Below are 57,671 nucleotides of genomic sequence, written 5' to 3' on the forward strand. Positions count from 1 at the left end.
GCCGGCATCGAGGCACGCCACGCCACGAGCGCCGCGGACCGGCGGGTCGAGTACACCCCGGACCGGGACGGCATGGCCTGGCTCTCGGCCTATTTCCCGGCCGACACCGCCGCGGGGATCTGGGAACGGGCCACCGCGGCGGCCCGCGCCCTCCAGGGCCCGGACGAGCCCCGGACCCTGACCCAGCTCCGCGCCGACATCACCGCCAGCTGGCTCCTCACCACCGGCACCGGCATGGGTGCTGGATCGGACGACGGCGGCACCGGTACCGGTGCGGGTGTTCCGGTCCCGCGGGCGCAGGTCCTGGTCACCGTCCCGGTCCTGGCCCTGCTCGGCGCCACCGACGAACCGGCCGTCCTGGACGGGCACGGGCCGATCCCGCCCTCGATGGCCCGCCGCCTCATCGCCGACGGTGCCGGTTCCTTCCACCGCGTCCTGACCGACCCCCGGGACGGTGCCCCGCTGGAAATCGGCCGGACCAGCTACCGGCTCACGACGGCCCAGCGCAACTGGCTCCGGCTCCGCGACGGCCGGTGTCCGTTCCCCGGCTGCGGCAACCACTCCCTGGACAACGAGGCAGACCACCTCCTGGCCTGGGCCGACGGCGGCACCACCGGTATCTCGAACCTGGGCCAGCCCTGCCCGAAACACCACAGGCTTAAACACGCCTCCGCCTGGACACCGTCCCCGGCCAGCAAAGACCACCCGCCGGGCTGGACCTCCCCGTCCGGACGGCACTACCCCAGCGAACATCAGGACTGGGAACCACCCCGCTGGCCCGAGGACTGGGACCCACCCCGCTGGCCCGAAGACTGGCTGCCCCACATCCCGGCCACGGACGAACCCGACCCCGACCCCGACCCCGGTCAAGGCCAGCCCGCGGATCCGGGCCCAGGCCTGCCCCCGGACCCCTTCCCGGACTGGCACCAATTCACCGCCGGGCATCCACTGCCCGAGGCGGACACAGATGATCCGTACTGGGCAGCAACCCCGGCCGACCCCTATTCGGAATGGCTCCTGCTCCAATGTGCCTGACCGATTGTGTCTGACCGAGCAGTTGCCGGTCGTCGGTGAACGCGGTGTGGTCGTTGACTCGTTAGGGCGGCCCGTTTGCATCACAGAAGTTGCCGAGGTTCGCGTCGTGCCCCTCGGCACCGTCGATGCAGCTCACGCGATCGACGAAGGCGAGGGTTACCAGACAGTCTCCGAATGGCGCGTAGGCCACGAGCAAACGGATCCGCTACCGGAGAGAAACTACCCGAACACTTGGAGCGCCATCAGCGTTCCAATTGAAGAGCGTTAGGTGCCAGAGCTGCGGCCGTTTGCGTGAAGGGTCGATTAGTCCATTGGCGCCCAAACTCTGCAGAGCCTCTCGAACTTTCCACGACGGAGGCGTTCCACCCGCAGCAACAGCTCGTTGCCAGTCCGCCGCGGCGTCCGCGGGACTGATTCCAACGGACTTCAGAGCTTCGTGATCACGAAGATCAACAATACGGTTGGCCTCTACATTGAACTGCAACACCTCACGACCGGGAGTGCGTTCGTCAGTGTGGGCCATCATTGCAGCGGCGACACCTTCAGGTGACGAACTTAGGTACAGCGTTGGGACCTCTGGCGGCGAATACCGGCCGGCAGACCGAGATCCCGCAAGAGCCGCGTCACGGTAGGAAGGATCCACAGCACGGTAGAACGAACCTTCTACAGTGCGCATCAGGGCACTTTCCCAACTGACAACTGGTTGGTCTCGCTGCATGGTTTCCTTATCCTTACGATTTAGTTCAGGGACGCCAGTGTTCTAGGTACGGGAGCCAATCGGCTTACGAAACTTCGAGGCGCCAGGAACTCGCTGCCAGCTCCACGAGTAAGGCAATTTCCTGTTCCGGCTCTTGGTCCCCACACCGCGAGTATCCGGCCGGACTAGGTGATGGGGACCGTCTGTGTTTTGCGGAGCTGGGCGATGCCGATGAGAGTGAGTGCGGCTGTGCCCAGCAGGACCAGGATCAACAAACCCAACAGCGGGAGCTCGTGGATGGCGAGCTGGGGAATGCGGCGCGAGGGCACTGCCAGAACGCCCACAAAGGCGCCGATCAGACCGAAGTAGCTGCCCGTCATGAAACTGCGGTGGGCCCTGATGTTTCTCTTCCAGATGGCCCACAGTCCCGCTGTTAGTGTGAAGAACGTCAGCACTGAGAGTGCGTGGAGCCAATTGAACCCGCCGTCGATGGTTCTGATTCCAAACGAGGTCAGCACCACGACATACATGGAAGCAGCCCAGATTCGGCCCACGATCCGATGAACGCGGCCGCCTTTGGTCCTGCGCAGCAGGTTCATGGCTCCGAAAATCAGTGAGTAGCTGGCGGCGATTGCGTGAAGTGAGATCAGAACGGTCCAGGAGGAAGGCATAGTCCGGAGCCTAGCTGACCGTGCCCAGAGGGTTCGGAACGGCCCACCTGGAGACCTTGCTGCAGACGTAATTTCCCTTCACAGCGGCTCTAAGTCACAGAGCGGGCCAAAAAGGTCCCGTAGTGGGTTCCGTAAACGGATTGTTCATCGGGCATCTGGTTGGGGTGGCTGATCTACTCGGCCTGGCAGTCCCGCCGACACCACGGCTGATTCCTGCGCGCGGGCTGCCGGACAGTCCGTAACAGGTGGCGGTAGGGCCGTTGCTCAAGCCGTCCCTACTCCGGTGGATCCGTCACCAGGATGCGCACCGCGCACAGGTCCGTGGCCGCCTTCTTCAGTACCGCGGCGCGCGGATCCGGGACGTCGAGGAACGCCAGCCTCGGCCGTGCCGCGTACTGCTTCAGCACCGGTTCGGCGAGCACTTGGTCCGCAAGGGTCCGGTCGCCGCCGGGAGCCAGATACTCGATCGGGTGCTCCGCGAAAATCCGCCCGGCATGCTCCGCAACGGCCTCCACCAGCGCATCGGCCTGGTTCGCCCGGCGCCGGGCAAAGCGCTGCTGCGACCAGCCGCCCGCAGCCGTCCGGGACTGGACATGCCGTGTACCGGTCTTCGACGCGAGCACGGCGCCGCCGCTCACCACCGCCACCGAGTAACCGCCGCGGCGGACCAGTACCGCCCCGATGCCCCGCGACTGGGACGCCAGGGAAGCGAGGCGGGCGATGGCGTCGCCGCCGCGCCCAGGACGGCCGTCCACCGGCCATGGCGCCTGGAGCAGAGCCACGGCCCCGTCGGCGGCGCGCAGCTGCAGACCTGCGTCGAGCTCCTCCTCCACCAGTGCGCCGTGGCTCGCGGCGAAGCGGTCCACCCAGCCCGGCAGCCGGTCGCCGGAGACGAAGGCCACACGGGTGTCGGGGGTTGTCATGGCGGGGTCTCCGTTATGAGGGTGTCTGGACAGGCGGGAACTAGAAGTAGCCTATCTATGTGGATGATCTCTTTGGCGCAGGGCGGGACGGCGGCGCCGCTACCGAGGATGACGGCGACGCTGACCAGACCGGCGAGAGCCGCCGGGTCTCCCCGCGGAGCCCCCTCGCCGTCCGGATGCGGCCCCGCACCCTCGATGATGTCGTGGGCCAGCAGCACCTCCTCGACCAAGGCTCGCCGCTGCGCCAGCTCGCCGCCGGCACGGACGCCACAGGCCCCGCGGGTCCCAGTTCACTGATCCTCTGGGGCCCTCCGGGTACCGGCAAGACCACCCTTGCCCATGTGATTGCCAAGGGCCCAGGGCGGAAGTTCGTCGAGCTCTCCGCCATCACCGCCGGTGTCAAGGACGTCCGCCGCGTGATGGACGAAGCCCTGACCGCGCGCGACCTGTTCAAGACCACCACCGTGCTGTTCCTGGATGAGATCCACCGCTTCAACAAGGCCCAGCAGGACGCCCTGTTGCCCGGCGTCGAGAACCGCTGGGTGGTCCTGGTCGCCGCGACCACCGAAAACCCCTCCTTCTCCGTCGTTTCCCCGCTGCTGTCCCGCTCGCTGCTGCTGACCCTGAAACCGCTCACCGACGCCGACGTCGAGGGCCTCCTCCTGCGGGCCGCAACGGATGACCGCGGGCTCGGCGGCATAGTGGAACTCAGCGACGAGGCCCTGGCACACCTCGTCCGGCTCTCCGGCGGGGACGCCCGCCGTGCGCTGACCGCGCTCGAGGCGGCGGCCGGCGTCGCGTTCGGGGACGCGGACGACACTGACGCAGTCGTAGCCGGCACAGCCAGCGGGGCGCCCGAGGCGGCCCCGGTGAAGATCGAGCTCAAGCACACGGAGCGCGCCCTGGATGTCGCCTCCGTCCGCTACGACCGGGCCGGGGACCAGCATTACGACGTCGCCAGCGCGTTCATCAAGTCGATCCGGGGTTCCGACGTCGACGCCGCGCTGCACTACCTTGCCCGGATGCTGGAGGCGGGTGAGGACCCCCGGTTCGTGGCCCGCAGGATCGTGATCTCGGCGGCCGAGGACGTCGGCATGGCTGACCCGACTGCGCTGCAGACCGCCGTCGCGGCGGCCCAGGCCGTACAGCTGATCGGCATGCCGGAAGGCCGCATCATCCTCGCCGAGGCCGTGGTGCATCTGGCCACCGCGCCGAAGTCCAACGCCGCGTACATGGGCATTAACCAGGCCATCGCCGACGTCCGCGCCGGGCTCGGGAACGGCATCCCCGCCCACCTTCGCGACGCCCACTACCCGGGCTCGAAACAGCTCGGCCACGGCAAGGGCTACAAATACGCCCACGATGCCCCGCACGCCGTCGCCACGCAGCAGTACCCGCCGGACGACCTCGTCGGGCGCAACTACTACGAACCCACCGGCAACGGGGCCGAACGCGACATCGCCACCCGGCTCGAGCGGCTTCGGAGGATCATCCGCGGCACCTGAAAGGCACGTGGGCGGCAAGTGAACGCCCGTGACCTGCGGCTGGTCGGCGGCGGCCCGTGGCGCCGGAATCCGCCGTTGACATAGGGGCCAAGAGGTCTAACGTGGAATTACGGCGGCATGGATCTGCTGACCGTCCGTGCGGCGCAGGGGACAGCGCGGTCACATCGCTGGCTCCCTCGTTCCGGACCCCGGAACGGCAGCCGGCTTCGCTCCATCCCAGCTCATCCAGCGCGAGCGTTCCCGTCCCGTCCCCGGCAGGTGTCCCATGAGTATCAACTTCGTTACAGCCATGGCAGTGAAGTCCTTCGATGTGCCGGACAAGAAACGGTGCCCGGACAAGGCCGAATTCGACCTCTGCACAGTGAACGACTACTCGGTGGCCCGGCTGATCCTGGGCCCGGGCTGGCGGTGGTCGGAGAACAGCAGACCCTACGAGCGGACCGACGTCTGCCTGCACCACCATCTCGGCTTCTGCATCTCCGGTGAAATGGAAGTCGAAACGGCCGAAGGGCTGCGCTCCACGATCCACGCCAACGACACCTACGCGATTCCGCCGGGACACGACGAATGGGTGGTGGGCCCGAAACCGTTCGTGGCCGTGGAATTCCTGGGCGCGGCGTCCTTCGGGCGCAGCGGTGTCCGGGGAGCGCACGCCAGAATCTGACTTCGGTCCGCCGGCCGGATCTGGTAGGCTGGATCGTTGTCTGGCAAGGCACGGACGCACAATCCATGGAAACTTCGGTTCGATGAGGGTTGCCCTGTGCCCAGTAGCAAAAGGCAGCGGTTGGCCGATGCTCTCCATCGTGGAGGCCAGTAACACTGACACACCGCAGATATTGGAAGGACACAAGTGGCTAACAACACTCGTGCTCGCCGTACCGCACGCCTTTCGCGTGCACTCGGCATCGCTCTGACCCCCAAGGCCGCCAAGTACATGGAGCGCCGCCCGTACGGCCCCGGTGAGCATGGCCGTGCCCGCAAGAAGCAGGACTCCGACTACGCCGTACGTCTGCGCGAAAAGCAGCGTCTGCGCGCCCAGTACGGCATCCGCGAAGCCCAGATGACCCGTGCCTTCGAAGAAGCACGCCGCACCAAGGGCCTGACCGGTGAAAACCTGATCGAACTGCTCGAAATGCGTCTCGACGCCCTCGTGCTGCGTGCCGGCTTCGCCCGCACCATCGCCCAGGCCCGCCAGCTGGTTGTGCACCGCCACATCCTCGTTGACGGCATCCGCGTTGACCGCCCGTCTTTCCGCGTCGGCGAGGGCCAGCTGGTCCACGTTCACAGCCGCAGCGAGACCATGCCTCCGTTCCAGGTTGCAGCAGCCGGCGCTCACCGCGACGTCCTGCCGATCGTTCCGGCTTACCTGGACGTCAAGCTTGACGCCCTGCAGGCCCGCCTGGTGCGTCGCCCCAAGCGCTCAGAGATCCCCGTGACCTGCGAAGAGCAGCTCGTCGTGGAATTCTACGCACGCTAATTCAAAAGGCATCACCTACAAAGAAGCCCGTGGCAAGCGCCGCGGGCTTCTTTGTATGTAAGGTACTTGGGGGAGTTCCCCGGGAGCCGGTTCGGCTTGCCGGATTTAACTGTCGGCGAAACCGTCGGAACCCGACGCAACAAGCAGGTATCCACTGCAGTTCAAGGAGATGAGTGTCTATGTCTGGTGGCGATATTGCCGGCCTGATCGCGGCTGGAGTGTTTGCACTGCTGGTCCTGCTGCTCGCCGTGCCGATCCTGAAGCTCGGTGGAGTGTTCGACGAAATGCGGACCACCATCCGCTCCATCAGCGACGGCGCCACCCCGCTCATGGACGAGGTCACCGCGACGGTGACCACCACCAACGAGCAGCTGAAGAAGGTTGACGGCATCTCCTCGAACGTCTCGGACGCCTCCGCCAACATCTCGGCGCTGTCCTCGCTCATGGCCGCCACCGTGGGCTCGCCGCTGATCAAGGTGGCAGCCTTCAGCTACGGCGTGCGCTCCGCCTTCAGCACCCGCAAAAAGCCCGCCACCGGCCGCCGCAGCCGCTAAACACTTCGGGAGCACCTGACATGAACAGAATCATCTGGATGGGAATCGGCGTCGCGATCGGCGTTATCGCCTTCCGCAAAGTCACCGAAGCGCAGTCCGCCCTCGGCCCCGAAGGCCTGAACCGGGCCGTCGGACGGCTGACGGACGGCCTGCTCGACTTCGCCGATGCGGTCCGCGATGGCATGGGCGAGCGGGAGTCAGAACTCCGCACGGCCCTCGGGATCGAGACGGCAACGGACCTCGCCGCCGGCGGCACTGTCGCCCGCCGGGATGCGGTCCGGCGCTAGCCGGGAGAGAATTAGTAAGTAAGGTGCCCGTCACCGGGGGTGACGGCGCGCCGACGCCCCCGGTGACGGGTACCAGATTGACGGGCCCGGATCAGTGCCGGTCCTCAGCTTGTCCCGCGCAGCACAGACGCGGGCCACATAACGCAGTGAATATTGAAGGGTAAGAAAACAGCTCATGAAGTCGCAGGAGATCACCAAGCGCTGGATCGACTTTTTTGTCAGCAAGGGGCACACCGCCGTCCCCTCCGCCTCCCTGGTCTCCAGCGACCCGTCCCTGCTGTTTACGGTCGCCGGCATGGTCCCGTTCATCCCGTACCTGACCGCCCGTGAGGAGGCCCCCTACCAGCGGGCCACCAGTGTGCAGAAGTGCATCCGGACCGGTGACATCGAGGAAGTGGGCAAAACCGCCCGCCACGGCACGTTCTTCCAGATGTGCGGCAACTTCTCCTTTGGCGACTACTTCAAGGAAGACGCCATCAAGTTCGCGTGGGAGCTCCTGACCACCAGCGTGGACGACGGCGGGTACGGACTGCCGCCGGAGCGGCTCTGGGTCACCGTCTATGAAGAGGACGACGAGGCCGAGCAGCTGTGGCTGAAGAACACCGGCATGCCGGCCGAGCGGATCCAGCGCATGGGCAAGTCCGACAACTACTGGTCCACCGGCCAGCCCGGCCCCGCCGGTCCCTGCTCGGAGATCTACTACGACCGCGGCCCGTCCTACGGCGTCGAGGGCGGCCCCATCGCCGATGAAAACCGCTACGTCGAGATCTGGAACCTCGTGTTCATGCAGTACCAGATCGACAACGTCCGCTCCAAGGTGGATTTCGACATCACCGGAGAACTGCCCAAGAAGAACATCGACACGGGCCTGGGCATGGAGCGCCTCGCGATGATCCTCCAGGACGTCGAGAACATGTACGAGACGGACCAGGTCCGCCCCGTGATCGACCGGGCCGCGGCCCTCTCCGGCCGGGAATACACCTCCGCGGAGTCCGCCGAGGACCCGCACCACACTGACGACGTCCGCATGCGCGTCGTTGCCGACCACATCCGCTCGGCCCTCATGCTGATCGCCGACGGCGTGACCCCCTCCAACGAGGGCCGCGGCTACGTGCTGCGCCGCCTGATCCGCCGGGCCGTCCGCTCCATGCGCCTGCTCGGCGTCGAAAAGGCCTGCCTGCCGGAACTGCTGCCGGCCTCGCGGGACGCCATGAAGGGGGTCTACCCGATCGTCGAGACCGACTTCGAACGCATCAGCCGGATTGCCTACGCCGAAGAGAAGGCGTTCCTGCGCACCATCGCCTCCGGCACCGCCCGCCTCGAGGACGCCGTCAAGGAATCCAAGGCCGCCAACCAGCCGCTCTCCGGCGCCGACGCCTTTGCCCTGCACGACACCTACGGCTTCCCGATCGACCTCACCCTGGAAATGGCCGAAGAGGCCGGGCTGAAAGTCGACGAGCCCGAGTTCCGCAAGCTCATGCTCGAGCAGCGCCAGCGCGCCCAGGCCGACGCCAAGGGCAAGAAGGGATCGCACGCTGACCTCAGCGCGTTCCAGGAGCTGCTGTCCGCCGGCGAGACAGTCTTCACCGGCTACACCGAGCTCCAGGGCGAGTCCAAGGTCCGCGGCATCCTCTCCGGCGGCCGGAAGGTCGCCCAGGCCTCGACCGGCGATGAAATCGAACTGGTCCTGGCCGAGACGCCGTTCTACGCCGAAGCCGGCGGCCAGGCCGCCGACACCGGGCTGATCACCGGCGACGGCTTCGTCGTCGAGGTCCTGGATGTCCAGCGCCCCGTCAAGGGCCTCAGCGTCCACAAGGCAATCGTCCGCGAAGGCGAAATCGGTGCCGACTCGCTGGTTCAGGCCGCCGTGGACCGGGAACGCCGCCACGCCGCTGAGCAGGCCCACACCGGCACGCACATTGTGCACGCTGCCCTGCACCAGATCCTCGGCCCGGAGGCCCTGCAGCGCGGCTCCTTCAACAAGGCCGGCTACCTGCGCTTCGACTTCGCCTGGGGTGAGGGCCTGAGCGCCGCCACCCGGTCCGAGATCGAGGAAGTCTCCAACATCGCCATCCGCAACAACTTCCAGGTGGAAACCAAGATCATGGGGCTCGCCGAGGCCAAGGCGCTCGGCGCCATGGCACTGTTCGGCGAGAACTACGGCAACGAGGTCCGCGTCGTGGAAATCGACGGCGCCTGGTCCCGGGAACTCTGCGGCGGCACCCACGTCGAGAACACCTCGCTGATCGGCAGCCTGTCCCTGCTCGGCGAACAGTCGGTCGGCTCAGGAAACCGCCGTGTCGAAGCCTTCGTGGGCATGGACGCGTTCCGGCACCTGGCCGCGGAGCGGGCGCTCGTCACCGAGCTCACGGAAATGCTGAAAGTTCCCTCCGGGCTGCTCGCGGACCGGATTTCCAGCACCCTGACCAAGCTCAAGACGGCCGAGAAGGAACTCGAGCGGCTGCGCAAGGAGCAGCTCACGGCCGCCGCAGCCCAGCTGGTCGGCACCGCCCAGGATGCCGCCGGCGTCAAGGTCATCGCGCACGACGCCGGCCAGGTCAGCGGCGCGGATGACCTGCGCGGCCTGGCCCTGGACCTGCGGACGCGTCTCGGATCCGAGCCCGCCGCCGTCGCGGTGGCCGGAGTCAGCAACGACCGTCCCGTGATCCTGATCGCCACCAACGAAGCCGCCCGGGCAGCCGGAGTCAAGGCCGGTGCCCTGGTGCGCCTCGCCGCAGGCATCCTCGGCGGCGGCGGTGGCGGCAAGGACGACGTCGCCCAGGGCGGCGGGACCGACGCCGCCAAGGTCGGTGCTGCCCTCGGCGCCGTCGTGGACGCCATTACCAGGCGATAGCGGATCCCACGTGTCTGAAGCTGCTGTTGCCGGCGTCTATCCCCGGGGCGTGAAGCTCGGGGTGGACGTCGGCACCGTCCGTGTGGGCGTGGCCGTCTGCGACCCCGACGGAATCCTGGCGACGCCGCTGCGCACTCTGGCGCGGAACGTGAAAAAGAACACTGACGTGCGAATCCTGGCCGCCCTGGCCGCGGAACTGGGCGCCGTGGAGATTTTCGTGGGACTGCCGCGCACCATGAAAGGCGAAGAGCACGCCTCCGCCAGGATGGCGACCGAGTACGCACAGCTGCTGGTACTGGCCCTGCAGGACGCCGGATCCGAGGTGCCCGTGCGCCTGGTTGACGAACGGCTCAGCACCGTGAGCGCCCACCGCAACCTGCACGAGGCTGGCATGAGCAGCAGGAATCACCGTACAGTTGTTGATCAGGTTGCGGCGGCAGGTATTCTGCAACATGCGATTGATATGCAAAAGGCCAGGGGAACGGAGGTCGGAAACCGCGTGTACGCGGAGTCTGCGCCGGGGCCGACCGGAGGCGGCGCACAGACCGGCCCGGCAGTACAGACGCACTCTTCAGAACATGGAAGGCTACAGTGAGCCCGGTCAACAGTGATGACTCCTCCGGTGACGCCCTTGGTGGCGCCGGCCGACCGCTGACGCGCAAAGAAATCCGGGCCCGGGAAAAGCTTCTGGCCACCCAGGGCCACAACGTGATCCCGCCGCAGGCTTTTGAGGCGGGACCGGACGTTCCGACGCCGGCACCGGCACCAACGCCGGCACCGGCAGAGGACAGCCTGCCGCAGTCCGCACCGGAACTTCCCGACGCGGCACCGACCGTGCACGAAGAAGCCGTGCGTGAAGAGCCCGTGCGTGAAGAGCCCGTGCGCGAAGAGCCGGTGCGCGAAGAAGCCGTACGTGAAGAGCCCGTGCACGAAGAACCGGTGCACGAAGACTTCACGCAGCTGATCCCTGTCCGCGATGTACCTGTCCACGAAGTACCTTCCCGCGAGGAGCCCGTCCGCGAAGACGCTGGCCACGAGGACGTCGTCTATGCGTCAGCGGGCGGGCTCGGCTACGGCTCCAGCCACGATGCGGCTGCCCATGACGCCGGCGTCCACGATGGCTACGCTCCGCACCCCCACGACGAGGCCCACCATCTCTACGGCAACTCCGGTGACCCCCAGGCACAGCCGCACCCGGAGGCCGAGTACCACGGCGACCCGGGCGAGGAGCTGATGGCCGGAGCAGCCCGCTACGACAAGGGACCGTCCAAGAAGGTCCGCCGTAGGCGCCGCTTCCTGGCACTGGTGCTGACCCTGACGGTCTTCGTCGTCGCAATCGCCGTCGGCGCACAGTTCCTCAAGCCCCTCCTCGGCGGAGACACCATGGCCGACTACCCCGGCCCCGGAACCGGTGAAGTCACCATCACGATCGAACCCGGCGCCGGCACGCGGTCCGTGGCCACCGAACTTCAGTCGAAAAAGGTCGTGGCCAACGCGGACACCTTCCTCAAGGAGTTCACCGCTTCCGGCGGTGCCCTGAACCCCGGCACGTTCTCGATGCGCCAGGAAATGAAGAACTCCGATGCCGTGGATGTCCTGCTCAACAAGGGCCAGAGCAAGGTCATGTACTTTGCGCTCAGCGCCGGGCTGCGGATCGGCGAATCCCTGCAGGCGATTTCCGAGGGCACCGGGATTCCTGTTCAGGACCTGAAAGCGCTCAGCGATGCGCCCGCACAGTTCGGTGTCCCGGCCAAAGCCAAGAACCTCGAGGGCTACCTGGCGCCGGGGGAGTACCGCTTCCCGTTGGGCTCCTCCGCCAAGGACATTTTGCAGAAGCTCGTCGGCAGCACCCAGGATGAACTCAAGGCCCAGGGCGTTACCGATCCCGCGAAACAGTACGACGTCGTGACGGTGGCCAGCATCGTCCAGGCCGAAGGCGGCCAGGCCGAATATGGTGACGTCGCCGGCGCCATCTACAACCGCCTCAAGCCCAACAACACCGAGACCAACGGGCTCATCCAGTCCGATGCCACCGTCACCTACGGCCTGGGCATCCGCAGCTTCCACATCGACGAGGCCCAGAAGGCTGACAAGTCGAACCCTTACAACACCTACGCCAACCAGGGGCTGCCCGCCGGACCCATCGGTTCCCCCGGCAAGACGGCCATTGACGCCGCCGCCAAGCCCAAGTCCAACAGCTTCCTCTACTGGGTCACCATCAACCTGGACACCAAGGAGACCAAGTTCTCCAAGACGCTGGCGGAACACAACGGCTACGTGGCGCAGTACAACGCCTGGTGCGAGGCCAACCCGGGACGCTGCGTATGACGCTGCGGGCGGCCGTCCTCGGGCATCCCATCAGCCATTCGAAGTCGCCCGCGCTGCACCGGGCCGCGTACGCCCACCTGGGCGTGGATATCGCCTACTCCGCCATTGACGTGACCGAGGCCGCCCTGCCCGATTTTATGAGGCAGGTCAGGGACGAGGTGCGCGCTGAGGGTTCCTGGCGCGGCCTCTCGGTCACCATGCCGCTCAAATCGGCCATGGTGGCGGAAGTGGACGAGGTCCGTGGCGTGGGGCGCGCCCTTGGGGTCGTCAACACGGTTGCGTTCGAATCCGACGGCGGCAGTGCCGGCCACACGCGATTGGTCGCGTACAACACCGACGTCACCGGGATCGTCAACGCGCTCCGGCACGCGGGGGCAGCCTCGGCGCCCACCGCCGTGATCCTCGGCGGGGGCGGGACCGCGGCAGCAGCCATCGCGGCGCTCAAGGAATTGGGGTCGGTGTCCGCCGAAGTGTTCGTCCGCGATGTCAGCCGAGCGGCAGAGGCCCGCGCGGCCTCCGCCGCCGTCGGCGTCCCCATCCGGGTGCTTCCCCTCGCCGGGGCGGCAGCCGCCGTCGCCGCGGCCGACGTCGTCATCTCCACGCTGCCGCCCCGCGCGGCAGACGCACTGGCCGCGGAACTGGCCGAAGAGCTGGCGGCGAAACGTCCAGGAGAACTGCCTCCGCATGGCAGCCCGGGCGTCCTCCTGGACGTCGCCTATGATCCATGGCCCAGCCGGATCGCCGCGGTCTGGCAGGAAGCCGGCGGCACGGTGGTCCCCGGACTGGAAATGCTGATCTACCAGGCCGTGGAGCAGGTACGGCACTTCACCGGGCTGGGCGAGGCCCTCCCTGCCGGAGTCACAGATGTGATGTGTGACGCAGTCGGGGCGCCCCGACGGGTGTTCTAACCGCCCGACATGGCAGGATGGAATGTATGTTGCGTTGGTTGACTGCCGGAGAATCCCATGGCCCGGCACTGGTCGGAATAATTGAAGGCGTGCCCGCCGGTGTGGAACTCACCAGCGCCCACATCAGCGAGGCGCTGGCCCGCCGCCGGCTCGGCTATGGCCGCGGCGCCCGGATGAAATTCGAGCAGGACGTGGTCACGATCCTCGGCGGAGTCCGCCACGGCCTGACCCAGGGCGGCCCCGTCGCCATCCAGGTCGGCAACACCGAATGGCCCAAGTGGGAACAGATCATGTCCTCCGATCCCGTGGAGCCCGAAATCCTGGCCGACCAGGCCCGGAACGCCCCGCTGACGCGCCCGCGGCCCGGCCACGCAGACTTCACCGGCATGCAGAAATACGGCTTCGACGAGGCCCGCCCGGTCCTGGAGCGCGCCAGCGCCCGCGAGACGGCCACGAGGGTGGCGCTCGGCACGGTCGCCGCGGCCTTCCTCAAGCAGCTCGGCATCGAGCTCGTCTCCCACACCGTATCCATCGCCAGCGTCGCCGTGCCGGAGGGCCGGCCGCTGCCCGTGCCGGGGAACGTGATCGCCCTGGACGCCGACCCGCTGCGCTGCTTCGACCGCGAAACCTCGGACGCCATGGTGGCCGAGGTCGACATCGCGCACAAGGAAGGCGAAACCCTCGGCGGCGTCGTCGAAGTACTTGCCTACGGCCTCCCGCCGGGACTCGGCAGCTACGTGCACTGGGACCGGCGCCTCGACTCGCGTCTGGCGGCCGCCCTCATGGGCATCCAGGCCATCAAGGGCGTTGAAGTCGGCGACGGCTTCCTGACCGCCGCGCGCCGCGGCTCCGCCGCCCACGACGAGATCGTCAAGGACGCGGACGGCAAGATCATCCGTACCTCCAACCGCGCAGGCGGGATCGAGGGCGGCATGAGCATCGGCGATGTCCTGCGCGTCCGTGCCGCCATGAAACCGATCGCCACCGTACCCCGCGCGCTCAGGACGGTCGACGTCAGCACGGGGGAGGCCGCCAAGGCCCACCACCAGCGCTCCGACGTCTGTGCCGTGCCGGCCGCCGGCGTGGTGGCCGAGGCCATGGTGGCCCTCGTGATCGCCGAAGCGGTCGCGGAAAAATTCGGCGGTGACTCCGTGCAGGAGACCGCGCGCAACATCAAGGGTTACCTGGACAGCATTCCGGCGTCCCTGGACTCGATCGGCCACTAGTGCCGGCCGGGAAAACCGACGGGCCCTCCGCCGCGGCGGCGCCCGCGGCAAATAACGTTGGGCCGGTGGTCCTGATCGGACCGATGGCCGTGGGCAAATCGGCGATCGGACAGCAGCTCGCCGAGCACTTGGGGTGTGCCTTCATGGACACCGACGCCCTCGTGGTGGCCCAGCACGGGACGATCGCCGAGATCTTCGCCAGCCGTGGCGAACACGCCTTCCGCGAAATGGAGGCCCGGGCCGTGGCCCAGGCCATCGAAGAGGCACAGGGCGGCACCGCCGTCATTTCGCTCGGCGGCGGGGCCGTCCTTGATTCCGGTACGCAGCAGCTCCTGGGCCGCTGTACCGTTGTTTACCTCGAATGCGACGCCGAGACTGTGGCGGAACGCATCGCCAGAAATTCGGGCCGGCCGCTCCTGGCCGGCGACGCCATGGGCCGGTGGCGGACCTTGTTCGCCACCCGGCAGCCGGTCTACGAACGGCTCGCCGACCTCGTCCTCGATGTCCGGCGCGGCAGCGTTCCGGAGCTGGCTCACCGGCTGGAAGATGCGCTGGGGGAGCGCGCCGCGGCTAAGGCCGCGGCGGTGCCCATTCCGGCGTCGACAAAGGAAGTTGAATAGTGAGTACCGAATCAACCGTCATCAAAGTCACCGGACAAACGCCGGGTGAGAACTACGACGTCGTAGTGGGCCGCGGCCTTCTGGCAAGCCTGCCGGGCCTGCTGGGTGAGCGCGTCAAGCGCGTCCTGGTCATCCACCCCCGTGCGCTGCGGTTGACCGGGGACACCGTCCGGGAAGAGCTGGCCGCCGCCGGGTTCACCGCGCTGACCGCAGAAATCCCCGACGCCGAAGAGGGCAAACACATCGAGGTCGCCTCGTTCTGCTGGCAGGTGCTGGGGCAGAACGACTTCACCCGCTCCGATGCCATCGTCGCCGTCGGCGGCGGCGCCGTCACCGACCTGGCCGGCTTTGTCGCCGCGACCTGGCTGCGCGGCGTGAAGGTCATCCACATGCCCACGAGCCTGCTGGGCATGGTGGACGCCTCGGTCGGCGGCAAGACCGGCATCAACACCGCCGAGGGCAAGAACCTGGTGGGCGCGTTCCACCCGCCGGCCGGTGTCCTCGCGGACCTCGACACGCTGGAGACGCTGCCGAAGAACGAGATCATCTCCGGCATGGCCGAGGTCATCAAGTGCGGCTTCATCGCCGACCCGGCCATCCTGGACCTGATCGAGAAGGACCCGTCCGCGGTTTCCGATCCGCGCTCGGACATCCTGCGCGAACTGATCGAACGCGCCATCAGCGTCAAAGCCCGGGTGGTGTCCGAGGACCTGAAGGAAACCGGCCAGCGCGAGATCCTGAACTACGGCCACACCCTGGGCCACGCGATCGAACTCGCCGAGCGCTACTCCTGGCGGCACGGCGCCGCCGTCTCCGTGGGCATGATGTTCGCCGCCGAGCTTGCCCGCAGCGTCGGCCGGCTCAGCGACGCCGACGCCGACAGGCACCGGAGCATCCTGGAAAGCCTCGGGCTTCCCATCACGTACCGCCGCGACCGCTGGCAGGCCCTCCTGGACGGCATGCGCCGGGACAAGAAATCCCGCGGTGACCTGCTGCGGTTCGTGGTGCTCGACGGCGTTGGCCGGCCCGGCATCCTCGATGTCCCGGACACGTCCCTGCTGTTTGCCGCCTACCAGGAGATTGCCTCCTGATGCACATGGTCAAGGGCGGCACGAGCGAGTGGCCGGACGCGGGATTTCCCGGGATCCGGATCAACCCGCAGTCCCTGATGCCCCAGGTCGTCAATGACGAGGTCATGGCCGAGGCCCTGGCGGCCTCGACAGACCCCGGGGACCTGATCCTGGTCCGGCTCGTAGAAGGGCACGCGGCCGAAGCCGCCGAGCTCCTCGCCGAGGCCCGCTACAAGGACCCCGGCTCGCTCCGGCTGCGGATCTTCGAGGCGGACGTGCTCCGGGTCTCGAACCGGTTCGACCGGGCGGTGGAGGTGTTCCGCCAACTCCTCGCCGAGACCCAGGGCACCCTGGAGGAGGGCGCCGTCCGCCAGCACCTCGGCCGGTCCTACTTCGCCGGCGGGAACATCGGCGCCGCCGTCGAATCCTTCGCCAAGGCACTGGATCTGCGCGTCGCCGGGTCCGCCGACGCGGCCCTCATCTATGCCTCCACCGTTGCGTTGCAGCGCGCCAGGGACGTCCTGGAACAGCAGTCCTGAGCCTGCGTCAGGCAGCTGTCCGCCGGAACCGGTAGAATAGATCTTGGATTTTTGACAAATACGCGCTGGCGGCCCGCTTGGCATGCCGGCCCGGCATAGATCGTCCGGCCGATAGCACCGGCCTGATGGAACCAGAGAGAAACTAAGAGGATACAGTGGCAACCACTAACGACATCAAGAACGGAACCGTCCTTAAGCTCGAGGGCCAGCTTTGGAACATCATCGAGTTCCAGCACGTCAAGCCCGGCAAAGGTGGCGCGTTCGTGCGCACCAAGATGCGCAACGTGATGTCCGGCAAGGTCGTCGACAAGACCTTCAACGCCGGACTGAAGATTGAGACCGCCACGGTGGACCGCCGCGACTACCAGTACCTGTACCAGGACGGCGCCGACTTCGTCTTCATGGACACCTCGGACTTCGACCAGCTCACCGTCTCGGCCGCCACCGTCGGCGACGCCACCAACTTCATGCTCGAGAACCAGATGGTCAACATCGCCATCCACGAAGGCAACCCGCTCTACATCGAGCTGCCCCCGAGCGTCGTCCTCGAGATCACGTACACCGAGCCGGGCCTGCAGGGCGACCGCTCCTCGGCCGGCACCAAGCCCGCCACCCTCGAAACCGGGTACGAGATCCAGGTGCCGCTGTTCGTCGAGAACAACACCAAGGTCAAGGTCGACACCCGCGACGGCAGCTACCTCGGCCGGGTCAACGACTAGTGAGTGCGCGCGGTAAGGCCCGGAACCGGGCCCTCGATGTGCTCTTTGAGGCCGAGCAGCGCTCAGCCTCCGCGTTCGACGTGCTGAAGTCCCGCCGCGAGCAGACAGACCAGATCGTCAACCCCTACACCCTCGAAATCGTCGAAGGCGTGGTCTCGCACCAGGTAGCCATCGACGAATTCCTGGAGACCTATTCGCAGGGCTGGACCCTGGAGCGCATGCCCTCCGTGGACCGCATCATCCTGCGGATCGGCACGTGGGAACTGCTCTACAACGACGACGTCCCGGACGGCGTGGCGGTCAGCGAGGCTGTGGCCTTGGCCAAGACGCTCTCCACGGACGAGTCGCCGTCGTTCATCAACGGCCTGCTGGGCCGGCTGCAGCAGCTCAAGCCCTCGCTGCTGGCGTAAGCTCTCAGTGCCCCGAAGAACCCCGGCCAGGACATCCTGGCCGGGGTTCTTTCTTTTCCCCGGGTGCCCACGCTGGGCTGGCCCCACTGGGTTCCAACGGCCCCTAACCGACGACGGCGGACCGAAGCGCGGCGATCCCGGCGAGCTGGTGCTGCTCATCGCGCTGGTGTGCCGGCACGTCCCGGCCGCTGAGAATCCGTTGCCGGGTGAGGGCGAGCTGGGTGGCGGCATCGAGCAGCGCCTTCATCTGCACGCTCCGCCCCGTGGACCTGGCCCAGCGCAGCGCGGAACGGCGGCCGGCGGCGGTGGCCAGCATGTCTACCTCGGCCGCGGTAAACCAGCCCGCGGCCGCGTATTCCGTCAGCCGCTGACGGGTGAGCCTGCGCTCAGCCACCCGCAGCAGCGCGATCACCAGCACCGCCAGCAGGAAGATCGGCACCTGCACCATCACGTACCGGCCCAGGAAGTCCCGGCCCATGCTGTTCCAGGCGCTGTGCAACAGCATCGCGGGGACGAGGCCGGCGAAGAACGCCAGCACGGACAGCCCGGTGTTCCCGCGGCCGGCGGCGAAGCCCATCACCAGACCGGTCGTACCCGTGAAAATGGCGTGGGCGAAGGGTGAGAGGACCCCGCGGAGAAAGAAAACCACCGCGAGGTCCGTGCCGGGATCGCTGGATTCGGCGATGGCGCGGCCGAAGTAGAGGATGTTCTCGGTAAACGCGAAGCCCGCCGCGATCGTGAAGGCGAACACCACACCGTCGACCGGTCCGTTGAAGTGTTTCGGGGCAAAGAGCACGAGCAACAGCAGCCCCAGGGACTTGGCGAATTCCTCCACCACCGGCGCCTGGACCGTCACGGCGAACGTCGTATAGTCCAGTCCCGAGGCGGGCCCGGCCACCAGTGAGAAATAGGGCTGGATCAGCATCGTCACCGCGATCGAGACGACGGCTCCCCAGGCAAACGCGAAAAGCAGCAGGGGTTTCGGCTCAGGTTCCCAGCGGTCGATGAAGCGCACCGTCAGCAATACGGTCCCCAGGGGAACCAGCGAGGCCACGAAACCAACGGCAAAGCCGGTGATTCCGGTCCTTTCCAGCAGGAAGGGCACCACCAGGAAGAGGCAGAGGAACGCCAGGAATCCGCCGGCCATCACCAGGCCAAAAACGCCGGAACCGCGGCCGTTCTTCCAGCCCGGGCTGCCTCCCGCCGGCCCGGCGGGAGGCAGTGCCGGCTGCAACTGGCCGCCGTCGTTGGCAGGGGCCCACTGGTAGTTCGCGGGCTGGACACGCCCCAGCCACGTCGGGTTGGCCTGCCGGGGCAGCGGCCCCTGGCGCGGGCCGCCAGGGTGCTCATGCCCCGGCCGCGGTCCGTTCATCGTCATGGAACCGAGCCTATGTCCGTGTGAGGTTAAACGCATTCCGGCGGCGACGGGGCAGCAGTGCCGTTGTGGTAATTTGAAAGGGCAAATAATCCTTTTTTAATTCCGTCCCGTGAGGCGGGGAAAGGGGAGACGAGCTTTGACTTCCGTGCCTTCAGCACCGGGTCCGGCGCAGGTGGTGCTCACCCGGGTTGTCCTCAACCAGGCTGACATCGACCGCGCGCTCACTCGTATCGCCCATGAAATTCTTGAGGCCAACAAGGGCTCCCAGGACCTCGTCCTGCTGGGCATCCCGCGCCGGGGCTATCCCCTCGCCGTCCGCCTCGCCGCCAAGATCGCCGCCGCGGATCCCACCGTGGACGCCGCGGCCATTGTTGGCCAACTCGACGTCACGATGTTCCGCGACGACCTCTCGCACCAGCCCACCAGGCCGCCGTACCCCACCCAGCTGCCGCGCACCGGCATCGACAACAAAGTTGTGGTGCTGATCGACGACGTCCTCTATTCCGGGCGCACCATCCGGGCAGCACTGGACGCCATCATCGACCTCGGCCGGCCGCGGATTGTCCGCCTCGCCGTGCTGATCGACCGCGGCCACCGGGAACTGCCCATCCGCGCCGACCATGTCGGCAAGAACCTGCCTACCTCCTCATCGGAGAAGGTCCGGGTCCGGCTCGAGGAAACCGATTCTGCCGGAGGCGGGGCAGCAGACGGCGCCCCCGACGGCGTCCCCGTCAATGAAGTGGTCATCGAGGCCACCGCATGAGGCACCTGCTCTCCACCGAAGACCTGAGCCTGCACAACGCCATCCGCATCCTGGACACCGCCGAGGAAATGGCTGCGGTGGGGGAGCGCGAGGTCAAAAAGCTCCCCGCCCTGCGGGGGCGCACCGTGGTCAACCTCTTCTTCGAGGACTCCACCCGCACCCGGATCTCCTTCGAAGCCGCCGCCAAGCGGCTCTCCGCCGACGTCATCAACTTCGCCGCGAAGGGCTCGTCCGTCTCCAAGGGCGAGTCGCTGAAGGACACCGCCCAGACCCTCGCCGCGATGGGCGCCGACGCCGTCGTCATCCGGCACTGGGCCTCCGGCGCCCCGCACCGGCTCGCCGCGACCGACTGGATCGACGCCGCCGTCATCAACGCCGGCGACGGCACCCACGAACACCCCACCCAGGCGTTGCTGGACGCGTTCACGATGCGCCGGCACTGGTCGAAGCTGGCCGGCACGCCGTCGGCCGGCGCCGACCTCAAAGGCATGCGCGTCGCCATCGCCGGTGACGTCCTGCACTCGCGCGTTGCCCGCTCCAACGTCTGGCTGCTGCGCACCCTCGGCGCCGAGGTCACCCTCGTCGCGCCGCCCACGCTGCTCCCCATCGGCGTCGAAAAATGGCCGTGCGCCGTCAGCTTCGACCTCGACGAGACCCTCGCCCAAGGCGTGGACGCCATGATGATGCTCCGCGTCCAGGGCGAACGGATGAATGCCTCCTTCTTCCCCACCACCCGCGAATACTCGCGGCGCTGGGGCTTCGACGACAACCGGCTCCGTGCCCTCGACAGCCTGGGGCTCAAGGACACCATCATCATGCACCCCGGTCCCATGAACCGCGGGCTGGAAATCTCCGCGGCCGCGGCCGACTCGCCCCGCTCCACCGTGCTGGCGCAGGTGCGCAACGGCGTGTCGGTCCGGATGGCGGCACTGTACCTGCTCCTGTCCGGGGAGAACCGCGAGCCGGCCGCCGCACCAGTTTCTGCCACTGCCTCTACGGCCGCGTCCGCGGCCGCGTCCGCGGCGCACGCCGCCATTCCGAACCTCACTTATTCCCACCAGGAGAGCCACTGATGGCCGATCAGCACCAGAACGCAGACAACAGCGGCGCCTACCTCATCCGGGGGGCCTCGATCCTGGGCGGAGCAGCCGAGGACCTCCTGATCCGGGCCGGCGTGATCGCCGCCCGCGGCCGCCAGCTGGACGCCGAAGGCGCCGGGGTGCGGGACGCAACAGTAATCGACGCCGCGGGCCTTGTCGCGCTCCCGGGCATGGTGGACATCCACACCCACCTGCGCGAACCCGGCCGCGAAGACGCCGAAACCGTCGAAACCGGCACCCGCGCCGCCGCCCTGGGCGGCTACACGGCCGTGCACGCCATGGCCAACAGCACCCCGGTGGCGGACACCGCCGGCGTCGTGGAGCAAGTCCTCACCCTTGGCCGGACCGCCGGCTGGGTGGACGTCCGTCCGGTGGGGGCAGTCACCGTGGGCCTCGCGGGGGAGCAGCTCGCCGAGCTCGGCGCCATGGCCGACTCCCGCGCCCACGTCCGCGTGTTCTCCGACGACGGCATCTGCGTCCACGATCCGGTGCTGATGCGCCGCGCGCTCGAATACGTCAAGGCGTTCGACGGCGTCGTGGCCCAGCACGCGCAGGAACCCCGACTCACCGCCGGCGCCCAGATGAACGAGGGCGAGGTCTCCGCCGTCCTCGGCCTGGCCGGCTGGCCGGCCGTCGCCGAAGAGAGCATCATCGCCCGGGACGTGCTGCTGGCCCAGCACGTCGGGTCCCGCCTGCACGTCTGCCACGTCTCCACGGCCGGGTCCGTGGAGATCATCCGCTGGGCCAAGTCCCGCGGCGTCAACGTCACGGCCGAGGTCACCCCGCACCACCTCTGGCTCACGGATGAGCTCGCCCGCAGCTACGACCCCGTCTACAAGGTCAACCCGCCGCTGCGCACGGACGCCGATGTCCAGGCCCTCCGGGCCGCCCTGGCCGATGGCACGATCGACGTCGTCGGCACCGACCACGCCCCGCACCCGAGCGAACACAAGGAATGCGAGTGGGCGCAGGCGGCCATGGGCATGACCGGGCTGGAAACCGCGCTCTCCGTGGTCCAGCACACCATGATCGAAACAGGCCTGATGGGCTGGGAGGATTTTGCCCGCGTGACCTCCACGGCGCCGGCCGCCATCGGCCGGGTCCAGGACCAGGGCCGCCCGCTCGAGGCCGGGGAGCCTGCCAACGTCATACTCGTGGACCCGGCTGCGCGCTGGACCGTGGACCCTTCTAAGATGGCAACCATGGGCCGTAACTCTCCGTTTGCCGGCCGGGAACTGCCGGGGAAGGTAGTGGCGACGTTCTTCAAGGGCCACCCGACCGTTCTCGACGGAAAACTCAACACCCCGTACCGGTGGCCGGCCGAAGCGGTCGACGCAGGACCGGCGGGCCGCCGCCCGTGAGTGTCAAGGACCTCTCCCTGCTCTTCACGCTCGTCCTGATTGGCGTCGCGCTTGCCCTCATCGCCGTCGGCTGGCGTAACCGCCTGCGCCGCCAGTCCGACGTCGAGCCCCTCCCCGAGGTTCCCGCCGAACTCGGCGCCCCGCTGGCCGCCGCCGACGGCCAGTACGTCGCCTCCACCACCGCCGGCGACTGGCTGGACCGGATCGCCGTGCACAATCTGGGCATCCGCACCAACGCCAAGCTCTCCGTGCACCCCGAAGGCGTGCTGTTCGAGCGCGCGGGCGCCGGCCCGGTGTTCATCCCGACCGGATGCCTGACCGGTGTGCGGCAGGAAAGCGGCATGGCCGGAAAGTTCGTGGAAAAGGACGGCCTGCTGGTGCTCAGCTGGATGCTCGGTTCCCACGAACTCGACACCGGCTACAGGACGCGCCGCGCCGAGGACAAGGCCGTGCTCCTCACCACCCTCCAAGATTTGATCTCCGCAGCCCCTCAGGCAGAAGCCGATAGTGGAAAGTAACGACGTGACGGAATCCAACGAAGTGACAGAAACAGCAGTGTCAGAAAAAACAGTGACAGAAGAATCAGTGCCAGCTAACCCCACTGCACCCGCAGCAGCATCCACCCCCGCGGTCCTCGTGCTCGAGGACGGCCGGATTTTCCGCGGCACCAGCTACGGCGCCACCGGAACGGCCCTCGGCGAGGCAGTCTTCGCGACCGGCATGACCGGCTACCAGGAGACCATCACCGACCCCTCCTACGCTCGCCAGCTCGTGGTCCAGACCGCGCCGCACATTGGCAACACCGGCGTCAACACCGACGACGCCGAGTCCCGCCGCATCTGGGTGGCCGGCTACATCGTCCGCGACGCCGCGCGCCGGCCCTCCAACTGGCGTTCCGAACGCCCCCTCGACGACGAGCTCGTCGAGCAGGGGATCGTCGGCATCCAGGGCGTCGACACCCGCGCCATCACCCGCCACCTGCGCGAACACAAGACCATGCGCGCCGGCATCTTCTCCGGCGACGCCGCCCGCGCCACGGACAAGGAACTCGTCGACGCTGTCCTGGCCAGCGCGCCGATGGAAGGCTCACGGCTCGCCGAGGAAGTCAGCGTGGACGCCGCCTACACGGTGGAGCCCAAGGACTTCGGCTGGGACGGCGAGCCGCGGTTCAGCATTGCCGCCATCGATTTGGGCATCAAGCGCATGACCCCCGTACGGTTCGCCGAGCGCGGGGTCCGGGTGCACGTGCTGCCCGCCACGGCAACCCTCGCCGACGTCCAGGCTGTCAACCCGGACGGCTTCTTCATGTCCAACGGCCCCGGCGACCCCGCCACCGCGGACAACCAAGTGGCGCTGCTGCGCTCCGTGCTCGATGAGAAGATCCCGTACTTCGGCATCTGCTTCGGCAACCAGATCCTCGGCCGGGCCCTCGGGTTCGGCACCTACAAGCTCCGCTACGGCCACCGCGGCCTGAACCAGCCCGTGATGGACCGCCGCACCGGCAAGGTCGAAATCACTTCGCAGAACCACGGCTTCGCCGTCGACGCCCCGCTCAACGGCGCCACCCAGGCCCCCGAGGAGCGCTTCGGCCGGGTCGAGGTCAGCCACGTGAGCCTCAACGACGACGTCGTCGAGGGGCTGTCCTGCCTCGACATTCCGGCCTTCTCCGTGCAGTACCACCCCGAAGCGGCCGCCGGCCCGCACGACGCCGCCTACCTCTTCGACCGCTTCATCGAGCTGATGGCGGACGCTTCTTCAAAGACAGAGACCGGCACAAAGACTGCCACCGATTCCAAGACTGGGGACACGAAGTAATGCCCAAGAGAACTGACCTCAAGAGCGTCATGGTCATCGGGTCCGGCCCGATCGTGATCGGCCAGGCGGCCGAATTCGATTACTCCGGCACCCAGGCGCTGCGCGTCCTCAAGGAGGAAGGCCTGCGGGTCATCCTCGTCAACTCCAACCCGGCCACCATCATGACGGACCCCGAGTTCGCTGACGCGACCTACATCGAACCGATCACCCCCGAAGTGGTGGAGAAAATCATCGCCAAGGAGCGCCCCGACGCGCTCCTGCCGACCCTCGGCGGCCAGACGGCCCTCAACACGGCCATCGCGCTGGACAAGAACGGCGTCCTGGAGAAGTACAACGTCGAGCTGATCGGCGCCAATATCGCCGCGATTGAGCTGGGCGAGGACCGCGAGAAGTTCAAGGGCGTCGTCGAGCGCTGCGGCGCCGAGTCGGCCCGCAGCCACATCATCCACACCATGGACGAGGCTCTCGCCGCGGCCGGTGACCTCGGTTACCCGATGGTCGTCCGGCCCTCCTTCACCATGGGCGGCCTGGGCTCCGGGCTGGCCTACGACGAGGGGGACCTGCGCCGGATTGTCGGCCAGGGCCTGCAGTACAGCCCCACGTCCGAGGTGCTGCTCGAAGAGAGCATCCTCGGCTGGAAGGAGTACGAGCTCGAGATGATGCGCGACAAGAACGACAACGTCGTGGTGGTCTGCTCCATCGAGAACTTCGACCCCGTGGGCGTCCACACCGGCGACTCCATCACCGTCGCCCCCGCCCTGACCCTCACCGACCGCGAATACCAGCGGCTGCGCGACATCTCCATCGCCGTCATCCGCGAAGTCGGCGTCGACACCGGCGGCTGCAACATCCAGTTCGCCGTCGAGCCGGACACCGGCCGCGTCGTCGTGATCGAAATGAACCCCCGCGTCTCCCGTTCCTCCGCCCTCGCGTCCAAGGCCACCGGCTTCGCGATCGCGAAGATTGCCACCAAGCTGTCCCTCGGCTACACCCTGGACGAGATCCCGAACGACATCACCCAGAAGACCCCGGCGTCCTTCGAACCGACCCTGGACTACGTGGTGGTGAAGGTCCCGCGCTTCGCGTTCGAGAAGTTCCCGGCGGCGGACCCCACCCTGACCACCACCATGAAGTCGGTGGGCGAGGCCATGGCCATGGGCCGGAACTTCACCGAGGCGCTGCAGAAGGCCTTGCGCTCCCTGGAGCAGAAGGGCTCCCAGCTGGACTTCAGCCACGTCCCGGAATGGGAAGTCGCGGAGCTGATCGAGAAGTCCAAGCGTCCCACCACCGAGCGCCTGCACCAGGTGCAGCGCGCCATGCTCGGCGGCGCCACCGTGGAACAGCTCTTCGAGGCGACCAAGATCGACCCCTGGTACCTGGACCAGCTCCAGCTGCTGAACGAGATCTCGCTCGAAATCCGCCAGGCCGCGGCGCTGACGCCGGAGATGCTGACTCGCGCCAAGCGCCACGGCTTCTCCGACGAACAGATCGGTGCGCTGACCCACAACTCCGAGGACGTAGTCCGCGGGGTCCGGCAGGCCCTGGGCATCCGTCCCGTCTACAAGACCGTGGACACCTGCGCGGCCGAGTTCGCCGCCTACACCCCGTACCACTACTCCTCCTATGACGAGGAGGACGAGGTTGCGCTGCACGCCAAGCCGTCCATCATCATCCTCGGGTCCGGCCCCAACCGGATCGGCCAGGGCATCGAGTTCGACTACTCCTGCGTGCACGCCTCGATGGCGCTGCGCAAGGCCGGCTACGAGACCGTGATGGTCAACTGCAACCCGGAAACCGTCTCCACCGACTACGACGTCTCCACCCGGCTCTACTTCGAACCGCTCACCCTGGAGGACGTCCTCGAGGTCATCGCGGCCGAGGAGCGCACCGGCGGGGTCATGGGCGTCTTCGTTCAGCTCGGCGGCCAGACCCCGCTCAAGCTCGCCCAGCAGCTCGCCGACGCCGGCGTGCCGATCCTCGGCACCTCGCCGGAGGCCATCGACCTGGCCGAACACCGCGGCGCCTTCTCCCGCGTCCTCGACAAGGCCGGGCTCGTCTCGCCGAAGAACGGCACCGCCGTGTCCTTCGAGGACGCCAAGAAGATCGCCGACGAGATCGGCTACCCGGTCCTGGTCCGGCCCTCCTACGTCCTCGGCGGACGCGGCATGGAGATCGTCTACGACGAGCCCAACCTCTCCCGCTACATCGCCAACGCCACCGAGATCACCCCCGACCACCCGGTCCTGATCGACCGCTTCCTCGAGGACGCCGTCGAGATCGACGTCGATGCCCTCTACGACGGCACGGAGATGTACCTCGGCGGCATCATGGAACACATCGAGGAGGCCGGCATCCACTCCGGCGACTCGGCCTGCGTCCTGCCGCCCATCACCCTGGGCGGCAACGTACTGGAACGGGTGCGCACCGCCACCTTGGCGATCGCCGAGGGCGTGGGCGTCCGCGGCCTGATCAACATCCAGTTCGCCCTGGCCTCCGACGTGCTCTACGTCCTCGAAGCCAACCCGCGCGCGTCCCGCACCGTCCCGTTCGTCTCCAAGGCCACGGGTGTCCAGATGGCGAAAGCCGCGGCCCTGATCGGCACCGGCGTCACCATCAACCAGCTCCGCAGCGCCTACAAGATGCTGCCGGAGAGCGGCGACGGCTCCACCCTGCCGCTGGACGCGCCGGTCTCGGTCAAGGAAGCCGTGCTGCCGTTCAGCCGCTTCCGCACCCCGGAGGGCAAGGTGGTGGACTCCCTGCTCGGCCCGGAAATGCGCTCCACGGGCGAGGTCATGGGCATCGACAAGCACTTCGATACGGCCTTCGCCAAGAGCCAGGCGGCCGCGAACAACGCCCTGCCCACCGAGGGCAAGATCTTCGTCTCGGTGGCCAACCGGGACAAGCGCTCGGTCATCATGGGCGTCAAGCGGCTCTCGGACCTCGGCTTCGAGATCGTCTCCACCGGCGGCACAGCCGACGTGCTCCGCCGCAACGGGATCCAGGCCACCCCGGTCCGGAAGGTCGCCGAAGGTTCCAGCGCCGAAGGCGAAGGCACCATCGCCGACCTCATCATCGCCGGCGAGATCGACATGGTCTTCAACACCCCCTCCGGCGGCGAGGCCCGCAGCGACGGCTACGAACTCCGTGCCGCCGCGACCTCGATCGGGATCCCGTGCATCACCACCGTGGCCGAGTTCAACGCCGCCGTCCAGGCCATCGAGGCGCTGCGCACCTACGAATGGTCGGTCACGAGCCTGCAGGAACACGCCGCGAACCTGAAGGCGCTCCAGGATGCCTGAGGCATCCACCGCCCCGGCGGCCGGCCGGGAGACTTTCGGCTCCCGGCTGGGGCGGGCCATGGCGGACCGCGGCCCGCTGTGCGTCGGCATCGACCCGCACCCGGCGCTGCTGCAGCGCTGGGGGCTCACTGACGACGCCGCCGGGCTGGAACGCTTCTCGCTGACCGTGCTGGAGGCAGTGGGCTCCCTCGCTGCCGCGGTGAAACCGCAGGTGGCCCTGTACGAGCGCCACGGATCGGCTGGAATCGCCGTGCTCGAACGCACCCTGGCCGCGGCGGCGGAAGCGTCCGTGCTGACCATCGCGGACGCCAAACGCGGCGACATCGGCTCCACCATGGCCGCCTACGCGGATGCCTGGCTGCGGGACGGCTCGGCCCTGGCCGCGGATTCGGTGACGTTGAGCCCGTACCTGGGCTTTGAGTCGCTCCGGCCCGCCCTGGACCTGGCGGCCGGGACCGGCCGCGGGGTGTTCGTCCTCGCGCTGACTTCGAACCCGGAGGGCGCCTCGGTCCAGCACGTCGGCGGGGGCGATTCCGTCGCGCGGCGGATCACGGAAGCGGCCGCGGTGGAGAACCAGCGCTATGACGGTTCGCTCGGTTCCGTGGGCCTGGTGGTCGGTGCCACGGTGGGCTCGGCCCTTTCCGCACTGGATATCGATCTGGCGGCGGTCCGCGGGCCGATCCTGGCCCCGGGGCTGGGCGCTCAGGGCGCCACGGCCGCGGACCTGCGCCGCACGTTCGGTGCGGCCTATCCCCAGGTCCTGGGGACCTCGAGCCGGGAGATTCTCGGCGCCGGACCGCAGCTGCAGTCCCTCCGGGATGCCGCGCGGCGCACCCTCGACGAACTCCTCGCGGCTTAGCGGCAGCCGCCTCGCCGGCCCGGGACCGGAGCTGCCGGACCCGGGCCGGGGGCCGTCCCGTTCGGAATTGTGCTTTTCCCGTTCCCGAACTGGCCGGCGCGCAGATTTCCATTGATTTCTGCCGCCGCCTGACGGTAGGTTCGGGGCAAGGGCATGAGTGCCCCGTCCCGCCATGCAGGGAGGCCTTCCGTGAGTTTGAGACCACTCACTCCTCAGGAGCGTTCCGACGCCCTTCGCAAGGCCGCTGCCGCAAGGGCCACCAGGGCCGAGGCAAAGGAGCGGCTCAAGACGGGCGAGCTGACCATCGCCAATGTCATCAGTGCCGCCGAATCCGACGACGCCATTGCCCGCATGAGAATCGTGGAGCTGCTCGAGGCCCTGCCCGGGATCGGCCGGGTCCGGGCGGCGGCCATCATGGACCAGCTCGGCATCGCACAATCCCGACGGGTCCGCGGCCTGGGAATCCACCAGCGCCGGGCGCTGGTAGATTTTATTGACGACAAGTAGCCCGGTCCGCCGAGCTGCCCACCACCGCCCAAAGGAATATGTGAGCAAGAAACCGGGACTGACAGTCCTCGCCGGCCCGACGGCTGTTGGCAAAGGCACCGTGTCCACCTACATCCGGGACAACTACCCCGGAGTCTGGCTCTCCGTGTCGGCCACCACGCGCCCGCCGCGGCCGGGGGAGCAGGACGGGATCCACTACTTCTTCAAATCGGCCGAGGAATTCGATTCCCTGGTCGAAAACGGCGAATTGCTCGAGTGGGCCGTCGTCCACGGCCGGAACCGCTACGGCACGCTGCGCAGCACGGTTGACGCCGCCATTGCCGAGGGCCGCTCGGTGCTGCTGGAGATCGATCTGCAGGGCGCCCGGCAGGTCAAGCAGGCCGTCCCGGATGCCCAGTTTGTGTTCCTGGCGCCCCCGAGCTGGGACGAAATGGTCCGCCGGCTGGTCGGCCGCGGCACGGAAAGCGCCGAAGAACAGCAGCAGAGGCTGGAAACCGCTAAACTAGAACTTGCCGCTGAACCGGAGTTCGACCACACCGTCATCAATGATGACGTTCGTCGGGCAGCGGACGAGCTTGTTTCACTCATGGGGCTGACCCCGAACCCGCGCTAGGCGCCGGGACGTACCGGCCCGTTAGAATTTGGAGAATTCGTGTCCACGAACCTTGAAGGCATCATCAACCCGCCGATCGACGAGCTGCTGAAGGCCGCCGACTCGAAGTACGGACTGGTGATTTTTGGTGCCAAGCGCGCACGCCAGATCAACGCGTACTACGCCCAGCTGCATGAGGGCCTGTTTGAGTACGTTGGCCCGCTGGTCGACACCAAGCTGAACGAGAAGTCCCTGTCGATCGCCCTGCGCGAGATCAACGAAGGCAAGCTCGTCTCCACGCCGATCGAAACCGCAGAGTAATTCCCCCCGCGGGAAGAGCCAAGTAAACAGACTGCCTGCTGACGGAGATCACGTGCGCATAGTCCTCGGAGTCGGGGGAGGGATTGCCGCCTACAAGGTGGCATCGCTCCTCCGGCTTTTTACTGAAGCCGGGCATGACGTCACGGTCATCCCCACCGAGGCGGCCACCCGCTTCGTCGGCGTCGCGACGTGGGAGGCCCTGTCCGGGCACCCGGTGAGCAACAGCGTGTTCGACGCCGTCCACACGGTCAACCATGTCCGGCTCGGCCACGAGGCCGAACTGATCGTCGTGGCCCCGGCCACGGCCGATCTCCTGGCCCGCGCGGCCACCGGCCAGGCCGATGACCTCCTCACCAACACCCTGCTGATGGCCGGCGACTGCCCGGTGCTCATGGCCCCGGCCATGCACACCGAAATGTGGCAACACCCCGCGACCCAGGCCAACGTCGAAACGTTGCGCAGCCGCGGCGTCACCGTGCTGGAACCCGCGAGCGGGCGGCTGACCGGCGCCGACTCCGGTCCCGGCCGCCTGCCCGAGCCGGAGGCGATCTTCACCGCCGCCATGGCCCTCGCCGGCGCCGAAGCGGCCGCCGCCAACGCTTCCGCAACTTCCGCGGCGATGCCGGCCGTTGACCCGGACGTGGCCACTGCCCTGGCCGCCGCGCCTGCAACGGTGCAGCCGGCGGTTACGCCGTTGGCCGGACTGACGGTGACCATCAGTGCCGGCGGCACCCGGGAACCGCTGGACCCCGTGCGGTTCCTCGGCAACCGCTCCTCCGGCAAGCAGGGCGTGGCCTTGGCCGCCGCGGCCCGCGAGGCCGGAGCCCGCGTCCGCCTGCTGGCCGCCCACATGGAAGTCCCGGCGCCCGCCGGCGTCGAAATCGTCCAGGTCGAAACGGCCCTGGAACTGCGGGAGGCGGCGCTGCACGCGGCCGCCGACTCCGACGTCGTCATCATGGCCGCCGCGGTCGCGGACTTCCGGCCGGCGGACGTCGCCGGGACCAAGATCAAGAAGCGCGACGACGTCGCCGATCCCGTGATCAACCTGGTGCGCAACCCCGACATCCTGCGCGAACTCGTCGAGGTCCGCGACGCCGCGTCCCGGAATCAGCTGATCGTCGGCTTCGCCGCCGAGACGGGCGATGCCGGCGGCGATGTCCTGGACTATGCCCGGGCCAAGCTGCACCGGAAAGCCTGCGACCTGCTGGTCGTCAACCAGGTGGGCCGGGACTTGGTCTTTGGCGAGGACACGAACACAGTAGTCATCCTTTCCCGTGACGGCTCCGAACCCCAAGAGGCGTCGGGTTCCAAATCCGACGTCGCGGCTGCCGTGATCGACCGGATCAGCGCCGAGCTGAGCCGGGCTGTACCGCCGGCGTAGCCCGGCGTAACCAACATCTCCTTAGCACGGGGACACACGCCGCCGGACGTCCGTTATCCAACCAGTAAGGTAGTTGAGTGACTTTACCGCTGCACATCCCCGCCTTCCACGGGTCCACGCCCGCCGCGCTCCGGCTCTTCACGTCCGAGTCGGTGACGGAGGGCCACCCCGACAAGATCTGTGACCAGATCAGCGATGCGATCCTCGACGCACTGCTCGACAAAGACCCCGAGTCCCGGGTAGCCGTGGAGACGCTGGCCACCACCGGGCTGGTCCACGTCGCGGGCGAGGTCACCACCGATGCCTATGTCGAGATTCCGCAGATTGTCCGGGAGACCATCCTGGGCATCGGGTACGATTCTTCGGCCAACGGCTTCGACGGCGCCCGGTGCGGCGTCTCGGTATCCATCGGCCAGCAGTCCAACGACATCGCCGGCGGCGTGTTCAACTCCCTCGAAGCGCGTGAGGGCCGCCAGGAGGACGACTACGACCTCCAGGGAGCCGGCGACCAGGGACTCATGTTCGGCTACGCCAGCGACGAAACGCCGTCCTACATGCCCGTGCCGATCTGGCTCGCGCACCGGCTCTCCGAGCGCCTGACCGAGGTCCGCAAGAACGGCGAACTCGCCTACCTGCGCCCGGACGGCAAGACCCAGGTCACCGTGGGCTACGACGGCGACCGCCCGGTCTCAGTCGAAACTGTCGTCATCTCCAGCCAGCACGCCGAAGGCACCAGCCTGGACCAGCTCCGGGCCGACCTCGCCGAGCACGTGGTGGGGCCGGTCATGGCACTGTCCAACCTGGACACCTCACGGACCCGCAACATCCTCAACCCCGCAGGCGCCTTTGTGATTGGCGGCCCGGTAGGCGACGCCGGCCTCACCGGCCGCAAGATCATCGTCGACACCTACGGCGGCATGGCCCGCCACGGCGGCGGCGCGTTCTCCGGCAAGGACCCGTCGAAGGTGGACCGTTCGGCCGCCTACGCCATGCGCTGGGTCGCCAAGAACGTGGTGGCCGCCGGCCTCGCCAAGCGCGCCGAAATCCAGATCGCCTACGCGATCGGCCAGGCCCGCCCCGTGGGAACCTACGTTGAGACATTCGGAACCGAAACCGTGGACCCGGCCCGCATCAGCGCCGCGATCGCCGAGATCTTCGACCTGCGCCCGCGGGCCATCATCGACGCCCTCGACCTCAAGCGCCCGATCTACGCCAAGACCGCCGCCCACGGACACTTCGGCCGCGAAGACCCGGACTTCACCTGGGAACGCCTGGACCGGGTGGACGAGCTGAAAGCGTTCTTCAACGCCTAAGGCCCGGCCAAACCGTCCAAAGCCGCCGCGACGGTGTGTTTTGACAGTGAGTTTGTCAGTCCTGCGTGATGTGCTGTAGCCAGGCCGCCCTCCGGTGGCCTGGCTACAGTGCATTTGGGAATACAGTGCATTTCGGAAGACAGCGCATTTCGGAAACAGTGCATGTGTCGAACGATCCTCAGGGGAGGTGCGAGCCGTGAGTCCCATTCCTGCCGGCGGCGCGCCCGGTGAACCCCAGCAGCTGTGCCTGCTCCAGGGTTTTCCAGCCTCCGCCGCGGAAGCGTCCGGGCCGGCCCTTGCGGCCCACCTGCCAGTGGCGCGGGTGCTGATCGAGTCCTCGCTGCCCCACCTGGACAGGCCTTTCGACTACAGCGTCCCCGCCGCCCTCGACGCCGACGCCATCCCCGGAGTCCGGGTCAAGGTCAAATTCAACGGGCAGGAACTGGCCGGATACCTGCTGGAGCGCACCGCCGGATCCGACGCCGGCCACCCCCTGGTGCCGCTGCACAAGGTGCTCTCCGCCGTCCCGGTCCTGACCCCCGCAGTGGCCGAGCTCGCCGGCCGGATCGCCTCGCGCTACGCCGGAACGGTCAGCGATGTCCTGCGTGTGGCCGTGCCGCCGCGCATGGCCAAGCTCGAAAAGGAATTCGCCCCGGACGGCCGGCTCGATCCCGCGCTGTTCGGCACTGAGACGTTCGGTCTGGCGACCGACGTGTCGCTTCCGTCGCCGGCCGCCGGCAGCATCTGGACCCGGTACCGCAACGGTGCGGCATTCCTCGCCCACCTCGCCGCGGGGGAGTCGCCCCGGGCCGTGCTGACCGCCCTGCAGGGGTACGGGCCCGCCGGCTGGCCGCGGATGATCGCCGAAGCCGTGGCCGCGGTGCGGATCTCCGGCCGCGGCGCCGTCGTCGTGGTGCCCGACTACCGGGACCTTGACCGCGTGGAATCTGCCCTGCTGGAACTGCTTCCCGCCGGCGACGTCGCCCGGCTCACCGCGGACGACGGCCAAACGCCGCGCTACCGCAGCTTCCTGCGCGTGCTCAGCGGCGCCGCCGGGGTCGCCGTGGGCACGCGGTCCGCGGCCTACGCGCCGGTGCCGAACCTCGGGCTCGTCATCTGCTGGGACGACGGCGACGACCTCCACATCGAGCAGCGCTCCCCGTACGCGCACACCCGCGAAGTCCTCCTGCTCCGGGCGGGCCAGGAGGGGGCCGCGTGCCTGCTCGCCGCCCATTCGCGCAGCACCGAAACGGAGCGGCTGGTCGCCTCCGGCTGGGCCCAGGCCGTGGAAGCGGACCGGGCCGTCGCGCGGCGGACAGTCCCGCGGGTCCTGAACACGGCCGACAGCTACGAACTCGAGCATGACCCGCTCGCCCGGATCGCCCGGCTCCCCGGCGCGGCCTGGCGGGCCGCCAAGGAAGGCCTGGAACGGGGTCCGGTCCTGGTCCAGGTGGCCCGCGCCGGCTACGCCCCCTCGCTGGTGTGCGACACCTGCCGGGAACCGGCCCGCTGCACCGCCTGCAGCGGCCCGCTGGCGATCGCCGGTCCGGGCGGGAGCAGCGCCGTGCCGCAATGCCGCTGGTGCTCGGCCCCGGCCCCGGCCTGGCGCTGCGGCACGTGCAACGGCGCCAGGCTAAGGCGCGGCGCCACGGGAGCCCTCCGCACCGCGGAGGAGCTGGGCCGGGCGTTTCCGGGAAAACCGGTCATCACCTCATCCGGGGACCAGATCAAGGCCACCGTTGCGGAGACCGCGGCCCTGGTGGTGGCCACCGTCGGTGCCGAACCCGTGGCCTTCGGCGGGTACGCCGCGGCCCTGCTGCTCGACGGCGATTCGCTGCTGCGCCGGGAAAACCTGAGGGCGGGGGAGGACGCGGTCCGGCGCTGGTTCAACGCCGCGGCCCTGGTGCGGCCCGCTTCCGAGGGCGGCCTGGTGGTCATCACCGCCGACGACGCCGCCGGGGTTGGCGCCCTGCTGCGCTGGGATCCCGCCGGGTACGCCAGCCGGGAACTGGCACTGCGGCAGGAGCTGCAGCTGCCGCCCGCCGTGCGGGTCGCCTCCGTCACCGGCGGCAGGACCGCCGTCGGCCATTTCACGGATGCCATCCAGCAGCGGCTGGCGGCGCAGGGAACCGTCCTCCGGACGGCCGGGCCCGCGCCCCTGATCCTGCCAGCGGCCGCCGGGGCCGGCCGCACGCCGCCGCAGGATGCAGTGGCGCGGGATGCTGCGACGCGGGATGCTGTGCCACGGAATGCTGTGCCCCGGGACTCCGGCCAGGAGGTCCGGACCCTGCTGTTCATCCCCTACGCCCAGGCCGCGGTTGCCACGGCCGTCATGCGGGCCGTCAAGGCGGCGGCCGCAGCCAAGCGCAGCGACGACCCGGTGCAACTGCGCCTGGACGGCGTCGACGTCCTGTAGGACCCTCCATTGCGTCTCCGCGGCTCACATGGCCCCACCGGCACGGCGGTCCCTCTATTCAAAGGGCGCGCATGCCACAACAGGCCCGCAGGCCGGCGGCCATTCGCCGCAGATGGCCGGAATGAGGCTCCGTATTGCGGCCCTCCGCGGCAAATGGGTGGTCGGGGACCGTGGCGCCGGCGTCATCCCGGCCTCGCTTTGGGTGCGGCGCGGAACGGGTCTCCGCGCCGGCCACTTACAGCCGTTCCGGCTATCTCCGGTCGCGGGGCCGGTTCCGGAGCGCGACGGCCTCTTCGGCGACGGCCACGAGCCGCCGCGCCGACTCATCCCAGCTGAAGTCTGCGGCCCGCTCCACTGAACGGCGGGACCGGGCCTTCCACAGGGCGGGGTCCTCGAGCGTGCGCACCGCCTCGGCAAACTCCGCCGGGGAGTCCGGATGCACGTAGCTGACGGCGTCGTCACCGACCTCCCGGAAGATCGGGATGTCGCTGGCAATCACCGGCGTGCCGTGGGACATGGCCTCGACGAGCGGCAGTCCGTAGCCCTCGGCCCGGGACAGGCTGACCAGGGCGGTGGTGCGTGCCAGGAGGGCCTCATACTCGGCGTCGGTCACCCCGTTGTGGAAGACGATGCTTGCGCCCTCGGGAGCCAGTGCCTCGAGCTCGGCCCGCCGCTCGGGCGTGATGCGGCTGAGCAGATGCAGGGTCATGTCCGGCAGTTCCGCCATGCCGCGGACCATGGTCTCCACGTTCTTATAGGGCATGAAGGAACCCATGTAGAGCAGCGTCTTGTCGGCCCCCGCCCCGGGATCGCGCGGGGTGTGGCCGTGCTGGGGGGCGTTGCCGACAATCCTGACAGGACGCCGGGTGAGCCGGTACTTCGCCATCAGGGCCGCCGTGGTGGAGCTGATCGTCGCCACGATGTCCGCCCGGTTCAGCAGGAGCCGCTGGGGCCAGAACGCTTTGTGGTACAGGCGCCACAGGACCCTGACGGGGGCCGGCAGGAATCCGGGAGGGGTGGGGTGCTCGTAGTAGATGAGGTCGTGCAGGGTCAGCACCAGGGCGTACTTCCGGCCCCAGCTGCCCATGGTCTGCATGGGGCATACCACCACGTCGGCGCCCAGCTTGTTGACCTTGGCCGCCACGAAGAGTTCGGCCGGGGACAGCGGGCTGTTGATCAGGGTGTATGGAACATCGGGCAGGAGCGCGAGCTGGCGGGTGTCGCTGATCAGCATCGAGACGTCGGCGATCCTGGCGGCCGCCGCGATCAGGCTGGCGCCGTAGCGGCTGATTCCGTCGTGGTGGTCCAGCCGGGTGAAGCGGGCATCAATGAGAATTTTCACGCGGCGTGGTCCTTTAGGAAGCGTCTGATGTAGCGGGCAGCGGGCTCGGGGGTTTCGTAGTGGATCAGGTGCCCGACGCCGGGAATGACCTCCAGCCTCCCGTCCGGGAGCCGCGCCGCGAGTTTGTGCTGGTCCGCCAGCATGGCGATCTCGTCCTTCTCGCCCGCGATCAGCAGCACCGGCAGCGTCAGGTCGCCGGCCACCTCGGTGACGTTGCTGCCCACCGAGGCCTTGAAGGCCTGGAGCAGGCTCTCCCGGTCTGCGAAGGAGGAAAAATAGGCGCTGTGCTGGGCGTGCACGAACCGGCGGATGTCCTTGTCCCCGGTCTTGGCCATGGTCACGCTCATCACCCGCACGATCGCCTGGCTGCGCAGCAGGGCCAGCCCGAGCCGCTGGGGAAGGCGTGCGGCGGCCTCGTAGTAGAGCACCGCGAGCTTCGTCATCAGGCCCTTGGGCCCTTCGAGGGCGGGCGCCGCGATGGGATTGACAAGGATCAGCTCGGCCACGGCACCGGGGTTGGCCGCCACGAAATGGCTGGCAATGATCGAACCGAACGAATGCCCCAGCAGGACCGTGTCCGCGCCCAGTCCCAGAGCAGCCATGAAACCGCCCAGGAACTGGCTGTAGCCGGCAACGCTGTGCCCGGTTCCCGCGAAGGCGGCCGAGCTGCCGAAGCCCGGCAGGTCCGGCATGATCAGGCGCATGTCCGTCAGCTGGTCGGCTACCCGGAGCAGGCCGTGGTGGTCGCCGCGGAACCCGTGCACCACCAGGATGGTGCGCGTTTCGGGGGTGACCTCGGCGGGTTCGTAGACCCAGTACGCGATCCGGGCACCGTCAACCTCAACGGACGCGGCCCGGGTGCGGGCGTCGAGTCCGCCGCTGAAGAGGGGCGTGCGTGAGGACCCGGTATCCACTTGTTCCATTGGTTCGAATCCTATGCGACGTTGTCGGGGTGGGAGCCGGTCCGGAAGCCGCGTTCGAGGCCGCCGACCTCCGTCATATCCAGCGGGGAGAGCTCAAAGTCGAAGACCTCGAAGTTTTCACGGATCCGCCCGGACGAGCTGGCCTTGGGGATGGCGATATTGCCCAGCTGCAGGTGCCAGCGCAGGATGATCTGTGCCGGCGTGCGGTCGTGTTCGGCCGCCAGGGCCAGGATCACGGGGTCCTTCAGGACCTGGCCGCGGCCCAAAGGACTCCACGCCTCGGTGCGGATACCCAGCAGCTTGTGCTTTTCCCGCAGTTCATCCTGCTGCAGCCAGGGATGAAGTTCGATCTGGTTCACGGCGGGCACCACCTCCGCCGTTTCCAGGAGCCGGTCCAGGTGCTGCGGCTGGAAGTTGGAGACGCCGATTGCGCGGACCTTGCCCTCGCGGTACAGCGTCTCCAGGGCCCGGTACGTTTCCGGGAACAGGCCACGGCGCGCGCACGGCCAATGGATCAGGTAGAGGTCGATGTATTCCAGGCCGAGGTTGGAGATCGAGGTGTCGAACGCACGCATGGTGGCGTCGTAGCCGTGGTCGTCATTCCAGACCTTGGTGGTGATGAAGAGGTCCTCGCGGGAAACGTAGGGTGCGGTTTCCCCAGGCCCGCCGCCGGTGCCCTCAAATCCGGACAGGGCACCGATTCCCTTGCCGACGCCCGTCTCGTTGCCGTACATGGCGGCGGTGTCGAAGTGCCGGTAGCCGGTCTCGACCGCCATGGTCACCAGGCTGGCGGCGTCGGCCGGGGGGACCTTGTACAGCCCGAACCCCAGCCGGTCGATCAATACGCCGTTGTTTAGGGTCAGCCGGGGGGAGAGTCTCATGACAAAGACTTTACCCACTGGCGCTGGCGAGTGCCGGACCGCCGTTGCCGCCGGCCGCGCCGGTCACGGTGCCCGCAACCGCTCAGCCCAGTCCGTCGAACCGGACGAGCCTGCGGGCGCTGGCCTCGTCCAGGATCAGGTCGGTGGCCAGTCCTGCCGCCAGCGCGCCCCTGAGCCCGTTGATTTTGGAAGCACCGGACACCACGCAGATGCGGCGCCGGACCTGGCGGAGCTGGGCCAGGTCCGGGCCGGTGGAGCGCGCGTTGAGCGTGATGCCGTCCGAGGACCCGTCGGCGCGGAAAAACACCGTGGCAACATCGCCCACCACATCGGAGTTCGCCAGGACGTTCAGGTCGTCTTCATCGAGGTAGCCGCCGGCGTAGACGTGGCTGGGGTAGTCGGCGTCAACCGATCCGACACCAAAGATCGCGATGCTCATCCGGGCCTGCAGCTCCAGGATCCGCTGAACACTCCGCTCATTCCACATTGCCCTTTTGGTCGCGGCGTGGTCGAAGAAGGCCGGCACGGGAAACTGTTCCACCCGTGCTCCGTAGGCGCTCCCGAACCGCCTCATGATGTCCGAGGCATAGGTGATGCCGGTGGTCTGCATGTTCCCGGCGCCGTTGAGCTGGACGATCACGCTGTCGTGGGTGATCTTGCGCGTCAGGTGCCGGCTCACGGCGCTCAGGGTGGAGCCCCATGCGACGCCGATGATGGCGTTGGAGTCCACCAGCGGTCCGATCGTCCGGGCAGCCTGCATGGCCACACGGTCCAGTGTTTCCGCCTCATTGAGGGTGTCCACCACCGGAACGACATGGACATCCACCTTGTATTCGGCGCGGATCATGCCCTCGAGTTCGGGCCCGGTGTCCAGCGGGCTGCGGATCTGGATCTGCACGAGACCCGAATCGCGCGCCGCGGACAACAGCCGGGAAACCGTGGACCGGGACGTCCGGAGCTCGCGGGCGATGGCGTCCATGGTCAGGTCCTGCAGGTAATACAGCTGGGCCGCGCGGAGGGCGTCGGACTGGCGTGATTGCATCATGACATTTCCCATCTGCACGTTTGTGCATAGTGCTTGACTCCATTTTCCATTAGTCCAAAGAATAGTGTTGAACGGCGCCGCGCCACGGGCGTGCCGCACAGAATCAAACCCAAGGGAGCAATTTTGGGACAGAAGGACTCAGTCGGCACACCGGCGAACGATCGCGCCTCGGTGCAGAAGCTGCGGACGCGGCGGCACGCGCAGGTTCTGATCATCGGAGGCGGAATCAACGGGGTCGGAACGTTCCGTGACCTGGCGCTGCAGGGCGTGGATGTGGCGCTCGTTGAGCGCGGCGATTACTGCCAGGGTGCCAGCGGCGCCTCTTCCCACATGATCCACGGCGGTATCCGGTACCTCGAAAACGGCGAGTTCCGCCTGGTCCAGGAGTCGGTGACCGAGCGCAACAGGCTTCTGCGGATCGCGCCGCACTACGTCAAGCCGCTGCAGACCACGATCCCGATCTTCAGCACCTTCTCCGGGGTCCTGGCCGCCCCCATGCGCTTCCTGACCCACAAGCAGGGCAAGCACACCGAACGCGGGGCGTTCCTGATCAAGCTCGGCCTGAGCATGTACGACTTCTTCTCCCGCGACGGCGGCACGGTTCCGCGCCACCAGTTCCGCGGACGCAAACGCGCCCTCGCCGAGCTGCCCCGCCTGCACCCCGGGATCAAGTACGCGGCCACGTACTTCGACGCCTCCGTCCACAACCCCGAGCGCCTCACCCTCGACGTGCTCCAGGACGGCGAGAAGGCCGCCGGCGCGGACGGCCACGCCCGCGCCAGCAACTACGTCTCCCTGGTCTCGCTGGGCGGCTCCGGAACCCCCGGAACCCCCAGCACCCCCGGAACCACTGTCCAGCTGCGCGATGAACTGACCGGTGAGGTGTTCGACTTCACTGCCGACGTTGTCGTGAACACCACCGGCGCCTGGGTCGACCTGACCAACGAGGCCATGGGGGCGGCGTCGTCGTTCATGGGCGGAACCAAGGGTTCGCACATCGTGCTGGACCATCCGGAGCTGCTCGCGGCGTGCAACGGCCGCGAAATCTTCTTCGAGCACACCGACGGCCGGATCGTACTGATCTACCCGATGGGGGACCGCGTCCTGGTCGGCACCACCGACGTCGACGCCGACATGGCCCAGGACGCCGTGTGCACCGAAGCGGAAATCGACTACTTCTTTGACCTGATCGGCCACGTGTTCCCGGACATCCCGGTGGGCCGGGACCAGATTGTCTACTCGTTCTCCGGTGTTCGGCCGCTTCCGAAGCACGACGCGACCCAGCCCGGCTTCGTCAGCAGGGACTACCGGATCGAACGCCGTGCGGCGGCGGGCGGCGCCGTCCTCAGCCTCGTCGGCGGCAAGTGGACCACGTTCCGGGCCCTCGCCGAGCACCTGAGCAACGACGTCCTGGCCGAACTCGGTATGGAACGGAAGGTTTCGACGGCGAAGCTCGCCATCGGCGGCGGCGCCGGCTTCCCGGACAGCGAGGACGGCGTCCAGCGCTGGATCAAGGCCCACATGTCGGCCGGCCGCGACGCCGCCCGCGTCACCGGGCTGCTGACCCGCTACGGGACCCGTGCCGAAGAAGTCATCCGCTTCCTGGACGGGGCCGCGGCCGGCGAGCCGGACCGGCTGCTGCATTCCACCCGCGAGCTGAGCACCCGGGAACTGGAGTTCATGGCCGCCCATGAGCAGATCGGGCACCTCGTGGACGTCCTCATCCGCCGCACGTCCCTGGCCTTTCGCGGCCTGGTGACAGGGGAACTGCTCAACGAAGTCGCGGACATCCTTTCCGGACCGCTCGGCTGGGACGCGGCACGCCGGGCCTCAGAGATCAGCCACGCACAGGAGGTGCTACAGCGGTTCCACGGTGTCCGGGTCCACAGCCTGGTCGCCTGATATTGCTTGCGTGCCCGGGCAGGGAAGCCCGGGTGCAAGCACTGCGCGGTCCGCCCTGGCGGCCGGCGCAGTGGCCGGCCGGCAGCACGAACATGCTGCCGGCCCAACGGCTTCCAAACTCGCGGAGGCCGACAACAGAAAATAGAGGAGTCAAAGATGTCTCTTGGAATAGTTTTCCTATCCGAATTATTCGGTACCGCCATGCTGACCCTGCTGGGTTGCGGCGTTGTGGCCAACGTTGCGCTCAAAGGCACCAAGGGCAATAACGGCGGGTTCCTCATGGTCACCTGGGGGTGGGGCCTTGCCGTCTTCTCCGGTGTCTATGTTGCTTCCATCTCAGGTGCGCACCTGAACCCGGCCGTGACTTTTGGCCTGCTGGTCAACGGCAAGAAGTTGTACGCCCCCGGTGTTCCGGTTGACTTCGCCTCGACCCTGACGTACTTCGGCGGTGAACTGACCGGTGCCTTCCTCGGCGCCGTCGTGATGTGGCTGGCCCACAAGCAGCACTTTGATCTCGAGCAGGAGCCCGCCAGTCAGCTGGCCGTCTTCTCCACGGGCCCGGCGATCCGCTCCAACCAGTGGAACCTGATCACCGAGATCATCGGCACCTTTGTCCTCGTGTTCGTTATCCTGACCTTCGGCGGGACGCCTTCCGGGCTCGGCCCGCTGTCGGTGGCCCTGCTGGTCGTCGGTATCGGTGTTTCGCTCGGCGGCCCCACCGGCTACGCCATCAACCCCGCCCGTGACCTGGGCCCCCGCATCGCGCACGCCTTGCTCCCCATCAAGGGCAAGGGCTCCAGCGACTGGAGCTACTCCTGGATCCCGGTGGTCGGTCCGCTCATTGGCGGCGGCCTCGGCGGCCTCGTGGCAGCAGTCGTGCCGATCATCATCCCCGTCATCCCTCACTAACTGCCCGTTCAACCGTCAGTACAACTGCCACGCCAAACAGACAAGGACGTCACTATGAACCAGTACGTAGTTGCAATCGACCAGGGGACCACGAGCACCCGAGCCATCGTGTTCGACCACAGCGGCAGCATCGTCTCCTCCGGCCAGATGGAGCACGAGCAGATCTTCCCCCAGCCCGGCTGGGTGGAGCACAACCCCGCTGAAATCTGGAACAACACCCGCGAGGTGATCGGCTCGGCCCTGTCCAAGGCGAACCTGACCCGGCACGACATCGCCGCCGTCGGCATCACCAACCAGCGCGAAACAGCGGTGGTGTGGGACAAGACCACCGGCGAGGCGATCTACAACGCCATCGTGTGGCAGGACACCCGCACCCAGCCGATCGTGGACGAACTCGCGAAGGACGGCGGGGTAGAACGCTTCAAGCAGAAGGTGGGCCTGCCGCTGGCGACCTACTTCTCGGGCACCAAGATCAAGTGGATCCTGGACAACGTCGAGGGCGCCCGGGCCAAGGCGGAGGCCGGCGACCTCGTCTTCGGCAACACCGACTGCTGGGTGCTCTGGAACCTGACCGGCGGGACCGACGGCGGAGTGCACGTCACCGACGTGACCAACGCCTCACGGACCATGTTCATGGATCTTGAGACGCTGTCGTGGGACCAGGAGATTCTGGACGCGTTCGGCGTCCCGGCCTCCATGATGCCGGCCATCAAGTCCTCGTCCGAGGTCTATGGCACGGTGCACACCTCCCAGCTGCTTCGCGAGGTTCCTGTGGCCGGGATCCTGGGCGACCAGCAGGCGGCCACGTTCGGGCAGGCGGCGTTCGATGCCGGGGAAGCCAAGAACACCTACGGCACGGGCTGCTTCCTGATCTTCAACACGGCCGAGGAAATTATCCATTCCAAGAACGGGCTGCTGACCACCGTCGGCTACAAGCTCGGCGACGCGGCGCCGCACTACGCGCTGGAGGGCTCCATTGCCGTCACCGGTTCCTTGATCCAGTGGCTGCGGGACAACCTCGGCATGATCAGCAGCGCCCCGGAGGTCGAGACCCTCGCGGCCTCGGTGGAGGACAACGGCGGTGTGTACATTGTGCCGGCATTCTCCGGCCTCTTCGCACCGTACTGGCGCTCGGACGCCCGCGGCGCCATTGTGGGCCTGACCCGCTATGTTACCAAGGCCCATATCGCCCGCGCGGCGCTGGAGGCCACCGCCTTCCAGACCCGTGAGGTGCTGGACGCCGTCAACGCCGACTCCGGCGTACCGCTGACGGAGCTGAAGGTCGACGGCGGCATGGTCGCCAACGACGCCCTGATGCAGTTCCAGGCGGACATCCTCGGCGTGCCGGTCATCCGTCCGAAGGTGGTCGAGACGACGGCGTTGGGCGCAGCCTACGCGGCCGGCCTGGCGGTCGGATTCTGGAAGGACCTGGGCGAGTGCTCGGCCAACTGGGCCGAGGACAAGCGGTGGGAGCCGCAAATGGACCAGGCCGAGCGGGAACGCCAGATGCGTCTCTGGAAGAAGGCCGTCACCAAGTCGATGGACTGGGTTGACGACGACGTGAAGTAGGCGCGCACAAGGAGCCCCGGCCGGGAAGATCCCGGCCGGGGCTCCTTTGTGTATTGCCCGGGAGCGGCAGGGCCGTTAGTGGTAGTGGTGGCCATCGTAGCCACGTGCCACCTCAGCGCGCGGCGTCTTCGCGTAGACGTCCTTGCTGACCGTGTAGCCCCGGCGGTCGATCTGCAGCGCCTGCTCGTTGACGCTCTTCAGCTCGGAGCGGCTGAGCTTCTTGATCTTGACGAGATTCAGGAACTCCTGGTCCTCTCCGCCCACGGCCGTGACCTTGATCAGACCCGTGTGCTTGGAATAGAACTTTCGCTGGTGGCCGGCGCTTGGCGGGTCCAGCGGGTTGAACTCATCGATGACCAGCACATCGCTGTAGCAACCAGTGGCGACGCAGACGCGTTGGTCCTTCGCGAACACATCACCGCAGTCCAGGAAGTCCACGCTGGGTGCGTAGGCCTGGGGGTAGGCGGGGGTCTTCAGGCGCGGGTGGCTCTGCATGGCGATGCCCGCCTGGGCCTTGTCGATGCCGCTGATGAACGTACTTGGCGCACCCACAAGCTTCCCGTTCTCGTACTCCTCCGGATATTCGCCGAAGAGCCACACGTCGCCCTTCCGTGTCTCGGCGAAGAAGGCAAGTTCCGATTCCGCGAGCTCACCGTCGGAGTAGTCCCGGTCCCATATCGCGATGGTCTTCACCCCGTCGATCACCTTGGTCAGCCCCGTGACCGTGCTGACAACCTTGCGGGTGGTTGTCCCGTCCGGGGAGACTACTTTGCCGGTGGTGGTGTACTGCATGCCGGGTTCGAGGGGGAACCACTTGTTGTCAATCTCCGGCCTGGACGGGAAGGCGCTGCGGTTGAATTTGATTGCCGAGCCGGGGCCGCACAGTTCCTGCGAACGGGCGGCCGCCGGCGCGGTGGCTGCCGTCGCCGCGGCCGCCGTCGCCGCCGTCAGCGACGCCACCACCAGCAAGACCGCGGAGCCGTAAGCGGTAAATCTCTTAGATAGTGGAGTCATCTGACTGGCCTCTCATTGTTGGTAGTTGTTGCTATACGGCTGATACAGGTTCCGGCTCGCGGGGCTGACGGTCATGACGTGCCGGACCCTTCTTGGCGAACCGCAGGTAGAGCGATGGAACGATGAACAGGTTGACCAGTGTCGATGTCACCAGCCCGCCCAGGATCACCACGGCCATGGGGTGCTCGATCTCATGGCCGGGGCGGTTGCCCATCACCACCAGCGGGACCAGGGCGAGTGCGGTGGCGAGCGTGGTCATCAGGATTGGTGACAGGCGTTCGGCTGCGCCCCGCAGGACCAGGTCCCGGCCGAACGGCACGCCTTCGAACTGTTCCAGGTGCTGGCAGTGGTTGATGAGCAGGATGCCGTTGCGGGCGGCGATGCCCATCACTGTCAGGAACCCGACCAGCGACCCGAGGGACAGGATTCCGCCGCTCATGTGCGCGGCGATCACCCCGCCCACCAGTGCCACCGGCAGCGTCAGGATGCCCAGAACGGCAAGCCGCCAGCTCCGGAATGCCGCCTGGAGCAGGAGGAACACCACAACCAGGGCGCCCATCGCGAAGAGGAGAAGCCGCTGCGAGGCGGCCTGCCGCTCCGCGTATTCGCCCAGGATCTCGGCGCTGTATCCGGTGGGGAACTCCACGGACTTGAGATCGGATTCGAGCTTCTCGACGACTTTGGCCAGATCGCCTTCCTTGACGTTGGCGCTGACATCGAGGCGGCGGGACCCTTCCGAACGCTCAATGACGTTGGGAGTGGGCTTTACCGTGATCTTGGCGACATCGGCCACCCGGATCTTCTGCCCGCTGGGAGTGTCCAGCGGGAGGTTCTCGATGCTTGTGACGCTGGTCCGGATCGCCGGAGGACTCCAGACCTGGACGTCATAGGCCTTGCCGTCCCGGTAGACGTCGCCGACCTCTTCGCCGGATACCAGGGTGGCTGCGGCACGGCGGACGTCACCGGGCTTCAAGCCGTAGCGGTTGGCGGCGTCCAGGTTCACCTCGACGTCCACCTGCGGAACGTTGACCTGGAGTGCGACTTTGGCTCCGATGGCACCCTCGATGCCGGCCAGGGCAGTCTTGACCTTGTCCGCCTGCTTCTTCAGCGTGTCCAGGTCATCGCCGTACACGCGGACCACGATCGAGTAGCCCGTACCGGTGAGCACCTCGCGGACACGTTCCTTGAGGTAGGTCTGGACGTCCCGGTGGATGCCGGGATACCCGTCCACGACCTGCTGGATGGAGGCCAGGGTCTTGTCGTAGTCGACCGAGGGGTCAACGCTGATCCAGTTCTCGCCAAAGTTGACTCCCACCACCTCATCGGCGGCGAAGGCCTGACCGATGTGGGACCCGCAGTTGTTGACGCCTGGAATGGTCATCAGCTCCTGGCAGGCCAGTTGGCTGACGCGCACTTCCTCGGCGTTGGAGGTGCCGGGTTGCGTGACCCAGTGCATGAGGAAGTCACGTTCCTTGAACGAGGGCAACAGTGACTGGCCCAGGAGCGGGGCCGCTATGATTCCGACGACGCCGAGTGCCCCCACCGCGAGGTAGCCCGGGAGCGGGCGTTTCACAATGGGACGCAGGGCGGCGCCGTACCAGCGCTTGAGGACCCGGACCACCGGCGGATCGCGGTCTTCCAGCTTGGCATTGCGCAGGAAGATGTACGCCATGGCCGGCGTGACCGTGAGGGCCACCAGCATGGACGCCAAAACCGCCAGGGTGTAGGCGGTCGCCAGGGGCCGGAAGAAGGCGCCCGTCAGGCCGTCCAGGAAGAAGATCGGTACCGTGGCGGCAACGATAATCAGGGTGGCGTAGACGATGGGGCCGCGGACTTCCAGGGAGGCGTTGACGACCACGCGGGCGGTGCTTTCGGTCCCGCCGCTGGCGCGGTGGTGCCGGAGCCGCCTGACGATGTTCTCGACGTCGATGATGGCATCGTCCACCACGACCCCGACGGCAATCACCAGCCCCGCAAGCACCATCGTATTAATCGTGCCTCCGGTCCAATACAGCACCAGGGCCGCTGCCATCAGCGACAACGGGATCGCCGTCACGCTCACCAGGGCTGTCCGCCATTGGAACAGGAAGACGCTCAGCACCAGGACGACCAGGAAGCAGCCCAGCAGCAGCGCGAGGCTCAGGTTGCCGAGCGACTCCTCGATGAACGAGGCGGGCCGGAACAGGGTGGTGTCGACTGCGATTCCGGTCAGGCCGGGCTGCAGTTCCTTGAGCGCTTCCTCGACCCCGCGGGTGACTTCGAGGGTGTTGCCCCACGGCAGCTTTTCGACGATCAGCATCAGTCCGGGGCCGCCATTGATAACCGCGTCACCGATCAGTTGCTGGTGGTCCTCCACGACGGTTGCCACGTCGGCGAGCTTCAGGGGAGGCAGTCCCTCGCGTTCCTCCAGTGGCACCTGGGCAAGGTCCGCCGGAGACGTGATGGGTTGTACGTGCCTGATGGACATGCTCTGGCTGGGTGTTTCCAGCGCCCCTCCGGTGCCGATCAAGGCACCGGGGGAGTACTTGAGCAGGCCGGCGTCCAAGGCGTCGGACGTGGAGTTCATGACGTTTTCCAGCGTCACGTTGTTGGCTGCCAGCTTGGTCGGATCAACCTGGACCTGGAGCATCTGAAGCCGTTCGCCCCAGATCGCAACGTTCGCCACGCCAGGCACCCGCAGCAGGTGTGCCCGGATGTTCCAGTAGGAAACCATGGACATTTCGATCAGGGAGCGGGTCTCGGAGGAGAGCCCGATCTTCATGACACGGCTGGTGGAGGACAGCGGCTGGAGCATTATTGGCGGCGCGGCCCAGGTCGGCAGAGTCGGTATGACCGTTGCCATCCGCTCCGACACCAGCTGCCGGGCGGTGAGCAGATCGGTCCCGGGTTTGAACTCCATCACGATGGCGGACAGCTGCGACACAGACTTCGACCGCATCTGGTCCAGGCCGTCTATGCCGTTGAAGGCCTGCTCCATCGGAACCGTTACGAGTTCCTCGACTTCGGAGGCAGTGAGACCCAGACATGCCGTCTGAACCTCGACGCGGGGCGGTGCGAACTCCGGGAAAACATCCACCGAAGCGCTGCTGAGTTGCGCGCCGCCCACGATCATGAGGGCGGCCGCCATCGCAATGATGATCGACCGGAACCTCAGGCTTGCAGCGACAATCCGGCGCATGTCAGTGCGCCGTATCGAATTCAGCGCCGAAGAGTTCAGCCGCGCCGACGGTTACGATTGCGGTGCCGACCGCGGGGCCGGCCGAGGCCGTGACCACTCCGTCCTCCACCTTGGCTACCGTGACCGACTGCCGCTGGTAGACCCGCGGGGCCGGGTTGGTGTACACCCAGGTTTTTCCGCTGGCGTCGTAGAGCAGGGCTGAGTAGGGCACGACGACGTCCTTACCCTTTCCGGCCTTGACGGTGTCGGTCTTCAGGTCGAGGCGTTCGATTCCCTTCTCCGTCAACGTCAGTTTCGCGATGCCTGTTGCGGCATTCTTCTCCACCTTGGCGGGTTCGTTGGCCGAGACGGCGGCGGGGGCCGCCGCCGTCGTCTGGGCACATGCGGGCAACGCGAACAGAAGTGCTGCGCATACAGCGGCCGCCAGGGGCAGGCGCCGCGAGGGCTGTTGGCTGGTCATTTTGCTTCCACCTTTTCCTGCGTAACGGGCTGGACGGGAACTTCGGCCTCGTACACTTCGGCCCACTCTTCCGGGGCGGAACCGGGCCCGAACCAGAGAGCGAGCAGGGGGAGTACAAAGATCCCGATGAGAGTTGTCGTGATGAGTCCGCAGACGATGATCAGGGCCATCGGGCCCAGGAAGGACCCGCCGACGGCGCCGCCGAAGAGTCCCGGCGGGATCAGGATCGCCACCGTGATCAGGGCTGCCTTCAGAATGGGCGAGACCCGGTCCCGGGCCGCCATCATGATGACCTTGTCAGGGGACTCGTGCGGGGCGGCCCGCCACAGCTCATCCGTCCGGGCGGAGAGCAGCGCCGCGTTGCGGGCTGCAACGGCCAGCACCGCGGCAAAGGCCGTGAGTGCCAGCACAGTGATGGCGCCTCCCGCGATCCACGCTGCCACGGCGGCCCCGGCCAGCGCGGCCGGCAGGGACAGGAAGATGGCAAGCGCCAGCTTCCAGCTCCGCACCGCTGTCTGGAGAAGGAGCAGGATTCCCAGAAGGGCAGCCGCGCCGATCCACAGAACCATGGCGTCCCCGGCGAGCTGTTCACTGTACTTCGTGGGGATTTCGGCGTGGTATTCCAGCGGGAACTGGATCTGCTCGATCGCCGCGTTGATGTCGCGCTGGATATCCGCGAGCGGACGTCCGCTGACCTCGGCCACCACATCGATCCGGCGTGAGGTGTCATCGTGCAGAATCACGACTTCATTGGGAACGAGCCGGATGTCGGCGATTTGGCCCAGCTGGACCTGGCCGCCGCTTGGCGTGTCCAGCAGGAGCTCACGGATGCTGGTCAGGTCATCCCGGACGTCCACCGCGCCGCGCACCACCACTTCAAAGACCTTCTGCTGTTCGAAGAGGTTGCCGACGACGATGCCTTGCATCAGGGCGGCGGCGGCGCGGCGTGCGTCGCCGGGTTTGATGCCGACCTTCTGCGCCGCCTCGAGGTTGACCTCGACTTCGACGATGGGCGTCATGGCGCTGGCGTTGATCGTCGGGTTCTTCACGCCGTCGACCTTTTCGATGGCCTTGCGGACCTCTTCTGCCTTCTCTCGCAAGACGGGCAAGTCTGTTCCGTAGACGCGGACAGCGAATCCGGGATCCATGCTGCTGCGCTCCTGGCCGATCTGCTGCTGGGAGTAGTTCATCACGTTGTGGGCGATGCCGGGGTAGCCCTGGACGACGTCACGGACCGCCTGCTCCGTTTCGCTGAAGTCGGCATCCGGTGTGATGGACACCCAGAGTTCCGCGGAACTGTTCCCGACAACCTGGTCGGAGGAAATGGCGCGGCCGATGTGGCCGCCAACTCCCGAGACACCAGGCAGGGTCCGCAGTTCGTCGGACGCCTTGGACGCCACCCGACGCACCTCGTCGTTGGACGTGCCTGCCATCGAGTCCCACTGCACCAGGAGTGTCCGGTCCGGAATCGTCGGCACGACCGCCCGGTTCCCGACCAGCTGCGATGCCGCGGCGAGCCCCAGCAGTCCAACGACGGCGACAGCGACAATGCCGAGGGCACGGCGGGAACGTGCCCCCTCGAGTGCCCTGTCGTACGTGGACCTGGCCCGGACAACACCGGGCGAGTCCGCCCGCCGGGCTTTCTCACCGGGAAGCAGGAGATATGCCAGGACCGGTGTCACGGACAAACCCACCAGCATTGACACGGCAAGCGCCAACGCCAGGGACCAGAAGAGGGGCTGGAAGAACGCACCGCCGACTCCCGTGACGAACAGCGTCGGTACGAGCGCGAGGGCCATGATGAGCGACCCGTGGAACAGCGGTGTGCGGACGCTGCGGACAAGCTGGACCATGCGGAACCTGATGGTGGCATCTGTCTCGGTCCCGGTGGTCCGCAACGGCCGGCGCCGCTGCGCCTGCACATCCTCCACGATGTCTCCGACAATCACAGAGACGCCCAGCAAGATGCCGGCGAGGATCGAGATATTCAGTGTGGAGTCGAGCAAGTAGAGCACCACTCCCGCCGCCATGACGGTGGTGCTGATCGCCACGAGGGCGATCACGGCCACCCGCCAGGAGCGGAACAGGGCCCAGAAGAGCAGCACGGCGATCAGGAGGCTCACGAGCAGCGCCAGGCCGAGTCCGTCCACGGCATCCTGCAGGAAGGAGGCGGGCCGGAAGACGGACGTATCCATCTGGATTCCGGAAAGCCCGGGCTGCATGTCGTTCAGCGCAGCCTCGAGGTCCTTGGTGACCTGCAGCGTGCTGGCTCCGGGGAACTTCTCCACGACCAGCAGGAGGCCCGCATCCTGGCCGACGACGGCATCGCCGATCAGCGGCTGGTGGTCCTCCTTCACCTGGGCAATGTCACCCAGGAGCATGGGAGATCCGGCGTCTTCGACACTGACCTTGGCCAGGTCCTCCGGTGTTCGGATGGGCAGCACGTGCTGGATGCCCAGGCGTTGGCTCGGCGACTCCACGAACCCGCCCGTGCCGGGGGTGGACGCCTCAAGGAAGCTCAGCGGCGACACCCAGACTGCGTTGCCGGTGGTCTTGATGACCTGTTCGAGCGTGATGCCCTTGTCACGCAGCTGCGTGGGGGTCACCTCTACTTGGAGCTGCTGTTCGCGCTGTCCCCAAATGGAAACGTTGGCGACCCCGGGAATGCCGATCAGCCGCGGCTTGATCTTCCACCGGGCCAGGACCGACATTTCGATCCCGGAAAGCTCTTTGGAGCTCATCCGGACCATAAGGACGCGGCTGGTGGACGACAACGGCTGCATGATCAGCGGCGGCGCCGAGACGTTCGGCAGCGCGTGGGCCTGGGTCATGCGTTCGGCCACGAGCTGGCGCGCGCGCAGAAGGTCGGTGCCCGGCTCGAACACGAGCTCGATCGAGGACAGGCCGGGAACTGATTTGGACCGGATTTCATCGAGCCACGCCACCCCGTTAAGGAGGTCGGCTTCCATCGGGGCAGTGATGAGCTGTTCAACTTCGGCAGCTGAGAGGCCCAGGGCCTCGGTCTGGATCTCGACGTGGGCCGGGGCGAACTCGGGCATGCTGTCGATGGCGACGTGGGGGACGTTCACTACCCCGAAGGCAATGAGTCCGGCCGCCATGGCGAGAACCAGGATGCGGAACTGCATACTGAAACGGGTGATCCAGCCGAACATGGCTAGCCCTGTTCCAGGGAGCCGGCGTCGCAGGTGCGGCCGGCGGGGGATTTCGGCAAATGCACGGAAGAATTGCGCAATTGATACATGACAGGCTCCTCAACCCGAGACCATTTGCGAATCCCCCCGAGAGATCCCATTTCTTGCTGATCTTTATCGAATAGTGTTCCCATTTGAATCGTTTGGCAAGATCAAAATTTTAGGCCTGCTTCACGGTTTTTCACGGGTTTCTCCCAGCTTGGAGGCTCACAATGCGCTCTCCGAACAAACTTCGCGGAAGGGCCCGGGCGCCCGTGGCCGGCCACCCGGGTGTTCGTTGTTTTTCTACTTGTTTTCCGCGCCGAGCTACCCGAATTTCTGTCGTAGTTACTTGCCCGATACGTCGGGCAATTGGCAGTAAGTACCGCTATTCCATAGGTATGTCGTTTGTAACAATTGCGGACATAGCAGCCCGCACAGGCCGCCGGAGCGCGAGTCGACTGCGACTACCGGGCCGCAACCGGCCCGTCGGTTCAGCACGAACCAGCCCGAGGGGCTAAAGTGGTCCTATGCGCGCCGTGCTCCTGCTTAGCTAGCCGCCCGGCATCCCGGCGAGACCTCGTTTCCGAAGAGTCCCCGGATTGCCGAGCGGCGGCCCCTCCATGTCGAGGGGCTTTTGTGTGTCCGGGGTAAATTCCGGTCCGCAACGCACGAAGTTACAGCAGGAGTACCACGTACGGACAGTATGGAGTCAGGACCGGGCAGCCGGCCGTGACAGTGCAGACTTGATGGTGAACAGGCCTGGCGGCAGGCAGGCCTGAAGGTAGACAGGCCTGGGTAACAGGCCGCACAGAACAGAAGAGGCCAGCAGTGAGCGTTCAGCCGGAAACACAGACCGGATCGCCAGCAGCCGCGGCGGAGGGGCCTGAGGAAGGTGCCTACAGCTTCGCGGCAATGGAAGCCAAATGGCCGCAGGTCTGGGAAGACCTGAAGGTCTTCACGCCGCTCGACGACGGCTCAAAGGAACGCCGCTACGTGCTGGACATGTTCCCGTATCCGTCCGGTGACCTTCACATGGGCCACGCCGAGGCGTTCGCGATGGGCGACGTTGTGGCGCGCTACCTGCGCCAGCAGGGCTACGATGTGCTGCACCCGATCGGCTGGGACTCCTTCGGCCTGCCCGCGGAAAACGCGGCGATCAAACGCAACGCGCACCCCAGTGAGTGGACGTACGCCAACATCGACACCCAGGCGGCGTCGTTCAAGCGCTACGCAATCTCCGCGGACTGGTCCCGCCGGCTGCACACCTCGGACCCGGAGTACTACCGCTGGACCCAGTGGCTGTTCACGCGGTTCTACGAACGTGGACTGGCCTACCGCAAGAATTCGCCGGTCAACTGGTGCCCCAAGGACCAGACCGTGCTGGCCAACGAACAGGTGGTCAACGGCGCCTGCGAGCGGTGCGGCACTCCCGTGACCAAGAAGTCCCTGAACCAGTGGTACTTCAAGATCACCGACTACGCTGACCGCCTGCTCGATGACATGGACGAACTGCGCGGGCACTGGCCCGAACGCGTCCTGGCGATGCAGAAAAACTGGATCGGCCGTTCCGAGGGTGCCCACGTCAACTTCGTGATCGAGGCCGACGGCGGCAAGGCCGCCAAGGACGTCACCGTCTTCACGACGCGCCCGGACACCCTCTACGGCGCCACGTTCTTCGTCGTCGCCGCCGACGCGCCGCTCGCAGTCGAACTGGTCACCGACGAGCACGCCGCCGCCCTGGACGCCTACCGGGAGCAGGTCAAGGCGCTCTCCGAAATCGAGCGCCAGTCCACCGAGCGCGAAAAGACCGGCGTCTTCACCGGGCGCTACGCGACCAACCCGCTCAACGGCGAAAAGCTGCCCGTCTGGGCCGCCGACTATGTCCTGGCCGACTATGGCACAGGCGCCATCATGGCCGTCCCGGCCCATGACCAGCGCGACCTCGACTTCGCCAAGACCTTTGACCTGCCCGTCCGGGCAGTCCTGGACACGGGCGAGGAAGGCCCGGCTGCCACGGGCATCGCCACCACCGGCGAGGGGACCCTGATCAACTCCGGCGGCCTCGACGGGCTGCCCAAGGCCGAGGCCATCCCGGCGGCCATCGAAATCCTGCGCGAGTTGGGCACCGGCGAGAAGTTCGTGAACTTCCGGCTGCGTGACTGGCTGCTCAGCCGGCAGCGGTTCTGGGGCACACCGATCCCCATCATCCACTGCCCGGCCTGCGGTGAGGTCCCGGTCCCGGATGATCAGCTGCCCGTGACCCTGCCGGCGGACCTGCGCGGCGAGGACCTGTCCCCGAAGGGCACGTCACCGCTCGCCGCGGTCGAAAGCTGGGTCAATGTCGAGTGCCCCAACTGCCAGGGCCCGGCCAAGCGGGACACGGACACGATGGACACCTTCGTGGATTCCTCCTGGTACTTCCTGCGCTTCGTCTCTCCGCAGTACACCGGCGGTCCGTTCGATCCGGAGAAGATCAACGACTGGATGCCGGTCGGCCAGTACGTGGGCGGCGTGGAGCACGCCATCCTCCACCTGCTCTATGCGCGGTTCTTCACCAAGGTCATCCACGACCTCGGCATGATTGAGGCGGACGAGCCGTTCAGCGCACTGCTGAACCAGGGGCAGGTGCTCAACGGCGGCAAGGCCATGAGCAAGTCCCTGGGCAACGGCGTCGACCTCGGCGAGCAGTTGGACAAGTTCGGTGTGGACGCTGTCCGCCTGACCATGATCTTCGCCTCCCCGCCGGAGGACGACGTCGACTGGGCGGACGTATCGCCGTCGGGCTCCGCGAAGTTCCTGGCCCGGGCCTGGCGCCTCGGCCAGGACGTCACAAGCGCACCCGGCGTCGATGCCGCCACCGGTGACCGTGCCCTGCGCACCGTCACCCACCGCACGATCGCCGATGCGCAGGCCCTGCTGGACAACAACAAGTTCAACGTGGTTGTCGCAAAGCTGATGGAACTGGTCAACGCGACCCGCAAGACCATAGATGCAGCCAGCGGTGCCGGCGGTGCGGACCCAGCAGTCCGCGAGGCCGTCGAGGCCGTAGCCGTAATCCTGAGCCTGTTTGCACCGTATACCGCCGAGGATCTGTGGAACGTCCTGGGGCACCCGGCATCGGTCGCCAACGCCGGCTGGCCCACGCACGACGACGCACTGCTCGTGGAGGACACGGTCACCGCCGTCGTCCAGGTGCAGGGCAAGGTGCGGGACCGGCTGGAGGTTTCCCCGGACATCTCCGAGGAGGACCTGCGCGAACTGGCGTTGGCATCGGAAAATGTCCAGCGCGCCCTCGATGGCCGTGCCCTGCGCACGGTGATCGTACGGGCGCCTAAACTGGTCAACATCGTCCCGGCCTAGCCGGACGTACCAGCTTGACACTGGCCGCCGGCTGATCCCGGCGGCCAGTGCAGTCAACCAGCGCAGACAATGGGACGGGCACAAGTGCCCCCGCCGGAGAAGTAAGTCCACGCGTCCCCACAGCAGGAGGTCCTTCGTGCCACACCGCGAGCCGTCAGGCTGGCCATGGCTGCGCGAGCGGCTTGTTCGCCTGCGGCAGGGTTCCCGGGACAGCATCCCCGAAGCGGCTCCCGCCGCCGTCGTGCAGGTTGCGGTGGTCACGGACTCTGCCGCCGCGCTGCCCGCGGACTGGGTCCGGGCTTTCGCTGCTGACGGCCGGCTCACCGTGGTCCCGATGCCCGTGATGCTCGGCGCCGAAATCTACGGCGAGGGTGAGGACGACATTGCGGAGACCATCGCCGTGGCCCTGGCCAGCGGCAAGCCCGTCAAGACCTCGCGTCCGTCACCGGGGCAGTTTGAACACGCCTACCGGGAGGCCAGCGAGCGTGGCTTCCAGTCGGTGGTCTCCATTCACATCTCGGCGGGGCTGTCCGGGACAGCCGACGCCGCCCGCCTGGCAGCCCAACGGGTCGGCATGCCGGTAGAGGTCCTCGACTCCCGGACGGTCGGAATGGCCCAGGGGATGGGCGTGCAGGGCGCGGTGGTCGCGGCCGCCGACGGCAGGAGCGCGGCCGACGTGTTGGCCTTCGCGCAGGACCGGCTGGACCGCACCAAAGTGTACTTCTATGTCCCGACCCTGGAACAGTTGCGCCGGGGCGGCCGGATCGGGGCTGCGGCCTCGCTCTGGGGGACCATGTTCTCCATCAAACCCATCCTGGCGGTGGAAGACGGCCGGATCATCCCGCTGGAAAAGGTCCGGTCAGCGGCGAAGGCCATCGCACGCCTGGAAGAAATCGTGGCCGCGGACGCCTCCGGCCGCCCTGCCGGGCAGGCGCGGCTGGCTGTGCACCACTTTGGCAACCAGGCCGAGGCCGAAGACCTTGCCCGGCGCCTGGCCGTGGCATTACCGGCATGTCCGCCGGCCCAGATCAGCGCTCTCCCGGCAGTCCTGGCGGCCCACGCCGGGCTCGGTGTGCTCGCCGTGATCGTGGGGGAGGGCAGCACCCCTGCTGCAGCGAAACCCGATGCCTTCGCCGGGGACGTCGCCAGCCCGGACAGCGGGGAAGCGCACCCTGGCAGGGCTGCCTCCGAAGCGACGGAAACCGGCGACTAGCGCGGCGGGTCCATGTGCTCCATCTGCGCGGACGCCGGACTCTGGCCGTGAACGGGCGGCGGCGGTAAAGTCACTGCACCGATCCCAGCGAAACCAGTGAATCCGGAGGCCGCCATGGCAATGCAGGTGCACCACGTAGTCCAGTTAGATCGCGACGTTGCCGAAGAGGTGACCAAGTGGCTGAAATACCTCAAAGGCCAAGTGACCAGCGTTCAATTCCTCACCACCACGGTCCCGGATCCCAAGGCCGCGGACAAATGGCGGGTGCAGTACGAGGCATACATCACCTACCAGAAGTGAACCCCCGACTGTAGCTGCGTTTCAGGGGGTAGGCACGGGCGATGTCCGTCCGGGCGTGGGCGATGCTGTACGCGCGGGTGTGGCTGGTTCCGTTGGCGCTGTCTCTGGCATTGTCGCTGACACGGTGGTTGGTGGGGCGGTGGTTGGTGGGGCGGCCGGCTCGGACGTTGGCGGGGCGGGCGTTTCCGGGACCGTCGGTGGGGCGGCCGGCTCGGACGTTGGCGGGGCGGGTGTTTCCGGGACCGTCGGTGGGGCGGCCGGCTCGGACGTTGGCGGGGCGGGTGTTTCCGGGACCGTCGGTGGGGCGGCCGGCTCGGACGTTGGCGGGGCGGGCGTTTCCGGGACCGTCGGCACGGTGACTGGCGCGGACGTTGGCTCGGTGGTCGGTATGACGGTTGGCGTCGTGGGCGCGGGTACCGACACTGACGTTGGTGGAGTCGTTGGCGTTAGGGAGGCCGGCGGGGCTGTGGGAGGCGGAGTCGTTGGCGGCGGGGTTGGCCCGGGGTCTGGCTGATTCGGCCCGATAGTGTAGCTGGGCTGCTGGCCTGAGCCGTTGACCCACAGGGCGGCCTGCACCCGGCGGGCACTTCCGGGCTCCAGCCACCAGAGCACCTGTACGTTGCAGTGGTAGACAATCGTGACATTGGCGACGGCGCCCTGCGGCGGAACTGCATGGATCGAGGTGGCGGCTGTTTGGGTGGTCCAGATGAAATTCTGGTCGGCAGTCATTCCGGCCGTGCCGTCGACCGAAACATGCGCTATGCCGTACAGACCGTACTGGGGGCAGAAACTGCTTTCCAGAGAAAAATTGACCACCTGGGTTGAGGTGGCTTGCGTTGTGTCTGCCACGACCGGTGGGGCTGGCAGCATGGTGCCGCCAAGCGCCAGCACCGCCGCGGGCCCAAACAACCACTTCATTGCACACCAGCTTTCGACGCCTGAAATTTACCTCCAGGCGATCAGGGTTGCCCCCAGCCGGCAAAGTCTTCTCGATTGGATGCAGACGTTACCACCGGGTCCGGGCGGGCACCAGCGTAGGGAATACTTGCCTGATGCCGCGGATCTACGCGTATTACTCAGGTATATCCACATACGCCCGGTCCCCGGTATCAGCGGGGGTGAGGGCTGCCTAGAGTCGTTCCATGCCACGCCGCAACCCGGGAACTGAATCCGCCACAGGCGTCAGGGTTGCCCGTGATCGCCTGGCAGCGACGCGCTGGGCTGCCCGGGGTGCGGAAGATACTGCGGAGCCGGGCGAATCCCCGGCTCCGGGCCGGGAACCGGGCGACTCAGCGGGGCTGCTGGAGTTGCAGGTTCCGGCGCCCGGCAGCCCTGTCCCGGTCCGGGCTGATGGCGTCCTCGCTGCTGGACGATGCGTCGGGGGCGGCCCTTCACACCATGCGGATGAAACCCGCGGGTACGGCCGGGGAAGAAGGCCGACGCTGGCTATGCG

Annotated in this window: 49 protein-coding genes (1 of these 49 running past the window's edge); 37 read left to right on the forward strand and 12 right to left on the reverse strand. The window is 67.4% G+C overall.

Features of this window, described 5'->3' with window-relative positions; translation table 11 throughout:
- The coding region (locus AC1DFR_RS00005) for an HNH endonuclease signature motif containing protein (protein WP_476872415.1) at positions 1-1,035 on the forward strand (1,035 nt) is incomplete at its 5' end.
- Positions 968-1,303 (forward strand): ASCH domain-containing protein, encoded by a 336-nt coding sequence (locus AC1DFR_RS00010; protein ID WP_476872416.1) that lies wholly within the window; start codon positions 968-970, stop codon positions 1,301-1,303. The genes AC1DFR_RS00005 and AC1DFR_RS00010, both read left to right, overlap by 68 nt.
- On the opposite strand, the gene AC1DFR_RS00015 is transcribed toward AC1DFR_RS00010, so the two are convergent.
- From AC1DFR_RS00015 to AC1DFR_RS00025, 3 genes are all read right to left on the reverse strand, one after another.
- On the reverse strand, positions 1,241-1,753 hold the full coding sequence (locus AC1DFR_RS00015; protein ID WP_476872417.1) for an RES family NAD+ phosphorylase: 513 nt from the start codon (positions 1,751-1,753) through the stop codon (positions 1,241-1,243). The genes AC1DFR_RS00010 and AC1DFR_RS00015 overlap by 63 nt on opposite strands.
- A gap of 164 nt (positions 1,754-1,917) precedes the next feature.
- Positions 1,918-2,403 carry a DUF2306 domain-containing protein gene (locus AC1DFR_RS00020; RefSeq protein WP_476872418.1) on the reverse strand — a complete coding sequence of 162 codons (486 nt, stop codon included), beginning with the start codon at positions 2,401-2,403 and terminating at the stop codon, positions 1,918-1,920.
- A 275-nt stretch (positions 2,404-2,678) separates the two neighbouring features.
- The gene (locus AC1DFR_RS00025) at positions 2,679-3,326 is read right to left on the reverse strand and encodes an acVLRF1 family peptidyl-tRNA hydrolase (RefSeq protein ID WP_476872419.1); all 648 of its coding nucleotides are present in this window, start codon (positions 3,324-3,326) and stop codon (positions 2,679-2,681) included.
- Positions 3,327-3,385: 59 nt separating this feature from the next.
- Here AC1DFR_RS00025 and AC1DFR_RS00030 point away from each other — a divergent pair, with 59 nt between their 5' ends.
- The 15 genes from AC1DFR_RS00030 to nusB all read left to right on the forward strand — a co-directional run bounded on the left by AC1DFR_RS00030 (position 3,386) and on the right by nusB (position 17,823).
- The gene (locus tag AC1DFR_RS00030) at positions 3,386-4,831 is read left to right on the forward strand and encodes a replication-associated recombination protein A (protein WP_476872420.1); all 1,446 of its coding nucleotides are present in this window, start codon (positions 3,386-3,388) and stop codon (positions 4,829-4,831) included.
- Between the two features lie 265 nt (positions 4,832-5,096).
- On the forward strand, positions 5,097-5,495 hold the full coding sequence (locus tag AC1DFR_RS00035) for a cupin domain-containing protein (RefSeq protein ID WP_476870924.1): 399 nt from the start codon (positions 5,097-5,099) through the stop codon (positions 5,493-5,495).
- Positions 5,496-5,681: 186 nt separating this feature from the next.
- On the forward strand, positions 5,682-6,308 hold the full coding sequence (gene rpsD, locus AC1DFR_RS00040; RefSeq protein ID WP_018773157.1) for a 30S ribosomal protein S4: 627 nt from the start codon (positions 5,682-5,684) through the stop codon (positions 6,306-6,308).
- Between the two features lie 179 nt (positions 6,309-6,487).
- Complete coding sequence (locus AC1DFR_RS00045) at positions 6,488-6,862, forward strand: DUF948 domain-containing protein (RefSeq protein ID WP_018773156.1); 375 nt, start codon at positions 6,488-6,490, stop codon at positions 6,860-6,862.
- 20 nt (positions 6,863-6,882) lie between these two features.
- Entirely contained in the window at positions 6,883-7,149 is a 267-nt protein-coding gene (locus AC1DFR_RS00050; RefSeq protein ID WP_253906754.1) for a DUF6167 family protein, read from the forward strand.
- A gap of 175 nt (positions 7,150-7,324) precedes the next feature.
- A complete protein-coding gene (alaS, locus tag AC1DFR_RS00055) occupies positions 7,325-10,003 on the forward strand; it encodes an alanine--tRNA ligase (protein WP_476870922.1) in 2,679 nt (892 codons plus the stop codon).
- Positions 10,004-10,013: 10 nt separating this feature from the next.
- Positions 10,014-10,598, forward strand: a complete 585-nt coding sequence (ruvX, locus tag AC1DFR_RS00060) for a Holliday junction resolvase RuvX (protein ID WP_223916695.1) — start codon at positions 10,014-10,016, stop codon at positions 10,596-10,598.
- Positions 10,595-12,331, forward strand: coding sequence for an endolytic transglycosylase MltG (gene mltG, locus AC1DFR_RS00065; RefSeq protein WP_476872421.1), 1,737 nt, complete (start codon positions 10,595-10,597; stop codon positions 12,329-12,331). Before ruvX ends, mltG begins: the two co-directional genes overlap by 4 nt.
- Positions 12,328-13,239, forward strand: coding sequence for a shikimate dehydrogenase (locus AC1DFR_RS00070; protein ID WP_476858419.1), 912 nt, complete (start codon positions 12,328-12,330; stop codon positions 13,237-13,239). Before mltG ends, AC1DFR_RS00070 begins: the two co-directional genes overlap by 4 nt.
- Before the next feature lie 26 nt (positions 13,240-13,265).
- Positions 13,266-14,465 (forward strand): chorismate synthase, encoded by a 1,200-nt coding sequence (gene aroC / locus AC1DFR_RS00075; RefSeq protein WP_476872422.1) that lies wholly within the window; start codon positions 13,266-13,268, stop codon positions 14,463-14,465.
- Between the two features lie 65 nt (positions 14,466-14,530).
- Complete coding sequence (locus AC1DFR_RS00080; RefSeq protein ID WP_476870919.1) at positions 14,531-15,085, forward strand: shikimate kinase; 555 nt, start codon at positions 14,531-14,533, stop codon at positions 15,083-15,085.
- Complete coding sequence (gene aroB / locus AC1DFR_RS00085; RefSeq protein WP_079554549.1) at positions 15,085-16,176, forward strand: 3-dehydroquinate synthase; 1,092 nt, start codon at positions 15,085-15,087, stop codon at positions 16,174-16,176. The genes AC1DFR_RS00080 and aroB overlap by 1 nt, the downstream gene beginning before the upstream one ends.
- Complete coding sequence (locus AC1DFR_RS00090) at positions 16,176-16,694, forward strand: tetratricopeptide repeat protein (RefSeq protein WP_476870918.1); 519 nt, start codon at positions 16,176-16,178, stop codon at positions 16,692-16,694. The genes aroB and AC1DFR_RS00090 overlap by 1 nt, the downstream gene beginning before the upstream one ends.
- 155 nt (positions 16,695-16,849) lie before the next feature.
- The gene (efp, locus tag AC1DFR_RS00095; protein WP_018773146.1) at positions 16,850-17,413 is read left to right on the forward strand and encodes an elongation factor P; all 564 of its coding nucleotides are present in this window, start codon (positions 16,850-16,852) and stop codon (positions 17,411-17,413) included.
- Positions 17,413-17,823, forward strand: coding sequence for a transcription antitermination factor NusB (nusB, locus tag AC1DFR_RS00100; protein ID WP_018773145.1), 411 nt, complete (start codon positions 17,413-17,415; stop codon positions 17,821-17,823). The genes efp and nusB overlap by 1 nt, the downstream gene beginning before the upstream one ends.
- A 103-nt stretch (positions 17,824-17,926) precedes the next feature.
- Here the strand turns inward: nusB and AC1DFR_RS00105 are convergent, their stop codons facing one another.
- Positions 17,927-19,201, reverse strand: coding sequence for a PrsW family intramembrane metalloprotease (locus AC1DFR_RS00105; protein WP_476872423.1), 1,275 nt, complete (start codon positions 19,199-19,201; stop codon positions 17,927-17,929).
- 136 nt (positions 19,202-19,337) lie between these two features.
- Between AC1DFR_RS00105 and pyrR the strand changes: the two genes are divergently transcribed.
- The 13 genes from pyrR to AC1DFR_RS00170 all read left to right on the forward strand — a co-directional run bounded on the left by pyrR (position 19,338) and on the right by AC1DFR_RS00170 (position 34,928).
- A complete protein-coding gene (gene pyrR / locus AC1DFR_RS00110; protein WP_476857078.1) occupies positions 19,338-19,964 on the forward strand; it encodes a bifunctional pyr operon transcriptional regulator/uracil phosphoribosyltransferase PyrR in 627 nt (208 codons plus the stop codon).
- Positions 19,961-21,037 (forward strand): aspartate carbamoyltransferase catalytic subunit, encoded by a 1,077-nt coding sequence (locus tag AC1DFR_RS00115; RefSeq protein ID WP_476872424.1) that lies wholly within the window; start codon positions 19,961-19,963, stop codon positions 21,035-21,037. Before pyrR ends, AC1DFR_RS00115 begins: the two co-directional genes overlap by 4 nt.
- Positions 21,037-22,425 carry a dihydroorotase gene (locus tag AC1DFR_RS00120; RefSeq protein ID WP_476858425.1) on the forward strand — a complete coding sequence of 463 codons (1,389 nt, stop codon included), beginning with the start codon at positions 21,037-21,039 and terminating at the stop codon, positions 22,423-22,425. The genes AC1DFR_RS00115 and AC1DFR_RS00120 overlap by 1 nt, the downstream gene beginning before the upstream one ends.
- On the forward strand, positions 22,422-22,943 hold the full coding sequence (locus AC1DFR_RS00125) for a PH-like domain-containing protein (protein WP_476857076.1): 522 nt from the start codon (positions 22,422-22,424) through the stop codon (positions 22,941-22,943). The genes AC1DFR_RS00120 and AC1DFR_RS00125 overlap by 4 nt, the downstream gene beginning before the upstream one ends.
- A 37-nt stretch (positions 22,944-22,980) precedes the next feature.
- Entirely contained in the window at positions 22,981-24,240 is a 1,260-nt protein-coding gene (carA, locus tag AC1DFR_RS00130) for a glutamine-hydrolyzing carbamoyl-phosphate synthase small subunit (RefSeq protein ID WP_476857075.1), read from the forward strand.
- Complete coding sequence (gene carB / locus AC1DFR_RS00135) at positions 24,240-27,539, forward strand: carbamoyl-phosphate synthase large subunit (protein ID WP_476858426.1); 3,300 nt, start codon at positions 24,240-24,242, stop codon at positions 27,537-27,539. The genes carA and carB overlap by 1 nt, the downstream gene beginning before the upstream one ends.
- Positions 27,532-28,398 (forward strand): orotidine-5'-phosphate decarboxylase, encoded by an 867-nt coding sequence (pyrF, locus tag AC1DFR_RS00140; RefSeq protein WP_476872425.1) that lies wholly within the window; start codon positions 27,532-27,534, stop codon positions 28,396-28,398. Before carB ends, pyrF begins: the two co-directional genes overlap by 8 nt.
- A gap of 189 nt (positions 28,399-28,587) precedes the next feature.
- Entirely contained in the window at positions 28,588-28,905 is a 318-nt protein-coding gene (mihF, locus tag AC1DFR_RS00145; protein ID WP_223916673.1) for an integration host factor, actinobacterial type, read from the forward strand.
- 40 nt (positions 28,906-28,945) lie between these two features.
- Positions 28,946-29,518, forward strand: a complete 573-nt coding sequence (gmk, locus tag AC1DFR_RS00150) for a guanylate kinase (RefSeq protein ID WP_028276459.1) — start codon at positions 28,946-28,948, stop codon at positions 29,516-29,518.
- A gap of 39 nt (positions 29,519-29,557) precedes the next feature.
- The gene (gene rpoZ / locus AC1DFR_RS00155) at positions 29,558-29,818 is read left to right on the forward strand and encodes a DNA-directed RNA polymerase subunit omega (protein ID WP_018773134.1); all 261 of its coding nucleotides are present in this window, start codon (positions 29,558-29,560) and stop codon (positions 29,816-29,818) included.
- Positions 29,819-29,870: 52 nt separating this feature from the next.
- Positions 29,871-31,199 (forward strand): bifunctional phosphopantothenoylcysteine decarboxylase/phosphopantothenate synthase, encoded by a 1,329-nt coding sequence (locus AC1DFR_RS00160; RefSeq protein ID WP_476872426.1) that lies wholly within the window; start codon positions 29,871-29,873, stop codon positions 31,197-31,199.
- 77 nt (positions 31,200-31,276) lie between these two features.
- Positions 31,277-32,512, forward strand: a complete 1,236-nt coding sequence (gene metK / locus AC1DFR_RS00165) for a methionine adenosyltransferase (RefSeq protein ID WP_028276457.1) — start codon at positions 31,277-31,279, stop codon at positions 32,510-32,512.
- 196 nt (positions 32,513-32,708) lie between these two features.
- On the forward strand, positions 32,709-34,928 hold the full coding sequence (locus AC1DFR_RS00170) for a primosomal protein N' (RefSeq protein ID WP_476872427.1): 2,220 nt from the start codon (positions 32,709-32,711) through the stop codon (positions 34,926-34,928).
- Between the two features lie 250 nt (positions 34,929-35,178).
- Here the strand turns inward: AC1DFR_RS00170 and AC1DFR_RS00175 are convergent, their stop codons facing one another.
- The 4 genes from AC1DFR_RS00175 to AC1DFR_RS00190 all read right to left on the reverse strand — a co-directional run bounded on the left by AC1DFR_RS00175 (position 35,179) and on the right by AC1DFR_RS00190 (position 39,119).
- Positions 35,179-36,270 (reverse strand): glycosyltransferase family 4 protein, encoded by a 1,092-nt coding sequence (locus AC1DFR_RS00175; protein WP_476857072.1) that lies wholly within the window; start codon positions 36,268-36,270, stop codon positions 35,179-35,181.
- Positions 36,267-37,193 carry an alpha/beta fold hydrolase gene (locus AC1DFR_RS00180; protein ID WP_476872428.1) on the reverse strand — a complete coding sequence of 309 codons (927 nt, stop codon included), beginning with the start codon at positions 37,191-37,193 and terminating at the stop codon, positions 36,267-36,269. The genes AC1DFR_RS00175 and AC1DFR_RS00180 overlap by 4 nt, the downstream gene beginning before the upstream one ends.
- Positions 37,194-37,204: 11 nt before the next feature.
- On the reverse strand, positions 37,205-38,074 hold the full coding sequence (locus AC1DFR_RS00185; protein ID WP_476872429.1) for an aldo/keto reductase: 870 nt from the start codon (positions 38,072-38,074) through the stop codon (positions 37,205-37,207).
- Between the two features lie 82 nt (positions 38,075-38,156).
- Positions 38,157-39,119 carry a sugar-binding transcriptional regulator gene (locus AC1DFR_RS00190; RefSeq protein WP_476849289.1) on the reverse strand — a complete coding sequence of 321 codons (963 nt, stop codon included), beginning with the start codon at positions 39,117-39,119 and terminating at the stop codon, positions 38,157-38,159.
- Positions 39,120-39,242: 123 nt separating this feature from the next.
- Between AC1DFR_RS00190 and AC1DFR_RS00195 the strand changes: the two genes are divergently transcribed.
- The 3 genes from AC1DFR_RS00195 (at position 39,243) to glpK (ending at position 43,499) form a co-directional block, all read left to right on the forward strand.
- A complete protein-coding gene (locus AC1DFR_RS00195) occupies positions 39,243-41,021 on the forward strand; it encodes a glycerol-3-phosphate dehydrogenase/oxidase (RefSeq protein WP_476872430.1) in 1,779 nt (592 codons plus the stop codon).
- Positions 41,022-41,177: 156 nt separating this feature from the next.
- Positions 41,178-41,930: an MIP/aquaporin family protein gene (locus AC1DFR_RS00200; protein WP_476857068.1), complete on the forward strand. Its 753-nt coding sequence runs from the start codon at positions 41,178-41,180 to the stop codon at positions 41,928-41,930.
- Between the two features lie 54 nt (positions 41,931-41,984).
- Positions 41,985-43,499: a glycerol kinase GlpK gene (gene glpK, locus AC1DFR_RS00205; RefSeq protein WP_476857067.1), complete on the forward strand. Its 1,515-nt coding sequence runs from the start codon at positions 41,985-41,987 to the stop codon at positions 43,497-43,499.
- A gap of 75 nt (positions 43,500-43,574) precedes the next feature.
- Here the strand turns inward: glpK and AC1DFR_RS00210 are convergent, their stop codons facing one another.
- Genes AC1DFR_RS00210 through AC1DFR_RS00225 form a run of 4 tightly spaced genes read right to left on the reverse strand, consistent with a single transcriptional unit; the run spans position 43,575 to position 51,297 of the window.
- The gene (locus AC1DFR_RS00210; protein ID WP_476870907.1) at positions 43,575-44,513 is read right to left on the reverse strand and encodes a hypothetical protein; all 939 of its coding nucleotides are present in this window, start codon (positions 44,511-44,513) and stop codon (positions 43,575-43,577) included.
- 31 nt (positions 44,514-44,544) lie between these two features.
- Positions 44,545-47,691 (reverse strand): efflux RND transporter permease subunit, encoded by a 3,147-nt coding sequence (locus tag AC1DFR_RS00215; protein ID WP_476849284.1) that lies wholly within the window; start codon positions 47,689-47,691, stop codon positions 44,545-44,547.
- Between the two features lies 1 nt (position 47,692).
- Positions 47,693-48,151, reverse strand: a complete 459-nt coding sequence (locus AC1DFR_RS00220; RefSeq protein ID WP_230008548.1) for a hypothetical protein — start codon at positions 48,149-48,151, stop codon at positions 47,693-47,695.
- Complete coding sequence (locus AC1DFR_RS00225) at positions 48,148-51,297, reverse strand: efflux RND transporter permease subunit (protein WP_476872431.1); 3,150 nt, start codon at positions 51,295-51,297, stop codon at positions 48,148-48,150. The genes AC1DFR_RS00220 and AC1DFR_RS00225 overlap by 4 nt, the downstream gene beginning before the upstream one ends.
- A gap of 876 nt (positions 51,298-52,173) precedes the next feature.
- On the opposite strand from AC1DFR_RS00225, the gene leuS reads away from it, so the two are divergent.
- From leuS to AC1DFR_RS00245, 4 genes are all read left to right on the forward strand, one after another.
- Positions 52,174-54,705: a leucine--tRNA ligase gene (gene leuS, locus AC1DFR_RS00230; protein WP_476872432.1), complete on the forward strand. Its 2,532-nt coding sequence runs from the start codon at positions 52,174-52,176 to the stop codon at positions 54,703-54,705.
- A 136-nt stretch (positions 54,706-54,841) separates the two neighbouring features.
- The gene (locus tag AC1DFR_RS00235) at positions 54,842-55,918 is read left to right on the forward strand and encodes a DegV family protein (protein WP_476872433.1); all 1,077 of its coding nucleotides are present in this window, start codon (positions 54,842-54,844) and stop codon (positions 55,916-55,918) included.
- Between the two features lie 114 nt (positions 55,919-56,032).
- The gene (locus AC1DFR_RS00240; RefSeq protein ID WP_028276445.1) at positions 56,033-56,218 is read left to right on the forward strand and encodes a hypothetical protein; all 186 of its coding nucleotides are present in this window, start codon (positions 56,033-56,035) and stop codon (positions 56,216-56,218) included.
- Positions 56,219-57,666: 1,448 nt separating this feature from the next.
- Positions 57,667-57,671, forward strand: the beginning of a protein-coding gene (locus tag AC1DFR_RS00245; RefSeq protein WP_476872434.1) for a ComEA family DNA-binding protein. The gene runs 667 nt beyond the window's last position; the window shows 5 of its 672 coding nt (coding positions 1-5); its start codon is at positions 57,667-57,669; the stop codon falls past the right edge of the window.

It is taken from the genome of Arthrobacter sp. 05T410 (genome assembly GCF_056396505.1).

Bases quoted from the DNA above. Each gene is read 5' to 3' on its own strand.
- AC1DFR_RS00010 (WP_476872416.1), top strand. From the start codon at position 968: ATGATCCGTACTGGGCAGCAACCCCGGCCGACCCCTATTCGGAATGGC.
- AC1DFR_RS00015 (WP_476872417.1), bottom strand. From the start codon at position 1,753: ATGCAGCGAGACCAACCAGTTGTCAGTTGGGAAAGTGCCCTGATGCGC.
- AC1DFR_RS00020 (WP_476872418.1), bottom strand. From the start codon at position 2,403: ATGCCTTCCTCCTGGACCGTTCTGATCTCACTTCACGCAATCGCCGCC.
- AC1DFR_RS00025 (WP_476872419.1), bottom strand. From the start codon at position 3,326: ATGACAACCCCCGACACCCGTGTGGCCTTCGTCTCCGGCGACCGGCTG.
- AC1DFR_RS00035 (WP_476870924.1), top strand. From the start codon at position 5,097: ATGAGTATCAACTTCGTTACAGCCATGGCAGTGAAGTCCTTCGATGTG.
- AC1DFR_RS00045 (WP_018773156.1), top strand. From the start codon at position 6,488: ATGTCTGGTGGCGATATTGCCGGCCTGATCGCGGCTGGAGTGTTTGCA.
- AC1DFR_RS00050 (WP_253906754.1), top strand. From the start codon at position 6,883: ATGAACAGAATCATCTGGATGGGAATCGGCGTCGCGATCGGCGTTATC.
- alaS (WP_476870922.1), top strand. From the start codon at position 7,325: ATGAAGTCGCAGGAGATCACCAAGCGCTGGATCGACTTTTTTGTCAGC.
- AC1DFR_RS00070 (WP_476858419.1), top strand. From the start codon at position 12,328: ATGACGCTGCGGGCGGCCGTCCTCGGGCATCCCATCAGCCATTCGAAG.
- aroC (WP_476872422.1), top strand. From the start codon at position 13,266: ATGTTGCGTTGGTTGACTGCCGGAGAATCCCATGGCCCGGCACTGGTC.
- AC1DFR_RS00090 (WP_476870918.1), top strand. From the start codon at position 16,176: ATGCACATGGTCAAGGGCGGCACGAGCGAGTGGCCGGACGCGGGATTT.
- AC1DFR_RS00105 (WP_476872423.1), bottom strand. From the start codon at position 19,201: ATGACGATGAACGGACCGCGGCCGGGGCATGAGCACCCTGGCGGCCCG.
- AC1DFR_RS00115 (WP_476872424.1), top strand. From the start codon at position 19,961: ATGAGGCACCTGCTCTCCACCGAAGACCTGAGCCTGCACAACGCCATC.
- AC1DFR_RS00120 (WP_476858425.1), top strand. From the start codon at position 21,037: ATGGCCGATCAGCACCAGAACGCAGACAACAGCGGCGCCTACCTCATC.
- carB (WP_476858426.1), top strand. From the start codon at position 24,240: ATGCCCAAGAGAACTGACCTCAAGAGCGTCATGGTCATCGGGTCCGGC.
- pyrF (WP_476872425.1), top strand. From the start codon at position 27,532: ATGCCTGAGGCATCCACCGCCCCGGCGGCCGGCCGGGAGACTTTCGGC.
- AC1DFR_RS00180 (WP_476872428.1), bottom strand. From the start codon at position 37,193: ATGGAACAAGTGGATACCGGGTCCTCACGCACGCCCCTCTTCAGCGGC.
- AC1DFR_RS00185 (WP_476872429.1), bottom strand. From the start codon at position 38,074: ATGAGACTCTCCCCCCGGCTGACCCTAAACAACGGCGTATTGATCGAC.
- AC1DFR_RS00190 (WP_476849289.1), bottom strand. From the start codon at position 39,119: ATGATGCAATCACGCCAGTCCGACGCCCTCCGCGCGGCCCAGCTGTAT.
- AC1DFR_RS00200 (WP_476857068.1), top strand. From the start codon at position 41,178: ATGTCTCTTGGAATAGTTTTCCTATCCGAATTATTCGGTACCGCCATG.
- glpK (WP_476857067.1), top strand. From the start codon at position 41,985: ATGAACCAGTACGTAGTTGCAATCGACCAGGGGACCACGAGCACCCGA.
- AC1DFR_RS00210 (WP_476870907.1), bottom strand. From the start codon at position 44,513: ATGACTCCACTATCTAAGAGATTTACCGCTTACGGCTCCGCGGTCTTG.
- AC1DFR_RS00215 (WP_476849284.1), bottom strand. From the start codon at position 47,691: ATGCGCCGGATTGTCGCTGCAAGCCTGAGGTTCCGGTCGATCATCATT.
- AC1DFR_RS00220 (WP_230008548.1), bottom strand. From the start codon at position 48,151: ATGACCAGCCAACAGCCCTCGCGGCGCCTGCCCCTGGCGGCCGCTGTA.
- AC1DFR_RS00225 (WP_476872431.1), bottom strand. From the start codon at position 51,297: ATGCAGTTCCGCATCCTGGTTCTCGCCATGGCGGCCGGACTCATTGCC.
- AC1DFR_RS00240 (WP_028276445.1), top strand. From the start codon at position 56,033: ATGGCAATGCAGGTGCACCACGTAGTCCAGTTAGATCGCGACGTTGCC.